This window comes from Vibrio genomosp. F10 str. ZF-129, assembly GCF_000287055.2.
Taxonomy (GTDB): Bacteria; Pseudomonadota; Gammaproteobacteria; order Enterobacterales; family Vibrionaceae; genus Vibrio.
Map to the genome: position 1 here is coordinate 115,343 of NZ_AJYQ02000127.1, position 45,906 is coordinate 161,248.

44 protein-coding genes (1 of these 44 running past the window's edge) are annotated in these 45,906 nt (G+C 43.0%); 20 read left to right on the forward strand and 24 right to left on the reverse strand.

The features are described 5' to 3' along the window. Together A1QO_RS17165 and A1QO_RS17170 are read left to right on the forward strand one after the other, a co-directional pair. Positions 1-438 carry the end of an aromatic amino acid transaminase gene (locus tag A1QO_RS17165; protein ID WP_198926675.1) on the forward strand. The gene continues 747 nt to the left of window position 1, outside the view, so 438 of the gene's 1,185 nt are visible here — the last part of the coding sequence; its start codon lies off the left edge, out of view; its stop codon occupies positions 436-438. 32 nt (positions 439-470) lie between these two features. Further along, positions 471-1,133, forward strand: a complete 663-nt coding sequence (locus tag A1QO_RS17170) for an ATP-dependent zinc protease family protein (protein WP_017033614.1) — start codon at positions 471-473, stop codon at positions 1,131-1,133. 100 nt (positions 1,134-1,233) lie between these two features. On the opposite strand, the gene A1QO_RS17175 is transcribed toward A1QO_RS17170, so the two are convergent. The 6 genes from A1QO_RS17175 to moeA all read right to left on the reverse strand — a co-directional run bounded on the left by A1QO_RS17175 (position 1,234) and on the right by moeA (position 7,263). After that, positions 1,234-2,064, reverse strand: a complete 831-nt coding sequence (locus tag A1QO_RS17175) for a sulfurtransferase (RefSeq protein ID WP_017033613.1) — start codon at positions 2,062-2,064, stop codon at positions 1,234-1,236. A 34-nt stretch (positions 2,065-2,098) separates the two neighbouring features. After that, the gene (locus A1QO_RS17180) at positions 2,099-2,401 is read right to left on the reverse strand and encodes a hypothetical protein (RefSeq protein WP_017039878.1); all 303 of its coding nucleotides are present in this window, start codon (positions 2,399-2,401) and stop codon (positions 2,099-2,101) included. Positions 2,402-2,472: 71 nt separating this feature from the next. After that, on the reverse strand, positions 2,473-2,958 hold the full coding sequence (locus A1QO_RS17185; RefSeq protein ID WP_017039877.1) for a hypothetical protein: 486 nt from the start codon (positions 2,956-2,958) through the stop codon (positions 2,473-2,475). 5 nt (positions 2,959-2,963) lie between these two features. Further along, a complete protein-coding gene (locus tag A1QO_RS17190; RefSeq protein ID WP_017033610.1) occupies positions 2,964-5,075 on the reverse strand; it encodes an LruC domain-containing protein in 2,112 nt (703 codons plus the stop codon). A 193-nt stretch (positions 5,076-5,268) separates the two neighbouring features. Further along, positions 5,269-6,018 (reverse strand): molybdopterin-synthase adenylyltransferase MoeB, encoded by a 750-nt coding sequence (gene moeB / locus A1QO_RS17195; RefSeq protein ID WP_017039876.1) that lies wholly within the window; start codon positions 6,016-6,018, stop codon positions 5,269-5,271. A 9-nt stretch (positions 6,019-6,027) separates the two neighbouring features. Then, positions 6,028-7,263, reverse strand: coding sequence for a molybdopterin molybdotransferase MoeA (gene moeA, locus A1QO_RS17200; protein WP_017039875.1), 1,236 nt, complete (start codon positions 7,261-7,263; stop codon positions 6,028-6,030). Between the two features lie 153 nt (positions 7,264-7,416). On the opposite strand from moeA, the gene folE reads away from it, so the two are divergent. Further along, positions 7,417-8,070, forward strand: a complete 654-nt coding sequence (gene folE / locus A1QO_RS17205; protein ID WP_017033607.1) for a GTP cyclohydrolase I FolE — start codon at positions 7,417-7,419, stop codon at positions 8,068-8,070. 259 nt (positions 8,071-8,329) lie between these two features. Continuing rightward, positions 8,330-9,709 (forward strand): ATP-dependent RNA helicase DbpA, encoded by a 1,380-nt coding sequence (gene dbpA, locus A1QO_RS17210; protein WP_017039874.1) that lies wholly within the window; start codon positions 8,330-8,332, stop codon positions 9,707-9,709. 202 nt (positions 9,710-9,911) lie between these two features. Here the strand turns inward: dbpA and msrB are convergent, their stop codons facing one another. From msrB to A1QO_RS17235, 5 genes are all read right to left on the reverse strand, one after another. Next, positions 9,912-11,045, reverse strand: a complete 1,134-nt coding sequence (msrB, locus tag A1QO_RS17215) for a peptide-methionine (R)-S-oxide reductase MsrB (protein ID WP_017039873.1) — start codon at positions 11,043-11,045, stop codon at positions 9,912-9,914. Between the two features lie 198 nt (positions 11,046-11,243). Then, a complete protein-coding gene (locus A1QO_RS17220; protein WP_017039872.1) occupies positions 11,244-12,992 on the reverse strand; it encodes a formate--tetrahydrofolate ligase in 1,749 nt (582 codons plus the stop codon). 330 nt (positions 12,993-13,322) lie between these two features. Continuing rightward, entirely contained in the window at positions 13,323-15,224 is a 1,902-nt protein-coding gene (locus tag A1QO_RS17225; protein WP_017039871.1) for a sensor domain-containing diguanylate cyclase, read from the reverse strand. Positions 15,225-15,457: 233 nt separating this feature from the next. Continuing rightward, a complete protein-coding gene (locus tag A1QO_RS17230) occupies positions 15,458-15,982 on the reverse strand; it encodes a hypothetical protein (protein WP_017033602.1) in 525 nt (174 codons plus the stop codon). Positions 15,983-16,089: 107 nt separating this feature from the next. Beyond that, a complete protein-coding gene (locus A1QO_RS17235) occupies positions 16,090-16,458 on the reverse strand; it encodes a YgiW/YdeI family stress tolerance OB fold protein (RefSeq protein WP_017033601.1) in 369 nt (122 codons plus the stop codon). A gap of 166 nt (positions 16,459-16,624) precedes the next feature. Here A1QO_RS17235 and A1QO_RS17240 point away from each other — a divergent pair, with 166 nt between their 5' ends. After that, the gene (locus A1QO_RS17240) at positions 16,625-18,085 is read left to right on the forward strand and encodes a cobyric acid synthase (RefSeq protein WP_026027071.1); all 1,461 of its coding nucleotides are present in this window, start codon (positions 16,625-16,627) and stop codon (positions 18,083-18,085) included. Between the two features lie 95 nt (positions 18,086-18,180). On the opposite strand, the gene A1QO_RS17245 is transcribed toward A1QO_RS17240, so the two are convergent. Beyond that, positions 18,181-18,621, reverse strand: a complete 441-nt coding sequence (locus A1QO_RS17245) for a DUF3069 domain-containing protein (protein WP_017033599.1) — start codon at positions 18,619-18,621, stop codon at positions 18,181-18,183. A 134-nt stretch (positions 18,622-18,755) separates the two neighbouring features. Between A1QO_RS17245 and A1QO_RS17250 the strand changes: the two genes are divergently transcribed. Beyond that, positions 18,756-19,721, forward strand: coding sequence for a GGDEF domain-containing response regulator (locus A1QO_RS17250; protein ID WP_017039870.1), 966 nt, complete (start codon positions 18,756-18,758; stop codon positions 19,719-19,721). Between the two features lie 113 nt (positions 19,722-19,834). After that, the gene (locus A1QO_RS17255; protein ID WP_017033597.1) at positions 19,835-20,827 is read left to right on the forward strand and encodes a Solitary outer membrane autotransporter beta-barrel domain; all 993 of its coding nucleotides are present in this window, start codon (positions 19,835-19,837) and stop codon (positions 20,825-20,827) included. Positions 20,828-20,856: 29 nt separating this feature from the next. On the opposite strand, the gene A1QO_RS17260 is transcribed toward A1QO_RS17255, so the two are convergent. Next, the gene (locus tag A1QO_RS17260) at positions 20,857-22,089 is read right to left on the reverse strand and encodes a GGDEF domain-containing protein (RefSeq protein WP_026026612.1); all 1,233 of its coding nucleotides are present in this window, start codon (positions 22,087-22,089) and stop codon (positions 20,857-20,859) included. Positions 22,090-22,323: 234 nt separating this feature from the next. Between A1QO_RS17260 and A1QO_RS17265 the strand changes: the two genes are divergently transcribed. From A1QO_RS17265 to A1QO_RS20150, 9 genes are all read left to right on the forward strand, one after another. Beyond that, complete coding sequence (locus tag A1QO_RS17265; RefSeq protein WP_017033594.1) at positions 22,324-22,689, forward strand: late competence development ComFB family protein; 366 nt, start codon at positions 22,324-22,326, stop codon at positions 22,687-22,689. Between the two features lie 13 nt (positions 22,690-22,702). Then, on the forward strand, positions 22,703-22,987 hold the full coding sequence (locus A1QO_RS17270; RefSeq protein ID WP_017039869.1) for an HlyU family transcriptional regulator: 285 nt from the start codon (positions 22,703-22,705) through the stop codon (positions 22,985-22,987). Positions 22,988-23,273: 286 nt separating this feature from the next. Next, a complete protein-coding gene (locus A1QO_RS17275; protein WP_017033592.1) occupies positions 23,274-24,827 on the forward strand; it encodes a Re/Si-specific NAD(P)(+) transhydrogenase subunit alpha in 1,554 nt (517 codons plus the stop codon). A gap of 12 nt (positions 24,828-24,839) precedes the next feature. Next, the gene (gene pntB / locus A1QO_RS17280; protein ID WP_017037973.1) at positions 24,840-26,237 is read left to right on the forward strand and encodes a Re/Si-specific NAD(P)(+) transhydrogenase subunit beta; all 1,398 of its coding nucleotides are present in this window, start codon (positions 24,840-24,842) and stop codon (positions 26,235-26,237) included. A gap of 156 nt (positions 26,238-26,393) precedes the next feature. Then, positions 26,394-27,848, forward strand: a complete 1,455-nt coding sequence (gene vxrA / locus A1QO_RS17285; protein WP_017041419.1) for a sensor histidine kinase VxrA — start codon at positions 26,394-26,396, stop codon at positions 27,846-27,848. Then, positions 27,823-28,482 (forward strand): response regulator transcription factor VxrB, encoded by a 660-nt coding sequence (vxrB, locus tag A1QO_RS17290; RefSeq protein WP_017033589.1) that lies wholly within the window; start codon positions 27,823-27,825, stop codon positions 28,480-28,482. The genes vxrA and vxrB overlap by 26 nt, the downstream gene beginning before the upstream one ends. Then, positions 28,482-29,354, forward strand: a complete 873-nt coding sequence (locus A1QO_RS17295; protein WP_017033588.1) for a DUF2861 family protein — start codon at positions 28,482-28,484, stop codon at positions 29,352-29,354. Before vxrB ends, A1QO_RS17295 begins: the two co-directional genes overlap by 1 nt. Before the next feature lie 59 nt (positions 29,355-29,413). Further along, on the forward strand, positions 29,414-30,625 hold the full coding sequence (traF, locus tag A1QO_RS17300; protein WP_017033587.1) for a conjugal transfer protein TraF: 1,212 nt from the start codon (positions 29,414-29,416) through the stop codon (positions 30,623-30,625). A gap of 63 nt (positions 30,626-30,688) precedes the next feature. Then, positions 30,689-30,835, forward strand: coding sequence for a YoaH family protein (locus tag A1QO_RS20150; RefSeq protein WP_017039868.1), 147 nt, complete (start codon positions 30,689-30,691; stop codon positions 30,833-30,835). 1,121 nt (positions 30,836-31,956) lie between these two features. Here A1QO_RS20150 and yciH read toward each other — a convergent pair. Further along, the gene (gene yciH, locus A1QO_RS17305) at positions 31,957-32,268 is read right to left on the reverse strand and encodes a stress response translation initiation inhibitor YciH (RefSeq protein WP_017039867.1); all 312 of its coding nucleotides are present in this window, start codon (positions 32,266-32,268) and stop codon (positions 31,957-31,959) included. Between the two features lie 5 nt (positions 32,269-32,273). After that, positions 32,274-32,648, reverse strand: a complete 375-nt coding sequence (locus A1QO_RS17310; protein WP_017033583.1) for a DUF3319 domain-containing protein — start codon at positions 32,646-32,648, stop codon at positions 32,274-32,276. Between the two features lie 98 nt (positions 32,649-32,746). On the opposite strand from A1QO_RS17310, the gene A1QO_RS17315 reads away from it, so the two are divergent. Then, positions 32,747-33,706: a tyrosine-type recombinase/integrase gene (locus A1QO_RS17315; RefSeq protein WP_017039866.1), complete on the forward strand. Its 960-nt coding sequence runs from the start codon at positions 32,747-32,749 to the stop codon at positions 33,704-33,706. A gap of 1 nt (position 33,707) precedes the next feature. Here A1QO_RS17315 and A1QO_RS17320 read toward each other — a convergent pair whose 3' ends face one another. Together A1QO_RS17320 and A1QO_RS17325 are read right to left on the reverse strand one after the other, a co-directional pair. After that, a complete protein-coding gene (locus tag A1QO_RS17320) occupies positions 33,708-34,706 on the reverse strand; it encodes a D-alanine--D-alanine ligase (RefSeq protein ID WP_017041420.1) in 999 nt (332 codons plus the stop codon). Between the two features lie 173 nt (positions 34,707-34,879). Beyond that, positions 34,880-35,452 carry an SPOR domain-containing protein gene (locus A1QO_RS17325; protein ID WP_017033580.1) on the reverse strand — a complete coding sequence of 191 codons (573 nt, stop codon included), beginning with the start codon at positions 35,450-35,452 and terminating at the stop codon, positions 34,880-34,882. Between the two features lie 217 nt (positions 35,453-35,669). Between A1QO_RS17325 and A1QO_RS17330 the strand changes: the two genes are divergently transcribed. After that, positions 35,670-38,351, forward strand: a complete 2,682-nt coding sequence (locus tag A1QO_RS17330; protein WP_017041421.1) for a bifunctional acetate--CoA ligase family protein/GNAT family N-acetyltransferase — start codon at positions 35,670-35,672, stop codon at positions 38,349-38,351. A 69-nt stretch (positions 38,352-38,420) separates the two neighbouring features. Here the strand turns inward: A1QO_RS17330 and A1QO_RS17335 are convergent, their stop codons facing one another. From A1QO_RS17335 to A1QO_RS17355, 5 genes are all read right to left on the reverse strand, one after another. After that, entirely contained in the window at positions 38,421-39,311 is an 891-nt protein-coding gene (locus A1QO_RS17335; RefSeq protein ID WP_017033578.1) for a LysR family transcriptional regulator, read from the reverse strand. A 390-nt stretch (positions 39,312-39,701) separates the two neighbouring features. Continuing rightward, entirely contained in the window at positions 39,702-39,953 is a 252-nt protein-coding gene (locus tag A1QO_RS17340; protein WP_017037965.1) for a hypothetical protein, read from the reverse strand. Next, on the reverse strand, positions 39,953-41,659 hold the full coding sequence (locus A1QO_RS17345; protein WP_017039534.1) for an SgrR family transcriptional regulator: 1,707 nt from the start codon (positions 41,657-41,659) through the stop codon (positions 39,953-39,955). Before A1QO_RS17345 ends, A1QO_RS17340 begins: the two co-directional genes overlap by 1 nt. Positions 41,660-41,724: 65 nt before the next feature. Continuing rightward, the gene (locus A1QO_RS17350) at positions 41,725-41,961 is read right to left on the reverse strand and encodes a DUF3389 family protein (RefSeq protein WP_017039535.1); all 237 of its coding nucleotides are present in this window, start codon (positions 41,959-41,961) and stop codon (positions 41,725-41,727) included. Between the two features lie 4 nt (positions 41,962-41,965). After that, on the reverse strand, positions 41,966-42,403 hold the full coding sequence (locus A1QO_RS17355; RefSeq protein WP_017037962.1) for a hotdog fold thioesterase: 438 nt from the start codon (positions 42,401-42,403) through the stop codon (positions 41,966-41,968). A 79-nt stretch (positions 42,404-42,482) separates the two neighbouring features. On the opposite strand from A1QO_RS17355, the gene A1QO_RS17360 reads away from it, so the two are divergent. Further along, positions 42,483-43,271, forward strand: a complete 789-nt coding sequence (locus A1QO_RS17360; protein WP_017033573.1) for a M48 family metallopeptidase — start codon at positions 42,483-42,485, stop codon at positions 43,269-43,271. 206 nt (positions 43,272-43,477) lie between these two features. On the opposite strand, the gene A1QO_RS17365 is transcribed toward A1QO_RS17360, so the two are convergent. Next, the gene (locus A1QO_RS17365; protein WP_026026849.1) at positions 43,478-44,560 is read right to left on the reverse strand and encodes a site-2 protease family protein; all 1,083 of its coding nucleotides are present in this window, start codon (positions 44,558-44,560) and stop codon (positions 43,478-43,480) included. Positions 44,561-44,818: 258 nt separating this feature from the next. Here A1QO_RS17365 and A1QO_RS17370 point away from each other — a divergent pair, with 258 nt between their 5' ends. Then, the gene (locus A1QO_RS17370) at positions 44,819-45,376 is read left to right on the forward strand and encodes a PhnA domain-containing protein (protein ID WP_017033571.1); all 558 of its coding nucleotides are present in this window, start codon (positions 44,819-44,821) and stop codon (positions 45,374-45,376) included. A gap of 177 nt (positions 45,377-45,553) precedes the next feature. On the opposite strand, the gene A1QO_RS17375 is transcribed toward A1QO_RS17370, so the two are convergent. Beyond that, a complete protein-coding gene (locus tag A1QO_RS17375) occupies positions 45,554-45,745 on the reverse strand; it encodes a hypothetical protein (protein ID WP_017033570.1) in 192 nt (63 codons plus the stop codon). Positions 45,746-45,906: the final 161 nt, after the last annotated feature.

Sequence of the window (45,906 nt, forward strand, 5' to 3'; positions counted from 1 at the left end):
GAGAGAACCGGTGCCGCCATCGTGGTTGGTCAGTCTCTAAAAGACGTGACCAATGCGAAAGGTAAGTTGCTGACTCTGGCACGCTCTACTTATACGATGCCACCTGACCATGGTGCGGCATTGGTTAAAACTATCTTAAACGACGATCAATTGACTCAAACCTGGAAAGTTGAGCTAAGCGAAATGCAGCAACGTTTACTTAGCCTGAGAAAAAGCTTGTGTGATGAACTTAGAAATGAACATGATACGGATCATTTTAACTTCATCGAAAGCCATAAAGGGATGTTTACCGTGCTAGGCTTTACCAGTGACCAGATGTCTACGTTAAGAGAGCAGTTCGGTATCTACGGTGTCGGAGACGGTCGGATCAATATCGCTGGCCTATCTGAAAATCATATTGCGTATGTGGCTAAGGCCATTGCTACTGTATCAAGATAATAATTAGATCAAGATAATAGTTAGGTATTTCTATGAAGAAGCAGAATCACTTATTGTTAATGGTTATGTTAAGTCTTGGGCTCACAGCGTGTTCGACAACCAGTAATGTTGACAAAGAGCCGTTACCTGAACCAGAAAACCCGGTTGAAGTGCCTGTTGTCGAGCCTGAGACGGACAAGCCTGTTGAGCCTGAAGTAAAACCTGAAGAGCCAGTTGTCGAGCCAGAGCCTAAACCAGCAGAGAAACCAAAACCTCAAGCGAAAAAAACAGAAGATGGAAAACTGATTCTTGGTGATCAAGAGTGGGTTTACGTTCCTGGTTTAAAACAAAGCTTCAAAGCTCGCGTGGATACTGGAGCAACAACTTCGTCAGTAAGTGCTCAAGATATCCTTCAGTTTGAGCGTGACGGAAAAGAGTGGGTGAAGTTTAAGGTAGACATGGGTGACACGCTGAGCAAAGAGATTGCGTTACCGGTTCAACGTTGGGTTAAAATTAGACAATCAAACAGTGAAGAATCAGAAAAAAGGCCCGTCGTTGTCGCTTGGGTCCAGGTCGGTGATCTCAAAGAAAAAACAGAGTTTACCTTGTCTGATCGCAACCATATGAAGTTTTCAATTCTATTGGGTCGCAGCTTTTTTAAAGACGTCGCTATTGTTGATGTGAGTAAGAAATTTGTACAGGACAAATACAAATAGCTTTACTCAGATTTAGAACTTATAACAATGTAACAAGGGCCATTCACTGAATGGCCCTTGTTTATTTACGGCTCTGGGTACTTACTGCAATGTGGACAATTTAAGGGTGTATTGGAAGATCCTCTCTTTGGCCCCATTCCGTCCATGAGCCATCATAAACCGACATATTTTTATAGCCGCATAGCTCACACGCTAGTAATACAATGCAGGCCGTCACACCTGAACCACAGCTAAAAATGTAACGATCTTTGGTGGGATCAATCGACGTTTCAAGGATCGATTTCAATTGCTCAACGGGCTTGAGTCGCTCTTCATTCATCAATTCCGCAAACGGCTGGCAGATAGAGTTCGGAATATGCCCACTGCGAATACCTGCTCTAGGCTCTTCTGTTTCAGCGTTAAATCTTGCTCTACCACGAGCATCTACCGTCAGGCTGGCGCTGTTGTTAATTTGAGAAAGAACAGTATCTGCGGATACAAAATAGTCTGAATTCAGCGTGCCAGAAAAATCACCCGGTTCTTGGGGGGTTGCATAGGATTTGTCGGTTTCATAACCAGCTTGTTTCCATGCGGTTAGTCCTCCGTCAAGCACATACACGTTTTCGTGCCCCATTGCCTTTAACATTACCCATGCTCGTGGAGAGGCGAAAGTGCCACTGTTGTCATACACAACGATGACAGACTCATTATTCATTCCGATTTTCTTTGCGGATTCATTGAACCGATCTTCAGAAGGCATCATATGAGGCAAGGAACTGCTCGGATCGCTAAAGTCCTTATCATAATCAAATCGCAACGCATTAGGGATTTTATTGATGGTGTCCTTAGCCGTTTCACTTGGGATTTTAAAGTTTATGCTTGCATCTAAGATGACCAAATTAGGATTATCTTGTTGTTCCTTGAGCCACTGGGCGGTAACAAGTGGGTGCATTATTACTCCTTATATTCGATTTCCACGTGCAAAATCAGCATGAAATAAACTGAAAATGGGTGGCAGTGCTAAGTTTACTGGTATTGGCTTTCAGTAAGACAGACGTCCCTAGCTTACATTGAACGGAGCCGCCTATACTGACTCGAAAAACACCGGCATCGGGAACATCAACGATTAAGTAATGCCTCTGGCCATCTAGAGACTGAATCATCGACTGATCGGTGATGGTGCCTTGTATCTGAATACTGTCTGAATCATCAGGTAGAAAATACGTGACTAGCAACAATATAAACGTGGCAATCAACAGAGCTGCAATGTAAGTCTTTGGTTTATCCATCCAAAATAACCATTGGGAACGAGCATTCAGAAAGAGTTTACCGTGTCTATTGCCTGAATGCTCGGAGCTAGCTACCAAATCCAACTATTTTGTGAGGGCGTGAATTGATATTGGATGGGGTCGCTTCCATCATAGAACCATATTTCAGCTAACACCGATGATTGCGAGTCAGAGATAATAAACTCGAGTGCAGCTTTCCCGTTATCTAATGATGATGACGTAATACGACTGTTAAAGTTGGGGACGAAACTACCATCTTGCAGGGGCACGTAGTTTCCGTAAATTGACACATAAGCGCGTTGTGTCGAGTAGCCGCTGATATCAACGTCAAACGTGTATTCTACAACAGGATTAAAACTGAACCCATCTGGGATCGAAAGATCTTGTGTTGTCCGTTGGACTGCTAGGGTGTTTTCTATAAAGCCAGCGGATCCTGCCGATTCACCTTGCTCTTCCGTCGTGATGGTTTTGTTAGTAGGAGGGCTGCCCCCATCACCTCCGCCACCGCAGGCAAGAAGAAAGAATGAGAGAGATAAAGTGATCCATTTAATATCCATAGTCTTTACTCCTGTGGTTGGAAGAAACGATTAGAGGATGCCTTGTTTTCTAAGTACCAATTCTGGCTTTGTTGTCCCGCTGATTCTGCATAGGCTGCAAATTCAGGGTAGGTGAGCACCAAATCTACCCGTTCTTGTGGCCATTTCCACTCATCGGTTATCAGTAGAGCCCAAGGTAGATTGCCGGCCGTTTTAAAGAAACGAGTGGCGCTGGGATCACTGCTATCAATGCCTCTTGCGTAAAGTGATTCGTCAAACTGCTCGGTCGGTGCTTGATCCGCTAGGTGGACTTCCCATTTTCGGCCCGGTTGAAAGGTGACGCCTTCGCCATGGTACGAGTTAGGAGTGGCAAAAATAAAGGGGTCGTAGGGCATCGCCATTAATCCAGAGGTGTCTGCGGAATCTGTCGTTGTAATATCCAGACTGAACGAAAATTTGAGAGACTCCTGACACGTTTGTTCTGTTCTGTAATAGCTGCAACTTTCTGATCGCACCACCGACATGTCATCAGAAACAATAAAAATTGCTTCTTCAGATATTGCTTCCAAACCATTGGTTGGTTGAACAACGCCATTGTGCGTCATGGTTGTTAGCGCTTCATCAATGTCAGTGCGATTAATCCCAGCCAGTCGGATTGCAAAACCATTGCGGTAGTCTGCGCCGTAGGCTGCAACATAGCCTTCAATTTTTGAGCGAGACACTTTTCCATCTTGCAGTGTTTCTGTTACGCGGTAACGAACAACAAGGTCATTCATGTCGTAGTCGGCGGTGTAAGGCCAATTGTCTTCAAAAGCGACGGTAGCATAGCCCGATTCGCTAGGGTAATGGCGTATCGCAATACCATCTTTGGTGATGAGAATGGGGTGATCTTCGACTTCCCCTTTTTGCGCTCCGCCCACGTGTTCAATTCCAGTCTGGTCGCTAAAGCGAAAACGGCTCCATGTTGATCCCATGGTTGCATCATTGGGTACTGACAGAATCAGAGCATTCGTTCCTTGAGACAGTATCGTGTCTGAAAAAACCTTTTCTCCCTCATCTGTAAAGTCGCCATCTTTGTTCCAGTCTATCCACGCTGAAAGGTAACCGGTGGTGGATGCTTGCACCGACACTAGGGCATTCATACCCGCTTCAATGGCCGTAACGAATCCGACGCCATCTTCATCTTGTCGACCGGCTTTGTTATCATCCAATGGTGCCAAAAGGCCATCACCTTCTCCATCAGGAGCAACCAAGCCAAGGTAATAACCAGACCCAATACCGTGTCTAGGGCCATTTGAATCGAGGAGTGTGGAATAACTGTCAGGCGCATCGCCAAAGTCGATGGTAGAGTCTTCATCAATAACCGGTGCATTGGCACAGCGTGCACCGTCATTTTGTCCTGATGCCGGGCCATTGGCAAATAGGGCTGCTGCAATCGTTTCATCGGTCATGTTGTCAGGATCAGAAAGATCGATTCGAAAGATCGCCCCGTCGGAATTACGCGCAATGTAGTAATAGCCATTGACATCAAAGTATCCGGCGCCAAAAGTACCGGTGACCCCGACATTCCCGAGCCGAGTTTCACCGCCCACCTCGGTATCAAATTCAAACAAATTTCCGGTGGAATTATCAACGCCATACAGTTTCCCGTTACTCGGGTGAAAGGCGAAGTCGGTTAAGTTTACCGTTGCTGTCTCGGTTATCAGTTCGAGGGTTAGCTGCGCGGAAGGATCAGAGTCGAGCGGAGACAAATCTATTTTGAATAGCCCTTCATTTTTTCGATAGAGGTAAAACACATGGTTATAGACATCACCGACGTAGAAAGTATGAATAGGTAAACCAGACACATTGAGCGTTTCAGATTGAAAATTTTGCCCTAAGCGAACCACTTGTTTGTAAGTCGTATCATACCCATAGATATAACGATCATCATAATCGAAACCGACGGCATTGATGTTTCCCACCGTCCCGGTATTTGCTTGCAATAAGTTGGTTTCACCTGTGACCAGGTTGACGCCATAGACTTGAACAGGCTTCGATTGGAACAGATAAGCTTCACTTGGGCAGGTATCAAATGGGGCAGAAATCGCCGCCAGCGGGGTCAAACACAAAACGATTATCGATATAAGCCGATGCATAGGTATCTCCTTGTCACTCACGCTCAGTTATTGAGGTAATACCATTACAAGGAGTATGCCAGTAATTTAATCCATATAATTCAATGTATTAAGTTGTGGACTAGCAAAATGAGTCAGATTGACTGTCAAAACAAGAACCGGCAGATAAGCCGGTTTTCATAATGAGAAATGATTGGGTCTGCTGGGGTTTATCTCAAGAGCAGGTCGGGCAGTGGGGCAATTTTGATAATTTCATTTCACGCCAGTTCATGGTGAGAGCATCTAAAATAAGGACCTTTCCTGCAAGGGGAGTGCCGTAATGAGCAATGACTTTGATCGCTTCCATGGCTTGAACAGCACCAATGATACCAACAACAGGAGCCATGACACCGGCTTCCACACATGTTAATGCGCCGCTACCGAAAAGAGCGCTTAAACATTGGTAGCAAGGGTGTTCATCATTTTGGAACGTGAATACGCTAACTTGACCTTCCATACGAATCGCTGCCCCAGATACGAGCGGGGTTTTTGTTGCGTAACAAAGCCGATTAAGCTGATCTCGAGTCGCTACATTATCTGATCCATCAAGAACAAGTGTATGCTGACGAATCAAATCGTTGAGTGTTTCATCATCTAGACGCTGTTCAATAATCCCGACCTCTAGATGTGGGTTGAGCTTCAATAAAGATGATCGAGCTGATTCTACTTTAGCGACCCCAATATCGTCGTCGCTATGCAACACTTGCCGCTGTAAATTTGACAGTTCGACCACATCATCATCGATCAGTGTCAGTTTACCAATGCCCGCTGTTGCCAAATATTGACTGGCCGCACAGCCTAAACCACCCGCACCTAGTATCAGTACAGAACTTTGCTTCAAGGCTTCTTGGCCTTCGAAATCAAATTGTTTAAGTATAATTTGTCGATTGTAACGCAACATTTCAGCGTCAGATAAAATATCCAAGACCAGTCCTTAATACAATGTTGAGTTAAATAGCTGAATCTGTACCGTTTCACCCACTTCAACACGGCCACGTTCGCGTTCCAATACGACAAAGCAATTGGACAAGCTCATCGAACGAAACGCCCCTGAGCTCTGATTACCGGTGGTTTCAACCACGAACTTTCCATTTTCCAAGTGATAAACGCCACGTTGGTAGTCGGTACGCCCTGGACTTTTTTTGAAGGCGGTTTTTGTGATGGCGGGAATCGATTCAGGAGATTGCCACTGAGTGTGTCCTGCAAGTTTAGCCAGCATGGGCTGAACCAGAACGTACATGGTGAGCATCGCTGATACCGGGTTGCCAGGTAGCCCACAGAACCAAGCATTTTCTAACGCACCAAACGCAAACGGTTTACCTGGTTTAATGGCGAGTTTCCAGAAACCGATTTCCCCCAGCTCTTCTAAAATGTCTTTTGTGTAATCCGCCTCGCCAACGCTTACGCCTCCAGAAGTCACGACAACATCAGACATAGATTGGGCTTGTTCAAAGGTCGCTTTTAACGTTGTTTGGCAATCAGGAATGATGCCCAAATCAATCGCTTCACAGCCAAAATTTTCAATAAGTGGCTTGATGCCATAGCGGTTACTGTCGTATATCTGGCCATCTTCTAATGGCTCACCTAGCGATTTAAGTTCATCGCCGGTTGAAAAAAATGCGACTTTAGGCTTTCGCACAACAAGAATGTGACTAACACCGAGAGAGGCAATCATAGGAATATCACGTGGCGTAAGACGGGCACCTTTTTCGAGAACGATATCACCCTCACGAATATCATCACCGAGTGGGCGAATATTGTTCTGAGGCGCAATAGCGGTTTGATTGATCACAATGCCTTGCTCAGAGGCTTCAGTGTTTTCTTGCATGACCACCGCATCGCAACCTTCAGGTATTTTTGCGCCTGTCATAATTCGAATACAAGTTCCAGGTGGCCAATCCCCCTCAAAAGGCAAACCTGCAAAAGATTTACCCGCTAAGGGTAGGACATTGGTCGACTCTAAATCTGATAGTCGAAGTGCGTAGCCATCCATCGCAGAATTATCAAACGGAGGAACAAAAATGGGAGACAATACATCTTCAGCAAGAACAAAGCCCAGAGCGTCTGCAAGAGGAAGTCGCAGCGTTGTTTGAATTGGTTTAATGCGAGAAAGCATAGAGTTCATGGCATCTTCAAGAGGCATTAAGCCCGGAGCGTCACAGCAGCCCATCTAATTATCCTATTTATCGTATTGTTAGTCATAAACCTTATCATAGAATAACCAGTATCTATAACGGCTAGAGACAAATTATGAGTAGTCATTATTTCTAATTACGCGTATCCTTGTCAGCCATCCAAAAGGGGTAAATTGAGAGGAAACGGAATGTCAGATCTGAGCGAATCCGCAAAGTTAGTAAAAGATGCGCTAGAAAGCCGTGGATTAGAAACGCCAATGCGTCCTAACCAGGTCAGTCGTGAAGAAAAGAAAGAGAAGATTGAGCACCACATGCGTGAGATTTTATCGCTTCTCGAACTTGATTTGACCGATGACAGCCTAGAAGAAACCCCTCATCGCATCGCAAAGATGTACGTAGATGAAGTGTTCTCTGGCCTTGATTATTCCAATTTCCCAAAAATCACGGTCATTGAAAATAAAATGAACGTGAGTGAAATGGTACGAGTCAAAGACATTACCGTGACCAGTACTTGTGAGCACCATTTGGTGACCATTGATGGTAAAGCTGCGGTTGCATATATTCCACGAGGAAAGATCATTGGCTTGTCGAAGATCAATCGTATTGTTCGCTTCTTCGCACAACGTCCACAGGTTCAAGAACGCATGACTCAACAAATATTAGTGGCACTGCAAACGCTACTAGAGTCTGATGATGTGGCTGTCACTATTGATGCCGTGCATTATTGCGTGAAATCTCGCGGTGTGATGGATGCGACAAGTTCAACCACAACAACCGCTCTAGGTGGAATATTCAAGACCATTCCAGCGACTCGCCATGAGTTTTTACATGGACTTAGATAGCGGGAACAACGAGTTAAACATCGCCTCTTTTTAGAGGCGTTTTACGTTCTATGCTTTCAGTATTAGCGTTTTATGCATTAACAATTTTCGTTCGAAATTTTAGAATTCACGCTCTAAATTTTGACCAGTAGCAACACATAATATTCGCAGCTCTCAACATTCAACTATTGAATGAACTGTTAACACCAAATTAATCGGGCAATATTCAAATAAATAGGCATAATACGCCTCATTATTGAGCGCCTTATAGGACACTACCGTGACAACAACTTCTTTTTCAACACTGCCGTTAAAACCTGAACTACTGCAGACATTGGACGCACTAGGTTATACCGAGATGACGCCTATTCAACAGCAGAGCTTACCGAGTGTTTTAGCAGGTAAAGATGTTATTGCTCAGGGGAAAACGGGTTCGGGTAAAACAGCAGCATTCTCATTGGGTTTGCTGAGTAACTTAAACGTTAAACGCTTTCGTGTTCAATCGTTGGTTTTATGTCCAACACGAGAGCTGGCGGATCAAGTGGCCAAAGAAATTCGTACCCTTGCTCGTGGCATTCACAATATAAAAGTACTGACGCTGTGTGGCGGTATGCCAATGGGGCCTCAAATTGGTTCTTTAGAACATGGCGCGCATATTTTAGTAGGCACACCAGGGCGAATTTTAGATCACCTGTCACGAGATCGCATCAATCTAGATGAACTGAATACGCTGGTTCTTGATGAAGCTGACCGCATGTTAGACATGGGCTTCGAGGATGCTCTTGATGCCATCATCGACCAAGCACCGAAACAGCGTCAAACCCTGTTATTCAGTGCTACTTTTCCGAAAGAAATTAAAACGGTTGCTGCTCGAATCATGGAAAAACCAGAAATGGTGAAAGTTGAGTCGACCCATCAAACATCAACGATCAAGCAACATTTCTACAAAGTGTCTTGCCAAGAAGATCGTGATGACGCACTTGAAACGTTACTTCTCAATTTCCAACCTGAATCTTCAGTGGTGTTCTGTAATACGAAGAAAGAAGTTCAAAACGTCACCGACGAGCTACAACACCGCGGATTTAGTGTGACAGAGTTGCATGGCGATATGGAACAACGTGAACGTGATCAGGCTCTAACTATGTTTGCTAACAAGAGTATTTCTATTCTTGTTGCAACGGATGTTGCGGCTCGTGGACTTGATGTTGATAACCTAGATGCAGTCTTTAACTTTGAGCTGTCACGTGACCCAGAAGTTCATGTCCACCGTATAGGGCGTACAGGGAGAGCAGGGGAGAAAGGGAATGCCTTTAGCTTCTTTAGTGACAGAGAAATGCAACGTGTCGCGCTTATCGACGAATACATGGATATCGAAATTAAGCCATCTGCATTACCTGAAAGAGGTAAACAGGAGCCGATGGAAGCGCCAATGACGACAATTCAGCTCCTTGGCGGTAAGAAAATGAAGCTTCGTCCTGGTGATATCCTTGGTGCTTTAACCAAGCAAGCTGGAATCGATGGCAAAAAAATCGGTAAGATTAATTCATTAGCAATGGTGACGTATATTGCTGTTGAAAAGAGTGTTGCGAAAGTGGCTCTAAAGCAGATTCAAACGGGCAAGATTAAAGGCCGTCAGTTCAAAGCGCGCATCATGAAATAATACCTGTTATGCCATTGCCGTTATGTGCGTGTAAGTCATGTGATTCCAAGGCGTCTGGTGGAAAGTGCATGTCATAGAAAAAGTGCCTCATTGACTATTACGTTCCAACAAAAAGCCGATCTGTTACCATCAGATCGGCTTTTTTGTGTCTGCTTTTTGAACAGGCTAAGCTTTAATCAGATTAAGCTTCAACCAACTCATGCTATCCGTTAAACAAATACAAATACTCCTCGTACCCTTCATTACTCATGTTTTCAACAGGAATAAAGCGAAGGGCGGCAGAGTTCATGCAGTATCGTAGCCCTGTTGGCGCTGGGCCGTCTTTGAACACGTGACCTAAATGTGAGTCAGCAAATCGGCTTCTTACTTCAGTCCTCGGATAAAACAGTTTGTAGTCAGTATGCTCTTCTATATAGGCCGCGTTAATAGGCTTGGTAAAACTCGGCCAACCTGTGCCTGATTTATACTTGTCTGTCGATGAAAATAGTGGCTCGCCAGAAACGATATCAACGTAAATACCTGCTTCTTTGTTGTCCCAATATTCATTGTCAAATGCGCGTTCGGTGCCGTCTTCTTGAGTCACGTAATATTGAATCTCTGTCAGGCGCTGTTTTATTTCGCTCTCAATTGGCTTGTTGTAAGGTTTTACATCAACTATCTTCGCTTTAGCGTCGATCATTTCTCGCAGTGTCACTGGATTTTCTATGCGATCATCCCCGAAAATTTTGTCCAAATACTGGTCGCGACCAGAATTGTAGCGGTAATACTTATAACGCACTTTGTTGCGCTTGTAATAGTCTTGGTGATAATCCTCAGCTGGCCAAAATGACTCAAACTCAATCAGTTCGACTTTGAGCGGTTTCCCAAATACACCCAGTGCATCCACTTCTGCTAAAAACGCTGTCGCAATGTTTTTCTGCTCTGTGTTATGGAAGAAGATAGCAGGGCGATAATGTGGCCCTCTATCGACAAACGATCCCTTGTCATCAGTGGGGTCGATATGGCGCAACAACTGATCTAGGATCGCTTCGTAGCTAACCCGATCAGGATCAAACGTTACCGATATCACCTCTATGTGGTCTGTTTTGCCAGAAGCAACTTGTTTGTAGGTTGGGTTATCAAGGCTTCCCCCGGCATAACCAGACACTACGTCAATGACACCTTCTAAAGCCTCTAGATCGGATTCGGTACACCAAAAACATCCACCAGCTAATGTCGCGACATCGACCTTAGCAGCGGGTTGCATCTCTGAAGATGACTGCACGGGAAAGAAGGCCGAAATGGCCAGTAGCCCAAAAGCAGCAAGTATTAGCGTATGACGAGATTGCTTAAGCATAGTATTCCCTCTAATTAGTTCCCTATAAAGAGAACAATAATTGGAGGAAAAAATTTCAAATATTAGAAAAATAGCGGATATGACAAAAAGGCAGAACGAAGACAACGCGCTTCGTTTCGATTAAAAGAGGATTAAAACACCAATCACAGTAACCAGAGATTCAAAAAGAGACGCTTATGTACTGTGATCGGTATAACGTTAGCTCAAGCCTATAATGTTACCGTCGGCGTCTAAGTCTAAGTTCATAAATGCCGGTTTGTCTGGTAATCCTGGCATCGTCATTACGTTGCCACACAAAGCATAAACAAACCCTGCACCTGCACATAATTTTAGTTCACGGATAGGGACATCGAAACCAACTGGAGCACCTTTCACCGAACCATCGGTAGAGATGGACAGTGGAGACTTAGCCAAACACACTGCTAGGTTATCGTAACCGTCTTTTTTAAACTGCGCTAGTTGCTGGGTCGCTTTATAGCTCATGGTGATGCCTTTCGCACCATAGCCACATTCAGCTACGGCCATGAGTTTTTCTTCTAGTGTTTGGTCAAGAGTATACAGGGGAGTAAACGTTACTGAAGTATCACACTGTTTAATTACTTTTTGTGCCAGTGCCACGGTACCTTTACCACCGTCAGAAAAGCCTTCGCTGATCTCTACTTCAACATTATTTGGCAGCAATTCAATCATCTCTTTCAGTTGCAGCAATTCCCGCTCACAATCTTGCGGGAAGCGATTAATAGCAACAACAGCAGGAACACCATATTTATTGACGTTGTTAATATGCCACTTGAGATTTTCAAACCCGGCAATAAGAGCTTCTGGATCGGCATTGAAAATAGAGTCTGGAATTGACTGACCTGGCTTTAAATCATAATGACCTGAATTGGCTTTTAACCCTCTCAATGTCGCGACGATAACTGCGCAGTCAGGGGCCTTGCCGGATTCTTGTGCTTTGATATTGCATGCTTTTTCAAAGCCCATATCTGAACCGAAACCGCCTTCAGTTACCGTGAATTCGGCTAGCTTGCTGGCAATGTTGTCTGCGATAATGGATGAGTTACCATGCGCGATATTCGCAAAAGGGCCTGCATGGATAAGGGTAGGAACCCCCTCCAATGTCTGCATTAGAGTCGGCTCTATTGCATCCTTCATGCTTACTGCCATAGCACCAGCGACTTGTAAATCCTCAGTTGTGACAGGGTCACCATAAATATTGTAAGCGACAACAACTCGGCCGATACGGGATCGCAAATCGCTGAGGCTCGAAGCTAACGCAAGAATCGCCATTAACTCTGAAGCTGCAGAGATATCGAACCCATCTTCACGTTCGAACCCGTTGATGGTTTTGTTGGTTTCGTTGATCCCTACGGTCACCATACGCAACGCTCGATCGTTATGGTCTAGAACGCGTTTCCAAACCACATTTTTAGAATCAACTTTTAACGCTTTTAGCCCTGTACGGCTCTCAAAGTCATTATAGCCATTACGTTGTTCATGATAGATACGCGCATCTATGGCAGCAGCAGCGAGGTTGTGCGCGGCAGTAACCGCATGAATGTCACCAGTGAGGTGAAGATTGAGTTCATCCATAGGGGCAACTTGAGAATAACCGCCACCAGCAGCGCCACCTTTAACGCCAAAGACAGGCCCCATCGAGGGCTGACGAATACAAGCGACTACCGATCGGTTCAGTTGCTTCAACCCTTGAGAGAGACCGATCGTTGTGACTGTCTTACCTTCACCGAGTGGGGTTGGAGTGATTGCGGTCACGACAACAAGCTTACCAGAGGCAGAATTGTTTAGTCGTTTTAAGCTTGAAAGGGAAACTTTTGCTTTGTATTTACCCAGGGATTGAAACTCGTCTTCTAGGAGCCCCATTGAGGCGGCTACCGTCGTGATTGGTTGGAGTTCAGAATGGCGACAAATTTCGATATCAGACAGCATAAAATCCTCATGCAGGGAGTAATTAAAGCGTGGTAAACGTTTGCGTGACGATAATAGCGTTAATATGTGCTTTGTAAAGTGCTATCTTACCTAATCATATGTTGTGATTATATCAGGGATTATTTAGGGTTATCGATGTATTTATCAAGAAAGCGTTAGTGGTGAACGGAATTGATTAGCGGCATCTATTATTAAGCGGAAATTGAAACCGAATGGAGTCTGAAGAATAAGTTATTGGTGTAAATTAACTGTTTGATCGTTGCATTACTGTAAACAAATGTTGAGACTGATTGTGCGTCATTAATGATAGGCTACTGCGCGTCTAAAACACTAAGCAATTTCGTGCGCTTCTTGGCTCGTCATCATTGAAATGCAGTTTTTACCTGAGCTTTTCGCTTCATATAATGCGATGTCTGCGCGTTGATAAGAGTTTTCGATACTCGAATCAACGTTGCTGACTCCTCCACTGACCGAGACAGAATGCTCATGGTGCAGGTAAATAGCTGTTCTTAGCCTGTTTAGTACAACCTCTGCCTCTGCAAGAGGTGTGTGTGGCATGATTAGCCCAAACTCTTCCCCACCTATTCGAGCAAGGAAATCGGTTTCTCTAATCTGATCTAAAATGATACTCGATACAGACTTGATGACTTTGTCGCCTTCAGCATGGCCGAGTTTGTCGTTGATCCGCTTGAAATTGTCGATATCAATGATCGCGATGCAAGATTGATACTTGTCTGGGTAGCGGCGAGATCGTCTTGCTTCTCTGCGGATTTGCTTATCAAACTTACGTCGATTCCAAAGGCCACTGAGGGCGTCTTTTTCACTAAGATCTCTGAGACGGTTTTCAAGTATCTTACGTTGGGTGATATCGACGAATGAACCCACGTAGAAGATTACCTTCCCTTCACTGTCCGTGACCGTTTGGATTCTGAGAATTTCAGTAATAAGAGAGCCATCTTTGCGTTTATTCGTGACTTCACCTTCCCACATTCCATCCGCTAACAACTGTTTCCACATTTGCATATAAAATTCTTGTTGGTGCTTGCCGGATGTAAAAATAGAAGGGCTCTTGCCTTTGACCTCTTCTAGGGTATAGCCACTTAAGCGTGTGAATTCCTTGTTGACGGAAAGGATACGGTTATTTTTGTCAGAGATGAGAACCGCTGACATACCATCCATCGCGACTCTGGCAATTTGGCTCTCAATCGAGTGCTTTTTATGGCGTACATTCCAAGCACAAAAACCGCAAGAGAGTAGCAGGGTAATGATGTAAACAGCAATGGCGAGAAATGAGATTTGCTTGTATTCATTCTCAATTTGTTGATTGACTTTTTGACTAGGTACATTGAGCACAAGGTATAGGTCTTCACCTAATATGTCTTTTGAAACGTTTACTTTGGCGTATGACCACCATGATCCCGCATCAAATACATTGCCTTCCTCGCCAGACTGGGCACTTTCCCAAACTTTTGGTAGCAGTTGATTGAGGTTAAATTCATTATGTTCCGCAATAACGTCCCCAAGAATCTGGCTAAATGTTTGGCTTTGTAGATAGAATCCATTGGCGTTTATTAGGTCTGGTTTGGATTGAATATCAGAACCATAATTGAGAGATTCATAGATCGCATTGAAATCTAGATTGGCGACAAAATAACCATAACGTTTAAAGTTAATATCAACGGGTATGATTATTCGCAAAGCAGGAGTAATAGGAGTGACAATCTTATGGTTATCGTATTCAACATCAATACCAAAGCGGCCAGATTGGTTGGGTTTAAGGGTTGTTGCGTACTTGAAATAGTCACGGTGCGCTTTATTTTGTAAAAACTCGTCAGAAACAACTTCGACATAGTTAGCCACGCTGTTAACACGAATTTGCTCTTGCCCCGTATTGCTCAGAAATCGCAATTTAGAAAAGTAGCCTTTAGAACGCGCAATCAAGATCCAAAGATCTTCCACGGCATCATAATTACTTTGGTTGTTTTCAAGCACGGCGGAGTACAACAAGCTATTACTTGAAAGAAGTTCGATCGTGGCTTCAATATCTAAAATAGTCGATTGCAATGAACGTTGACTAAACTCCAACTGAGCACTCGTTTCTTGCTCTACGAGAGACAGGGATCGTTGTTCGATACGTTGCCATTCACTGATAAAGAACAGGGTAGGCACCATACTCAAAATGATAAAGATAAGAAAAAATTGAAGTATTGAAAACGTGGGTTTAACGGTCATAGTCACAAGTCATCACGAACATAACGCCATGATAACTAAGCGGGGTAATAGTTTTGTGATTTGATACGCATATTACATTATATGCAAAAGGGGTATTATAGGTTTTTGTGATGTGTAACTTTGAAATGGCGAGTAATGGAATGAAACGGCATTAATTAAACAGAGCTTCGTCATAATCTAATCAATGCCTAGAGTGTCTATTTTTATTGTCCGGGTGCCGGTTTTGAGCCTGACTAGTAATTAAAACGCGCGGCAATTGAAAATTGAGGCCCGTAAACCCCGTCATTCCGTGCGCCAGCAAAAAGAACAAGCGCTTCAGTGGAATGAAAATTAACCCCGGCATGAAAAACAGAACGTTCATCGTGTAAACCAATTCGTCCTAATACTTCGATTTGATTGGCTAACCAAACACGGCCCCCTAGATTAAACTCTGGTTGGAATTCTGAACTAGAGCTTGAGCTATCAACAAAGTTCACATGATGGAGCAGTATTTGACCGTAAATGTCTGCAAACGCTCCGATTGGTCCGTTAAAACCGACGCCAACAGCAGCGTCCCAATCGTTATCAAACCGTGAATCTACTCGACCCACAAAGTGCGCATTTTCCATTAACATCATGCTGACTTCACCACCAATGGTCTGTGGTCCGAAACCACTTCTAAATTCGAAGTAGTTGTAACTGAAATTGTTCGCTTGCACAAAAGGGGACAAAACAAAAGTAAGCGCAACAAGGCTAATTTTTGAAAGTGTTTTTAACATAACTGCTCCGTAGTCATAGAATATGCAGATGATTTTTTGACGATACGGAAAAAGCCTGCAATAAACAGGCCATAAATATCTGAAAATACGTTGTTTAGTCGTTTAGATTATAGAAGGATTAAATGATCCACTTCTATCTCAGGCTTCGCCCCGCCTTCGTATTCGCCAAAGAGTCGAACTCGTGTTGTCTGATCGATTGGGCTTTGAATGTTGATATCGTCAAGATCGATGAGTATTTCACCTGTTCCATCATTAAACATAAATTGGTCGGCAGCCAGTTGCTTTGTCAGAGTGCCTTCAACGATGACATCGTTATCAGAAAATGTTTTTGTGTTGGCGTTTATTGCCTTTATGGTCGTAATTTCTACTGGCCCTGAATAGTGGATGGGTCCTTTCTCTTTACTGTGTGCGAAGCTAGGTAACGATGTTAAAGCGAGTGTACCTGCGATAGTACCGACCATGAGATGCTTGTTCATAATATTCCCTCGATTAATTCATAGTGAGACACTGTGTCATCGAGTTTATTTAACGACAGTCTGACTGAACACTGTCTGAGTGTGGCATTCATAATCGATTCATTCTATTGAGTAATCGTAGCGCTAACCGTTATTATGAAAGAAATGACTTAACTTTAAAGACAATATGAAAACAACGTTAGAATCCATAATGGTACAAGGCACCACATCGGATGCGGGTAAAAGTGTGCTGGTGGCAGGGTTATGCCGTGTATTGGCAAGACGCGGTATCTCGGTTGCGCCATTCAAGCCACAGAACATGGCACTAAATAGCGCGGTGACCGAAGAAGGTGGTGAAATAGGAAGGGCTCAAGCCGTTCAAGCTCAAGCTTGTAACATAAAACCGAGTGTACATATGAACCCTGTGCTGCTTAAGCCCTGCTCGGATACGGGCGCGCAGGTCATACTGCAAGGTAAAGCCATAGATGATATGGATGCGATTGGTTATCACGATTACAAAGCGGTTGCGATGAATACGGTAATGGATTCCTATGGCCGTTTGTCGGACCAATATCAGAGCATCGTTATCGAAGGGGCTGGCAGCCCGGCTGAGGTTAATTTACGTGAAAATGATATCGCCAATATGGGGTTTGCTGAAGAAGCGGATATTCCAGTTATCATTGTCGCTGATATTGACCGGGGTGGCGTGTTTGCTCACCTCTACGGCACACTAGCCCTACTGTCAAAAAGTGAACAAAACCGAGTGAAAGGCTTTGTGATTAACCGTTTTCGAGGAGATATTGCACTGTTGCAATCTGGCTTGGATTGGTTAGAAGAGAAAACAAAAAAACCGGTATTGGGGGTATTGCCGTATTTACATGGTTTCAACCTAGAGGCCGAAGATGCCATTAACACAGCTCAGGTTCAAGGAAGCAGCACTAAACTGAATGTGATAGTGCCGGTGTTAACGAGAATAAGTAACCATACTGATTTCGATGCATTGAGGTTGAATCCTGATGTAAATCTCCGTTATGTCGGTAAAGGCGAGCGCTTGACGGGCGCTGACCTTATTATCATTCCTGGCACAAAATCGGTAAGAAGTGATCTTGAATATTTGAAAAGTCAGGGGTGGGATAATGATATTAAGCGTCATATCCGCCTTGGTGGCAAAGTGATTGGCATTTGTGGTGGTTATCAAATACTCGGGGAAACCATCAGTGATCCATTCGGTGTTGAGGGGAAAGCGGGTGAAAGTGATGGGTTATCACTATTGCCGATTAATACCCAGTTAACCCAACAAAAGACGCTGACTAATGTAACCGGTGTGATGACCTTAAATGGTGAGGAGCAACCCGTTAGTGGGTACGAAATACATGTAGGTCAAACTGAAGTGACAGGGAGACAACCTATACAACTGAATAACGGATCGTGGGATGGGATGGTCTCTTCATGCAATCAAATCTTCGGCACATACTTGCATGGCATATTTAATGGACCAGAGGTGACGTCGTTGATATTTAATTGGGTTGGAGTGTCTGATATTGAGCCAGTTGATCATATTGCAAGGAACGAATCAGCCATTAACCGTATCGCGGATGCAATTGAGGATAATGTAGACCTCAATGTTTTATGGCCTGATCTTAACTAAGTACGGTATGCACCAGAGCTCGCTTAATCGATAAAAATAACGCACAAAAAAGCCGCGGTATTTAAAAGAACGCGGCCAAATCAAAAGATGAAAGATTATTGTTTAATAAACACTTCTCTAAAATCCTTCTTTAGAATCGCATCTCGGCGAGCTTTCTTAATTTGTTTTACCATGTCTTTAACGCAGTTATGTAGGACTTGATCAAGTAATTGGGTGCGGTACTCTTCTTTATCTTCGTCTGTCATGTCTTTCGGTAAATCTAATGTTGGAAACTCTTCCATAACATTAACGCCCGCAAATGCTTGGCTTACAGAAATTAACGCGTGGAATTGTTCAAAATTATCGAGAACGTTTTGCGCACTTGCCGGTAAAGAGTTCCATGCTTCTCTAACGGCTTCTTCAGAAACTTCATGAATCGACGTTACCATAAAGTGCATCGCTTCAGGAACTTGGTCAAATTCAATGACCTGTTTGAGTTCTGCTGAAACCGTTGCTAAATCCACTTTTGGCTGTTCTGTTTGTTTTTCGTCAGTCATGACAATATCTCTTAGGGTAAAAAGGTTATGCTAAAAACTTATGGTAAAAAGTCAATAAGCTAGACTTAAATAACTAGTGAAACATTTGATTTGAAGTGCTATAAAACTAATTAACGCTTTTTTAGGGAGAATATATGACAATTAATGGCTCCTCAATGCGAATACTCCTTGTTGATGACGTTCAGATGGATCGAATGCAACTGGCAATTCGTCTTAAACAACTGGGTCACCATGTTGAAGCAGTATCGAGTGGAAAAGAAGCGTTATCAATCTATTTAAAGTTCGATCCAGAATTGATTTTGCTCGATATTACAATGCCTGAGATGAATGGTTTTGAGTTGTCTCAGGAAATTCGACGTTTATATCCAGATTGGATACCGATCATCTTTTTAAGCAGCCATGAAGAACCCAGTATGATAGCCAAAGCCATCGATGCGGGTGGTGATGACTACTTAATTAAGCCTGTCGATAAGCTTGTTTTAAACTCAAAGCTTATAGCAATGCAGCGTATAGCTCAGATGAGACGAGAATTAAAGCGCGCATCAATTAAACTGCAAGAACTCAACCAGGCACTGCAGCATCAAGTCAATGAAGATGGATTAACCTCACTGTACAATCGCCGCTTTATCGATGGAAAATTGCAGGATATGATCAGTTGGCATGGTCGTCATAAGTTCCCGTTAACACTGATACTTATCGATGTCGATCGCTTCAAGTTATTTAATGATAATTATGGCCATATTCAAGGTGATAAATGTTTAATAGCGATTGCAACGTTGACCAAAGAACTGTTTTCTCGGAGTGCTGAGTATGTTGGCCGATATGGTGGAGAAGAGTTTGCCATACTGCTTAGTCATACAGGGCAAGACAAGGCGTTAAATGCTGCAAAGCGGATAAAAAACGCACTGTCGGAACTGGCTTACCCTCATGAGTATAACGATGACTTTGGTGTTGTGACTGTTTCACAGGGCATCTATACAACGGTACCCAATGGGCACGAGTCCATCAATGATATTTATTCGAAGGCAGATGAAGCGCTTTACGCTGCGAAACATCAGGGGCGTAATACCTATGTTTTAGCGGATCCTACTGGCGAATAGCTAGCATGATTTTCGTCGGTTGTGAGCTTCATAGAGATGAATAGATGTTGATTATAATGGCGTAAATACGTCATTATGATGCATATTCATTAGGGACATTTGAAGGCGATATATTGAGTAGTTTCCGTTTAGCTGTGCCGTTGGCTATCCCCTTGGCTATGTCATTTGCAAACCCCGTACTCGCATCGCAAAGTATTAGTGAGGCCTATAGAGGTCAATTAGAGCAGAACTTTGCCGCAGCGGTTATTTTGATGGACAGTGACGTGTTTACTTTTGGTATTCACGATTTTGACCCAAACGATTTGTTTCATTTAGGCAATGAAGATATCGGTACTGAGGAGTCGATCAGTCTTCGAAATCGGATTCAGGTAACAACCCTCCCTTATACGTTAGAGCTCTCCAACCAAGAAGATAAGCATAAGCAATCTTTGATGTTTCGTTTGTCAGGTTTAGTGTCTGAAAAGAACATTACAATTGATGGAGTGACTACCTCAGACATAAATAAAGATCGAATGATTGCTGGTTATGTAGGCTATCAATACCAGTATTATGTCACTGCTCAATGGAGTATAGAGCCGTCGTTTGCTGTTCACTTGATGCAATATAAAAATAGTTTCGAGTATAGAAGTGACAAGTTGGTTGCAGTCAAAGAAATACTTGATGGGCGATATGTTAATACGTCGGCTTGGTCACTGATTTATGAGCCAACGGTTAGCTTTAAATATGAACATGACAAGCCATGGGGAAGTTGGACAGTGTATTCTAACTGGCACTATTTTTATGGACACGGATGGGGAGAAGCAAATCAAGGCCAAATTGGCAACACAGAAGGCTGGTACGTTGCAAATGGCATCCAATCTATCTACAACTTTGACCGATGGGGTAAGGCAGTCCAGTCTGTATACAGCAGTTTTCGTCGTATCGACCTGGGTTCTGATATCAAACAACCGTTAGGGACTGATTATTACTATGAGGCTTCTATCGGATGGTTAATGACGCCGCCGTTTGATATGGCGTGGGTTGATAACGTAGGTATCGGTCTGAATTTTAATTACGGCAGTGCCTTGAAGGGCGGAAGTATCGTGTTGTTTTTTAACCAAGACTAGCGATTAACTACAGCTAAAGCGTGTTCGAATTAACAAGACACTTTATTTCTTCCGGTTTGCTTGGCTTTATAGAGCGCTTTGTCGGCTTGCTTAATCACATTCTGCGGTTTTCTCTCAGACGACGAATCAGCTACACCAATACTAATCGTGATATTGACCGTTTCTGAGCTTTGATTCTTTCCACGTTGAGTGGCGCCCATTTTCTTATTCTTTGGTCGACTCGCCACATCTCTTAAAGCCATTTCATAGTTAGCAATGTCTTCGCGTACTCGCTCTAAATATTCCAGAACGTCTTGTGCATACCGCCCTTTAAAGACCGCTGTAAATTCTTCACCACCGTATCGATAGACTTTTGCTTTTCCACCTATCAGCGATAAACGAGCCGCGACAAGCTTTAGAACATCGTCGCCAGTGTCATGGCCGTAAGTGTCATTGAACGCTTTGAAATGGTCAACGTCTAGCATGGCAATGCTGTACTTTCGGCCTAATTGCTTTAGGTCAGACTCAAGAGCGTGTCGGCCGGGAATGCCCGTTAGCCCATCGTTAAATGCGAGCTCATGACTGGCTGATATGAGGTAAATTAACAGCAGTAGCCCAGCTAAACTGAACATAGTGCTAGAAATGTAGGGGATATCAAAACAAATGAATGTCACGCTGGCCGTAATGATGGAAGAGTAAGAAACAACGTCAGCAATACGGTTGTTTTTGAGCACCAGAATCGCCGTGATACCGGTTAATGCACAAAGATACAGTACGAGAACAAAAGGAAGACTAGAGATTTGTGGAATAGCAAACAGCAGGCCTTCGCGAAAGTAGCCTATACTGTCGATACCAAAATGCGTAATTGTTAAATAAGACCAAGCGAGAAGCATGATATTGATAAAGACAAAAACGATAAAGCTTTTGCTGGTCAGGTTGGAGTCTTTAAATGCGTAGGTAAGAAGCGAGGCTACGGGCAGTAAGAAGGCTAATAAAGACAACTCAAGTAAAGTTGTCCCCGTACTTAAAGAAGATTGAAGTCGATGCTGGATAATCCAATAGCTTAACAGCATCGTAATCGCGACCATCGCGCAGCGACTTTGGTTAAAGCTGTGGCCTAAGATTAACGCAGCAAGAAACAGAACAATGGGTAAATTCACCGCGATATCAAGATTGCCCTGAGTAACGGTGATAACGTTAGTCATGCCGAGCCACAATGCAGCAATAATAAAAAGAGGGAAAGAGACCCTAAACCAATTTGACGCGACGATGGATGGAGACATTATAAAGCAGGATACCGATAGTTAATGTTGAATTTCTTCAAAAGACCGTACTAGGATACTGTGATTTATTGATTTGCCAAGCTTTTTGCTAGACTTATGGGCATTAGGTTAATTTACATCGTATTATTGTATCATCTTCATGGCCTAAAACTTGTTGTTGTTCGGTGGTTAAGCTAAGTTATTTCTATAAGAATCAAATTGTAAGATCATATGTGTTTGACTGAGGAGTTAAGAATGCAGATCAGTGTTGATGTTCATAATTACATGGAAACTTTAGTTGGACATGTGCTTAGCAATGACGAATATACCGATAATTTTGACCATGAACAATTGGCCGATATAGCTTGCTTGGCACTGAGTCAGTTAAGGCCAGTTTATATACGGCATGATATCGATTTTCTTTCCGCACTTCCGGAAGCAAGGCTTATTGTGTTGAAAGAGTACACAGAGACAGCAATCGTCAATGCTGTTTCTATGATCTTACAAGATCGTCGCCAAGCAAGAGTTGATGATGTGCCCGTGATGTTTAGCTCACCACGGTTTGACGATGATGTTGAATTGGAGTGGTTCGAAAAGCCACTCATCCAAAGTAAAAAATAAGAGGTTTTAATAAGTGGGACTATTTTCTCGTCTGTTTGGTTTTGGAAAATCTAATGAAGGTGTTGCGAAAGAGGTGACACCAATCGAGTATAAGGGTTTTTTGATCTATCAAGAACCCCTTGCTGAATCGGGACAGTATCGAATTGCAGGGCGAATTACTAAACAAATTAATGATGAAGTTCAGTCACATCGATTTATTCGCTCTGATGTATTGTCTAACAAAGAAGATGCAAACGAATTGATGCTTAAGAAGTCGCAAATGTTCATTGACCAAATGGGCGATAACATTTTTTCTTAGCTGTTATCAATTTGACAAAAATCATAAATATCCGAGTCGTAAGCCGTTATGCTTACGACTCTTTTTTTAATTCACATAAATCCCTGTTTACTATGGTCTTTTATTTATCTGGTAGGACCTCTGCTTACTGATGGGGTTGTTGTTTTTTTTCACCATTAGTCGCAGTATTAATGAAATATTTTGGTCTGATGTAGTGTTTTTAGTATTTTTATTACAAAACGCTTGCAACTGCATCAGTCGTTAGATAAAAGATCTTAATCATTGTGCCAATAGTCAAGGACAAACTATGCAAATTGGTGTACCTAAAGAAATTCTCGCGGGAGAAACGCGAGTCGCTGCATCACCGAAATCGGTAGAGCAGTTGATTAAACTTGGTTTTGAGGTCTCGATCGAAACCGGAGCAGGCAGTTTAGCCAGTTTTGATGATTCTGCTTATGAACAAGCTGGCGCAAAAGTGACGTCTAAAGATGATGTTTGGCAAGCCGACCTTATCCTGAAAGTCAATGCGCCGATTGTCGACGCAGAGACCAGCATCGACGAAATTTCACAGTTTAAAGATGGCGCAAGCTTAATAAGCTTTATCTGGCCGGCACAAAACCCTCAATTAATGGAACAGCTTTCAAGCAGAAACATTAATGTGATGGCGATGGATGCTGTACCACGTATATCCAGAGCACAAGCTCTCGATGCATTGTCATCAATGGCCAATATCGCGGGGTATCGCGCTGTCGTTGAAGCGGCACACCAGTTTGGTCGATTCTTTACCGGGCAAATCACTGCAGCGGGTAAAGTTCCGCCTGCTAAAGTGCTTGTTGCTGGTGCAGGGGTCGCAGGTTTGGCGGCTATTGGCGCCGCGGGTAGCCTAGGAGCGATTGTTCGAGCATTTGATGTGCGCCCTGAAGTAAAAGAACAAGTGCAATCAATGGGTGCTGATTTCTTAGAAGTTGACTTCGAAGAAGACACCAGTGCTGGCGACGGCTATGCAAAAGAAATGTCTGATGAATTCAACAAGAAAGCAGAAGAGCTGTATGCGGCCCAGGCTAAAGATGTTGATATCATCATCACCACGGCGCTTATTCCTGGTAGGCCTGCACCAAAGCTGATCACCAAAGAAATGGTTGATAGCATGAAAGCAGGATCGGTGATTGTCGATCTCGCTGCGGCTAATGGCGGGAACTGTGAGTACACCGTTGCAGACCAAGTCGTAACGACAGCTAACGGCGTTAAGGTTGTAGGCTATACCGATATGGTGGGCCGCCTGCCGACGCAATCTTCTCAACTGTACGCGACGAATATCGTCAACTTACTGAAACTGTTGTGTAAAGAAAAAGACGGCACCATCAACATCGATTTTGAAGATGTTGTACTCCGTGGCGTTACTGTCATTAAAGAAGGCGAAGTGACTTGGCCTGCACCACCGATTCAAGTTTCAGCTCAGCCTCAAGTACAACAAAAACAGGCAGCTAAAGCGGAAGTGAAAGTTGAAGAACCGACGTCACCCATTAAGAAGGTGATTGGATTGGGCATTGGTCTTGCGGCTTTTGGTTGGGTCGCTTCTGTTGCCCCTGCAGCTTTCCTTGCGCATTTCACCGTATTCATTCTTGCTTGTATAGTCGGATACTACGTGGTTTGGAATGTCTCTCATTCGCTACATACGCCGTTAATGTCAGTCACAAATGCGATTTCAGGCATCATCGTTGTTGGTGCGTTATTACAAATTGGTCAAGGAAGTGGCGTTGTAACTTTCTTATCGTTTATCGCCGTACTCATTGCAAGTATCAATATTTTTGGTGGCTTTACCGTTACTAAACGTATGCTTGAAATGTTTCGTAAAGACTAAAGGGAGTACCAAATGTCTGCAGGATTAGTACAAGCGGCTTATATTGTTGCTGCAATCTTTTTCATCATGAGCCTTGCTGGTCTTTCTAAGCAAGAATCGGCTCGTGCAGGTAATTACTACGGTATTACCGGTATGGCAATTGCTTTGGTTGCCACCATTTTTGGTCCAAATACAGAAGGGCTTGCTTGGATACTTCTCGCTATGGTTATCGGTGGGGCCATCGGTATTCATTACGCTAAGAAAGTAGAAATGACGGAGATGCCAGAGCTCGTCGCGATACTGCACAGCTTTGTAGGTATGGCAGCAGTATTGGTTGGCTTTAACAGCTACATCGATCCGCCTGCGGTTATCTCAATCGACCCAGCGGATATTCATGCTGAGCATGTCATTCACTTAGTTGAAGTCTTCCTCGGTGTGTTTATCGGAGCGGTCACTTTTACAGGCTCTTTGGTTGCGTTCGGAAAGTTACGTGGAGTCATTGACTCGTCGGCGCTGAACCTTCCACACAAGCATAAACTAAACCTACTCGCTATCGTCGCGTCTTTACTGCTAATGATCTACTTCGTGAAAGCTGATGGTAGTATGTTTGCATTACTGCTGATGACATTGATTGCGTTCGCTTTTGGTTGTCATTTAGTCGCTTCCATTGGTGGAGCAGACATGCCGGTTGTTGTTTCAATGCTGAATTCATATTCAGGTTGGGCAGCCGCGGCAGCAGGTTTCATGCTAGCCAACGATCTTCTTATTGTGACTGGTGCATTGGTAGGCTCGTCAGGTGCGATTCTGTCTTACATTATGTGTAAAGCAATGAATCGATCGTTTATTAGCGTTATTGCGGGTGGTTTTGGGCAAGAAGTCAGTTCAAGCAACAGCGATGAAGATTACGGCGAACACCGTGAAATTAACGCTGAAGATGTGGCTGACATGCTGAAAAACTCTTCTTCTGTGGTTATCACTCCAGGTTACGGAATGGCGGTTGCCCAGGCTCAGTACCCTGTGTATGAAATAACAGAAAAGCTGCGTGCTTTAGGTGTGAATGTACGTTTTGCTATTCACCCTGTTGCGGGGCGTCTACCGGGTCACATGAACGTACTACTGGCTGAAGCGAAAGTTCCTTATGATATCGTGCTTGAAATGGACGAAATCAACGATGACTTGAGCTCAACGGATACGGTTCTTGTTATAGGTGCAAACGACACGGTAAACCCAGCCGCGCTTGATGATCCATCAAGCCCAATCGCGGGGATGCCAGTATTAGAAGTTTGGAACGCTCAGAATGTTATAGTATTTAAACGTTCTATGAATCCTGGCTATGCTGGTGTACAAAACCCACTGTTCTTTAAAGAAAATACTCAAATGTTATTTGGAGATGCAAAAGAAAGCGTGGATGCGATTTCTAAAGCACTATAGTATTTTGATGTTCTAATCATAAAGCCAGCTTTAATGGGGTGAACTCATTAAGCTGGTTTTTTGTTTTCATTCTTGACGTTGATATTACAATCGATATGTATATTTATGTAAGAATGTTTTATAGTTCTTAAACGTAAATACTTTCGATTATCTAATTTGATTAAACGCGCATTCCAATTCTTGGTTCTCATTTCAGCATTTACGTCGATTAATGTACTTGCCAATTCACTGCCTGAGAGAATAGATAACTTCATCAGTTACTTTAACTTCGAAGATGCCATAACTTCTTATGATATCCGAGTTATTCAGGCTGAGTATCCGACAAAGCTAATCACGCCAGATTCCTTACTTCCCAGAACGGCACAATATCCACTACAAGATATTCAGCGACTGTATCGATTATCTCAATCTTGTACGGGTAAACTTCCCCTTAGCCCACTCATCACCGAACCGTTAGTGTTCACAAGAGCAATATGTAAAGAAACCAATCTTTCAGTTCGTTGGTTTGCTCGTAGTGGTCTTATCCATCCTGGTGGCGGTTCTTACGCGTATCGCTGGGTTGCAAAATACCCGGACACTAAGCAATTGTTAGAAATGTTCATGCACATTCAAGAAAGGCCATTATCACCTCCTGGTACCTTACTAGGCCGGTTGCAGCGTATGGACCAAGACAGTATCACCGCGCTTATCAGTGGTGCAAAAATGTTTATCGAGAAAGAGGAACTGTGGCTAAAACAGGGAGACATATACTACATTTTTGGTGCCAATTACTGGCAATCGAATGTCAGTAAAGCTGAACTGAGTTTTTCGCTGTCTAGTGACAGTTCGACATGTTTTGTGCAGCGGGGGAATATGTGTTGGGATATAGAAGATCATTCCGATGTCCTCCGTATTTCAATGATAGCACTGGTTTTCGTGAATATCTTACTTGTTGCCGGGTGGTCGGCTTATCGCTGGAATTCCAAGCGACAAGAAATGAAAAGCCGAATGTTAGTCCTTCAGATACTGACGCATGAGCTGAGAACGCCTATCGCGAGCTTGTCACTAACAGTGGAAGGATTTAGGCGAGAATTTGAGCATTTGCCTGAAAGTGTATACGATGAGTTTAGACGACTGTGTGAAGATTCACGAAGATTACGGCAATTAGCCGAAGCAAGTAAAGATTATTTACAATCCGATAACAAACCCCTAAACACAGAATGGGTACCATCAGTATCAGAATGGTTAGAGTATAAAGTATCGGATGAATTTAAAGGCGAGATTCAATTCGCAATTAATCAAGACATCGCCGCTAAACTGAATGTTTACTGGCTAAGTAACTGCATTGATAATTTAATACGTAACGCACTTAAATATGGCGTCACCCCAATACTGATTGATGTGACGACTGCTGCGGATCGCCTAACGATCAAAGTGATTGATCAAGGTGAACTTTCATACCGAGATTGGCGCAGCTTAAGAAAACCGTTTGTAAGCAAGTCAGGCCTGGGATTGGGCCTCACAATTGTTGAATCTATGGTCAGTCGAATGGGTGGAAAGATGACACTCGTTGGGCCACCTACTACTTTTATTTTGGAGATCCCCTGTGAAACAGACACTGCTACTCGTTGAAGATGATAAGAACTTAGCTGACGGTTTATTAGTAAGCCTTGAGCAAGCAGGATATGAATGTTTACATGCAGAGACAATTGCTAGCGTGGCGCAGCATTGGGAAAAGGTCGATCTCGTCATTTTAGATCGCCAATTACCAGATGGTGATTCCGTAGAGCACCTTCAGAGCTGGAAGAAGCTTAAAGATGTACCTGTCATATTATTAACCGCGCTTGTGACGATCAAAGATAAAGTTGCAGGCTTGGATTCGGGGGCTAATGATTACCTCACTAAGCCATTTGCAGAAGCAGAGCTGTTTGCTCGTATTCGTGCCCAACTTAGGCTGCCTGAATCAGAAGAGGTTGATGATTCAAAAGTCACTACGCCGAATTTAACGATCGATAAAGCAACGAGAGAAGTTTTTTATCATGGCGACTCCATTACCTTAACTCGTACCGAATTCGATCTGTTACTTTTCTTAGCAAGTAACCTAGGTCGAGTATTTACAAGAGATGAGTTGCTCGATCATGTTTGGGGTTACAACCACTTTCCTACAACAAGAACCGTTGATACGCACGTGCTGCAACTTCGTCAAAAGCTATCAGGGCTAGAAATTGAAACCCTACGTGGTGTTGGCTACAAGATGAAAGCGTGATGAAGCCTTTACCGCTTGTTTCTTTATTGGCAGTTTGCTTTCCTCTGGCGGCGAGTGATGTGGGTTGGTTTGAGGAGAACACCTCGTTAACGCAAGCCCATCAGTATTTGCTAGAAGATGATCTCGATGCCATGTTTGGTTCAATCGTTAAGGTACATCAACAGAATTCAAGTACCTCTATTGAAGAACATTTGAATCAGCTGCTTATCCACTCACTTGACGTTGATTGTGGTAAAGGGCTCGATAACAAACGACTACCCGAGTGGTTAGCATCTGCATCGGTACGTAGAACTAATATTCAGAGCCCAGGTCGAGACATGTACAATGTCACGGTCTCTATTGAATCAAAGAAAGAAATAGAGAATATCGCATTTAACCGTTGGGTTGATAAACCTATCTCAACAGACAGTGAATTTGCGTCGACAGAATCTAACTCTGATAAAAAAAAGGTCTACCAAAAACGTTACAACCTTAATAGCCAAATTCCACCAGGATTATATCGACTGGATGTGACCGCAGTCGATCAAGAAACCTGGAGCTCATGGATCGTCTTTGTTCACACTAAAGCGAAACAGGTCGTTAGATGGCAATCTAAAGATCAATGGACCATAGAGAAAAATGCGCTACTTAATGAAAACTGCCCGCTTCCCGAATTGACGGTGGCTCTCTACGATTATGTTGATGGTAGCTATAATGAAGTTTGGAGTCGAAGCTATGAATCTGACTTTCCTACGTCATTCGAACCTAGAAGCATCGAACCAGAAAGATATGTACTGGCGGTATCGATGACGAATCAAAGGTGGCAAGGCCCTGTATTAATCGAACAATCTCAAATAATCAGTAAAACATATGATGTTTCTGTAGAGGAATAGTTAAAGTTCATAGACAATAAGTCGTTATAAACCCTAAGGGAATAACAGTTTATAATATTATGAAAAATAATCTTAGATTTTTGACTTTGTCTATCGCTCTTGCCAGTGCCTCTGCGAGTGCCGCCAATTATGCAATCGAAGCTCGTGGTGATGCGATGGGTGGTGTAGGGGTTGTTTCGGCAAACTTTCTCACCGCTCCATTTTATAACCCTGCATTAACAGCAATCTATCGCAGAAACGATGACGTCGGAATGCTCATCCCAAGCATAGGCTTGTCTTATAGTGACGAAGACAACATGGTTGATGATCTTGATCGGGTCGCTGGGCTTATCAACGAAGCGAGCTCTGGTGATTATTCCAATATAGCCGAGCTTCAATCAAGTCTTGAAAGTTTGAACGGTGACCAAGCTAAGTTAGAGCTAGGTGGCGTCGTTGCTTTTGCTATTCCTAATCAGTACATCGCTGCTAATGTCTTTGCTAAAGCTTATACCGAGTCTTTTGCCTCGCCTGATATATATACTCAAGCTAATTCGGCACTACCGCAAGCTGATATCAACACGGCAATTAATGCAGAGCTAAGTGCTGTCAATGCAGTAGGAATAGGAGTTGGAGAAGTTGGTATCTCTCTTGCCAAGTATCAAACGTTCTTAGGTCAGCATATAGCATTCGGTATTAGCCCTAAACTACAAAGAATCTATACTTATGTATATTCAGCCGATCTGGATAATTATGACATTGCGGATATCGCAGATAATGGTACCAGCGAAACAATGTTTAACATGGACGCTGGTTTTCTTTGGTTCCATGGGCCACTTAGAGTAGGTTTTACAGCAACTAATCTAGTATCAAGAGACATTCAGACTAAAGAGCTAACAAAGAGAGCGGTTACCTCTCAGATAGATCCGACACAAGTTAGGCCTGCGGAAACGTTGAGCTATGCGTATCAAATGCGACCTCAGTACACCGTTGGTGCAGGTCTTGTTGGCGATTACGCTACCATTAGTGTTGATTATGATTTGAACGAAGACGAACGTTTCACCGGATTCGACGATAATACTCAGTGGTTAAGGGTAGGGGGCGAAATTGATATTATGCGTCAATTAAAACTCAGGGCAGGGTACAAGCGTAATCTTGCGTATGAGGATAGTGACGACACGGTGACGGCTGGTATCGGTATATCCCCACTCAACTTATTTCAAATGGATATCGGTGCAAGCTATACCAATGAAAATTCGATGGGTGTTTACTTAAACTTCCTTGGTAGCTACTAATATCGCTATCTCTAGTCATCATTAACGTATATAGTCAGCTCCTCATTATAGAGGAGCTTTTTTATGTTTGACGATCTTTCATTAACCCACGAAGAGCAGCAAAAAGCTGTAGAGAAAATCCAAGAACTGATGTTGACCGGTATGAGTACCGGACAAGCGATAAAGTTGGTCGCTGAGAAAATTAGAAAAGAGCACAGCGAAAAGCAATAGGAATTTCCTAATGCTTTATAACTTGGCGCACTATAACTAAGTATTTAGGCCGTAATGTGATACGGCGAACCGTATGACTTCGAACTGAATATATAGATATTGCATATTTGGTATATCATAATTCGATGTGTTTGTTGTGATAAATTTACCATTATTTTTATATTAATCAGTAGCTTGTGGTGGTTACTTATTCTGCCGGTGTGGTGGGAAATAAAGTAAGACTTTAATTATCCAATGGCAGTGCCTGAAGATTGAATACGCTAGCTTTATATTCTGTTACTGGACGCCGTAACAGAATGCAGTTAAAAATAACCCAGGATAACGGGTTTGGTCATAAATTTCGTTACGATGTCACTTAATGGTGAGGGGAAATTAAGCTAGCCAAGAGTCGTCGGAACCATTTGCTTAAAAATAGTCAATGCTCCAAATGAAAGAAGAAGAAAAGAAGAAGTGTGTGGGTAGGCATTCGCTAAAATCATTGCTTTTAAATAATTGCTTTTAAATCATTGACGCCTAGTAGACTGATGCAAAAGTCTGGCAAAAAAATCGCTTGATTAGATACTGTCGGTAATCGTGCAAATGTGAGCGAGAAATCAGAATAGTGTTTATGGATAGTCGAAAGAATCTCTTTGCGATATTCGTCAGAATAACGTCGATTACTGGGTTTACCTCTAGAAGCATGGGTTAAACTAGCCGCACCATGTTCACGTAGTACTTAAGGAAAGTATGTCCGCCGCGCAGCACGACGCAAACGATATTCACAGATGTCTTGAATAACTTTGAATCGACTCATTTCTTTTTCACTCATGGCAATCAACATCTCAGTAGTCCTTAGTAACCGAAGCTGGTACATGAAATGTAGTCAGCAACCAGTGCTAAGGTGGCATTTTAATCTAGCTCAAAAGTGACATTACTATCTGGGGCCTACAGCCTCAGTGCGTATTATCTATCTTATGTTAAATAAGTTGTGTGAAGCGATATAGCTTGTTTACATGTTCTACCCGACTCTCACGTTACTCTACGGAGTCACATTAAACATAATACTTATTTACCATAAAATAGATAATAGCTAGCATACAATCTATCGATGTAAGCCAGCTATTATCTTTTAAGCGTGTTTTCTAGCCGCCGGCCAATTTGACCGTGTGGCCTTTTTTTTCAAGATGAGCTTTAATCTTGTCTCGTGCGTCGCCTTGAATCTCAATGGTTCCGTCTTTAACGGAGCCACCGCAGCCGCATACTTTTTTAAGCTCGGCTGCAACTAACTTTAGTTGGGAATCGGCTAGATCTAACCCTGAAACAATACAAACCCCTTTGCCTTTACGACCTTTGGTTTGTCGCTGAATGCGCACAATACCATCACCTTTAGGTCTTTCTATAACTTGTTCTTCTGGTTTGATGCGTCCGACGTCGGTTGAATACACTAGACTCATAATGACTATTTTCTCTGTTGCTCGGCTTTTTGTTTCGCAATTATATACGCTTCAATGTGCTTTTGTATCGCAATTTTTGAGCCCTTAATGAGTCTGCCGTTGAAAAAACAATACCAGGTGTTAGCCTCACCCGTATCGTTTTTTAAGGCGTAGCCATTAAAGTTTTCTGCTTGTGGGGATCCTGATGACTCACGCTTTCGACCAACGGAAGTGAACTCTTTTGGATCGATTATCGTCGCGGTATCGCAGAACCAATCGATACTCTTCTTCACCGCAGCTAAGCTACCGGACAAAACGTGGTTCTTAATTTTAGCTTGCCAAATATCGCTAGTGTTATCGGCAGACTTTAAGTTAAAACCTTTATAAATTGTGACAGCCATAAACGAATATTCTTATTATGATAGTTACTTAAATAATAATTGTATCTGCTCGCTTATCAAGTATATTTATCGATTATCTCTCATTTACTGTGTCTGATATGCAAAAAAAGATCCCGCAGGTTACTGATAAACAGCTACTAAATGATTGGCGATCAACTTTTGGGTCTCAAGTTACCTTAGAAGAATTCGATATGTTGACCCATGGGGTATACTCTCGAAACTCTTTACTTGCGATGGTCAAAGATTGGAATCTTTTCTCTGAATTTTGTCAAACGAAGCAAGTCAGTTCACTCCCCGCTTCTGTCACTGTTGTTCGCTTATTTATTGAGCGGGAGGCGAAAAAGCGTAAGTTCTCCACCTTAAAGCGTTACGCTGTCACCCTATCATTGGTTCATCGGCTACTCTATGATACAGACCCTGTTTCTAATAGCTTGATTCGGCAACTACTGGCGAGTTATCGAATGGACAAATTCGGGGACGCAAAGCAAGCAGAAGGCTTAACCCTAAATCACATAAAAGAACTTGATAGAATATTGATGGAAACACCGAGCCCCAAAAGTGTTCGTGATCTAGCCATCTATTACGTGATGTTTGAATGTGCATTGAAGCGTTCAGATCTTAAATCGTTGTCTTTTTCTGATCTCACCGAATGTGAAAATCACTATCTTGTATCAATCAAAGACCACACTTATGAGCTTAGTAACCGGTGTTCTTCCGTTTTGAAATTGTGGCTGTCGGTAGCAGGAGATAATCCGGATCTCTGTTTGTTTCGCGCGATAGATCGACATGGTAACGTAAGCAGTACGCAAATGGACGACTCTTCCATTTACAGAGTATTAGCCTCAGCGAGTGACCTGTTAAATCTTTCAATCAAATTTTCCGGGCAATCAACTCGTGTCGGAGCCGCTCAGCATTTAGCTAGTCGTGGTAAAAAAGCCAAAGAAATTCAAGAGTTTGGTCGCTGGTTGTCCCCTGCTATGCCCTATCAATACATAGGTCTAAAACAAACAGCAGAGGATGAAAAGCGAGTGTATAAGATCATTAAACCTTGGGAGTAGCTTACCGGCGAAGAGATGTACTCACGCAGTTTTCGAGGAATTTGTGGAATTGGTGGCCATTGTTCGCCAGCATCTTGGGAAACATAGAAATAGGTGTCATGCCTGGGAAGGTATTAACCTCATTTAAATATATGTGACCCTCTTCAGTTAAGAAAAAATCAATTCGAGACAAATGGCGTAATCGCATTTGAGTAAAAACTTTTCTCGCGCTGACTTCTATTGTGCTCAATTGAGTTTGTGAGAGGTTACCAGCCACTATTTCGGTAATTGAATGGCTGTCTGCACTGTATTTTTCTTCATAGGTATAAAACGCATCGGAAGGTGCGATAACTTCACCAGGCTGAGATAAGAATAGCTGGCCATCATACTCATAAGCGGCGACCTCAAGTTCTCTTGGCTTTACTGCTTTTTCTACTAACACTTGATCAGAATACCCGAAAGCAGCATCGATAGCCTCTTTAAGTTGTGATGATTTCGTTACCTTGTAACATCCTACAGAAGAGCCTTGTCTAGCCGCTTTAATAAAAATACTGCCCCATTCTCTTAGTGCTTGTTCTGCTTTTTCTAAAGAGTGTGAATTGTTCTCTGACAAGAATAAATAAGGTGTATTGTTAATGCCGAGTGCGTCATACCATAGCTTTGAGGTAATCTTGTTAAAGCTATTGGTGCTCGCTTCTGGTCCACATCCGAGGTATGGGATTTCAGCTAGTTCAAGCATCGATTGAATATCTCCTGTTTCCCCTGGAAAACCATGGATACAAGGAATAACAAAATCAATATGAAGATTTTGGTCTTCACCGTTCAACGTAGCGGTATTGGTATCAAGAGAAACGAGTTTATCTGATTCATTAAACCAACCTTCTTGACGTATTTCGACGCGCACCACATCGAAGTTTGGAGTCAAAGATAGCTGCTGCTGCAGATAGTTGGCTGAGACTAAAGACACTTCATGTTCAGGAGAGCCTCCGCCACACAGTAGAAGGATGGTTGTTTGAGTCATTAACGTAGTTTCCATAACGCTATAAAATTCTTGTCTTCATCATAATGAAAATGAACCAAAACGATAGCGTAACCCAGATTAAATTACGCGGTTTTGGTTCATTTGATGTTTTATTCACCATAACAGGGGCATAGAGCTGCGAAGCCTAGCCTCTATGATTTCTAGAATAGTTTCTAGTTCAATTTATTCAGTGTTGGGAATTCTGAATTCTTAATTGAATCGATGCTTTTGACAAATGGTTTTAGGTTTTTGAATTCCATTGGCAGTGTGGCAATAGCTTCTTTTGCTTCACCGCGTGTGGCGTAATCACCATAAAGCACCGTATACCATTTTGTACCATTTACTACCTTATAGTTTTCCCAGACAGGTTGTTGGTTGTCCATAGGAAGTTTACGCGCAAATTCATCGACTTTTGTTTGAGAGCCTACCGCAACGACTTGAATAGTAAACCCATAACGTGGGTTCATAGCGACTTGCTTAGCCGTCGGTGGAATGATGGCGACAGCCGCTTCAGGTGTTTTATTCACCACTTTCTTCTCTGCAGTAGGAACAACTTTGTCTGCGTTTGTTTCAACGTTACTCTCAACAATACCTTCCGCTGTGCCTTCACTCGAAACCACTGGCTTTTCTACTTCAGCAACCTTGTAGTCTTCTCTATAACTTTCAGATGTGACATCTGTAATGTATGTGTCAGAAGCACAAGCCGATAGAAGTACCGATAGGCCCACAATTGAAATCTTTTTCATGAATGTACTTACGTCCTAAAAATAGAAATTACTTTAAATCATGCCGATTGAAGAGCTTAGAATCAAGCCAACCTTTTAATTATATATCAATACTCTGTGATGCATGGCACAAAGTCACTTTTATACCGTGTTCTACTGTTCAGAACGAGTGAGAAATGGTCACTAAAGCAACTTAAATTGATTAACCTATAGAGATGATTATTGCAGTGGACGAGCCATGAATACATTAGATCAGCTTCTAAAACCTAAATCCGTTGCCGTTATCGGTGCTTCAATCAAAGATCGACGGGCCGGTAATATTGTGATGAAAAATCTATTACTGGGTGGATTTGAAGGTGCGATCATGCCTGTTACCCCTAAGTACCCTTCTGTCTGTGGTGTACTTGCGTATAAGAGCATTGATGCGTTACCAATAACCCCTGACATCGCCGTATTATGTACACGAGCAAGCCGAAATGTCGCGCTAATTGAAGAGCTGGCGCAAAAAGGGATATCTACGGTTATTATTCTGGCTTCGGACATGGCTCGCTCAGACAATGAAATATCGATTCAAGATCGCTGCTTAAAGATAGCCAAAGACTCGAATATGCGTTTGCTTGGTCCAAATAGTCTGGGGATTATTCTGCCTTGGCTGAATTTCAATGCATCTTTTTCCCCTATCACGGCCCTTAAAGGAAAGATCGCATTTATATCTCAATCAGCTGCGGTGTGTACCACCATTCTCGATTGGGCCAACGATAAGAACATCGGTTTTTCTGCTTTTGTTTCTCTGGGTAACGGCCTGGATATCGACTTTGCAGAGCTTTTGGATCGTTTAAGCATGGATTCGCATACAGAAGCGATTCTACTGTATGTCGATACCATAAAAGATGCGAGGCGATTTATGTCCGCAGCCAGGGCCGCTTCAAGGAATCGAAGAATCTTGGTTCTAAAAGGTGGACGCACCGCCAGTGGCAGAAAAGCGGCAAGGTTACATACTGGAGGTGATGACACGCTTGATATCATTTATGATTCTGCGATTCGTCGTACGGGTATGTTAAGAGTGAATAATACGCATGAGTTATTCGCTGCAGTAGAGACTCTGACGCATTCTGTACCATTACGCGGCGAGCGATTGGCGATCATAACGAATGGGGGTGGGCCTGCCATTATGGCCGTAGATACTCTGTTAGAACGCGGTGGCAAACTTGCTCAGCTAGATGAGGAAACGCTAAATAGGCTCAGTACGGTATTGCCAGAGAGTTGGTCGCACAGTAACCCCATTGATATGGTTGGTGACGCGGGAAATCGGCGCTATGTCGATACACTCAACGTCTTACTCGACAGTAATATCGCAGACGCTATTTTGATCATGCATAGCCCGTCGGCAGTATCACCTTCCGAGCAGACAGCTCAAGAAATCGTTGACGCCATTAGAGCGCACCCTAAACATAAGCAATTCAATATTCTAACCAATTGGTCTGGCGAGCTTACCGCTAAGCCTGCAAGACAGATCTTTACTCAAGCAGGAATTCCAACGTATCGCACCCCAGAAAGTGCGGTTGTTGCTTTCATGCATTTGGTCGAATATCGACGAAATCAAAAACAATTAATGGAAACCCCGACCTCCGCTGAACCGGTTCACATTGGCGAGCTTAATCATGCTAAACAATGGATTGAGGAGAAGTTGGAACAAAATCATACCTTGATGTTGGATACTCATCAGATTGGTTCATTCTTAAAGTATTTCAATTTTAATGTATTACCGACATGGATTGCTTCTGACGCGAGTGAAGCGGTGCATGTCGCTGAAAAAATCGGTTACCCTGTTGCGGTGAAATTACGTTCTCCTGATATTGCGCACAAGTCTGATGTTCATGGCGTTATGCTCAATCTGAGAAACAGTGTTGAAGTTGCTAATGCAGCACAAGCGATCCTTGATAGAACCAAGTTGTCGTACCCTGCCGCTCATATTCATGGATTATTGGTTCAGGGTATGGGCAAATTGGCGGGTGGCGAGGAAATACGGATCAAAGTCATTACGGACAACACATTTGGGCCTGTTATATTGATCGGGCAAGGTGGTTCAGAGTGGGATGAATCTATTGATGCTGCTGCTGCGCTGCCCCCGCTCAATATGACACTGGCTCGCTACCTTATTGTGAGAGCGATAAAAAGCGGGAAAATTCGACCACAAAAACTTCCAGATCCTATGAATATTGATGGGCTATCTGAATTCTTAGTGCGATTATCACAAATGGTGGTCGATTGCCCTCAAGTACAACAACTTGATATCCATCCACTACTAGCCAATGGGAACGAGTTCACTATCCTTGATGCGGATTTAGTCTTATCTCGCTATAAAAAGGACGCCCACGAACGATTAGCTATTCGTCCTTATCCAGTTGAAATGGAACAAAAACTGACGTTAAAAGACGGTACAGAAATATTGCTGCGGCCAATTCTTCCTGAAGATGAGCCCCTCCATGCTGAGTTTATCCACAAGGTATCAAAAGACGATTTATATAAGCGATTTTTTACTGATGTTGGTGAGTTTAATCATGAAGCGCTGGCCAATTTTACCCAGATTGATTACGACAGGGAAATGGCCTTCGTTGCGGTTACCTATACCGCAGGCAATCCGACCATCATTGGGGTGTCTCGTGCTTTAATCAATCATCAAAATAGTGATGCCGAATTCGCCATACTGATCCGTTCCGATCTTAAAGGCATAGGGTTAGGCAAGATCCTCATGGGTAAGATCATTCAATATTGTAAAGATAAAGGCACAGCTCAAATATCTGGAATGACGATGCCGACCAACCGAGGCATGCTGACGCTGGCACAGAAACTCGGGTTTGAACTTGATGTTCAATTTTCAGATGGAACCGCAGACATGGTGCTTCGGCTCAATGATTGACGGACCTAGAGCTATATATGGATGACATTAAACAAGGGTCTGAAAGCGCTTAGAACAAAGCACGTAGAACTAAGCAAGTAAAGACCAGTGGTTTTTTAGATAACGGATGCACCAGGTTTTTGCATTACCCATGTTATTACGGCGCCAGGCTAACACGATTTCAATATCTTGATTCTGGGTGCCTTGTATGGCTTTAAGCTTATGACTCCTTATAAGTGGCTCTGCGACTTGCTGAGGTAAGGTGCCAATACCAAGACCCGCTAGCAGAGCTTCCACTTTCGCGTTGAATGTTGTAACAGTGAGTTGAGGTTGCTTCTCGAGGATGTTAATAGACTGAATTGGGTGCTCCAAGGCCGTATCCGCGATGGCGATGATCTTATATTTTTGTCGCTCTTGATCATTAAATTCCCCCACTCGTTTATGGATATAATGATCGTAAGATGCAACCCAAACCATTGACATGGATCCGATCACTTCTGTTTTTAGATCCTGAGGGATCATTGATGTTTTCGGGCAGATTAAAAGATCCGCTCGATTTAAAGCCAAAGACTCCCAACAACCCGCTAAGATTTCCTCTTGTAATTTAACTTTAGTGCTGCTGACTTCTTCAAGCTTACTGACCAGAGGGAACAAATTACCAACAGGGATGATGCCGTCGAACGCGATGGTAATATCAAGCTCCCACCCATTTGCTAATGCTTTGGCTTTGCTCACGAGATCATTCGATGCCACAAGGATATGCCTTCCTTGCTCTAGCAATAACTGCCCTGCTTGGGTAAAGATAGCTTTGTGGCCAGATCGATCGAATATCATCAGATCCAAATCTTGCTCAAGTTTTTGAATCTGATAAGTGAGTGATGAAGGTGCTCGACCTAACTCTTTTGCAGCACTGGCAAAACTTCCTCTTCGTTCTATTGCATCTAATATATGTAACGCTTCAAGAGTAAGAGGACTTAGCACAATACCGCTCCTTGCAAACTGATTTAATGGGCCGTCAAATAAGAAAAAACCAGCAATAGATGCTGGTTTGGGTAATCTTTCATTCAAAAAGTTAACAGAAATTGGGCGAATGATAAATTATTTATTTGGCATCTCTTTTTTTATCATGATGACAGACGTCACGATAAAAGCGATGACAAGTGCTGTGTCCATTTGTAACTCCTAGATTCAAAACGTAACAAAGTGTAACTGGTTTGAATTCTAACATTTATACAAAGACATAAAACCCCATAACGATTTTTTTACGTAAATTATAGATACAGATCAATAAGCGACCGAAATTTGATGGTTTAGACGTGGATAGTGAGAGTTGAATCAAGGTAATTGTTAAAAAAGGGTTAATTTAAGTAACTATTTAAAGGTAACTTTTCCGCCAATAATCTTATTTGCGGGCATTCCTCTGATCATTGTTTCTCTAGCGAATGAAATACCGCACTTAGGGCAGATTCCAAGTTCTACGGTAAAGTCGGTAACGATGCGTTCCTGGAAACATTTAACTAGGGCGCCTTTTCCCCCTTTCCTGTATTTATACAAAGGTGTTTTACATTTAGCGCAATAAACATCAACGGTCCTTGCAGGTTGCTTTTTGTTGGGTTTAGACATTAACTCGGCATATCTCCATTAATGCTGGGTTTGACCCAGGCTCTGCTAAAGTCAAACCAGCCAAGAGCGTTGCACTTTACATTTTGTAGGGAACCACATTGATCCTGGCTTACACCAAGCCAGCAGTGAAACAGTGGAATAAGCTGCAAATGCTCAGCAAGAGATTGACCTAACGCCCGCCCAGGAAATGGTAAGCTGTCATCAGCTCGCCATGCATCAACCAAGTGAGTCCAGTTTTTAAAATGCTCATCGGTGCTCATTTTTTGAATATCACTGTAATCGAGAAGCCAGCCTACGAGCGCATCATCACGGTTGTTCGCTATTCCCATTGGTTTCACCCAGATATCGATCTCTTCAGCATTCGGTACGTCAACGTCGTATTTAATCATGTGTACTTTTAACCCATCTTCTCGAAGAATCTTTTCGATGGTTTTTGCTAACGTTGGAAACATAGGGTGCTGGGCATGATAAGCAATAGTCACCGTTGTTTCTGCAGGAGCGGTAACGGCGCAATTTGAACGACTTTGGTGGTACCAGCCTGGCTTCAACCCATGAGCCGGTAATACACCCAGTTCCAGCAGCGTTTTATCCGGTAGCATTCTGAATAAGTTCATAGTATGGAGCTTGTGGGTGAAATACTCAGCCCACTGATTCGATGAGGCTAGACCATCCCGTCGATTGAGCAGCAAGTATGTGCATCCAGGATCCAATTTAACTTCTTCATTATGGTTATTTATGTCTGGTTTGATCGGATTCGATAAACTCGGAAAGATCATCGAAGAGTGCACTTCATCGATCACCCAAACCTCGACTCGATCAATGAGGGGGCGAAAACCAAAATACCCATCAAAGGCCTGTAAGACCAAACGCTTATCGTTATTTTCTGCCACTCGGTAAGGGCCAGTACCAATCGGCATAATATCGAAATTATCGTTTCTAAGGTGATCAGGTAATAAAACCTTGGCGCAGGATTCCGCCAACAAGAGTGGTAAGCGTTTGTCATCTGCAGATAAAGTGACATCAATAATCGATTCGCTGGGTGACGTGACCTGTTCGATGTGCGAAAAAAGAGGCGTCGATTTAAGTAATAAGAGGCTTTCAATGATGTGATTCGTCTCTAGAGCAACTCCAGTGTGAAAGCGAACTCTTGGCCGAATATAAAATCGCCATACTCGGTTTGATAACGCTTCCCAGCTATGGGCTAAATCAGGCTGTAAATTGTCGGCATCGTCAAGTCGGGTCAACCCACTGAATATTTGCTGAGCGATGTGTTGCTCAGAGCGTCGCATATTTTTGTTCGTGTTGAGCATTGAAAGTGGTCGATAATACGGTAAACGTATGACTTGTTGACCTTCTTGGTGTTGTACGCCCAAGTAACCATCAATCACCCTTGCCAATTTGGCACTGTCATTACCGAGTACCGACAAAGCATGGGAAATCCGACCTTCGTCAAGATATTGTTTAGCGAGAGTTTCATTGACATCACTGCGACTTCGTTTGAAGTTAAGTTGAGAAAGCTTTCCACGACCAGGCGCTGGTTTCCATTCGATCCAACCTTCTTCTTCCATCTTGTTAAGAACGATCCGCGCGTTTCGGCGAGTGCAGAAGAGGATCTCGGTGATCTCATCAAGTTGAATGCCTGAGTCTTGCCCTTTGAAGTGTGTAAATAGTGTTTCAAACTGAACGCGTAAACGTGGACTACTCATAAAGGGGAAAGCTCAAATGATGTATGGACTTGTGTAGTTTCCCCTTTTTTTGATCTTGGATCAAGTTAATCAGAGACCGCACACCCAATTAGCATACTTAATTCATTAACTTGTTGTTCATTATCGAGTTTTAGTGACCATTTGCAGCCGCTACCGTTGGCGACCAATACATTAGTCCCCTTTCCAATTAAGGTGAGGCAATCCGCTTGCGCCTGTAACACAACCTGTTGTTGGCCATCGAATTTGACTATCAACTCATGGGCAGTGGCAATGATCTTCCCTAAGGAGAACGTAATGACCATGGATCTATGTCCTTTCTTTTGTATGACGCTTTTTTACTGCAATCGTTAGCCGACTCGAGCAAATTAAACGCGCTTGTTCATCGGTGATATTGATTTGCCAAACTTGAGTTGAAACACCAAGGTGTAATGGCGTTGCTTTGCCCGTTACCGTACCTGATCGCATCGCACGAATATGGTTGGCATTGATATCCAGCCCGACACAAAAGTGGTTTTCATCGACACATAAATTTGCGGCGATTGATCCTAACGTTTCCGCAAGAACGACCGATGCACCTCCGTGTAGCATGCCAAGCGGTTGGTGGGTTATTTTACTGACCGGCATGGTCGCAGATATACTGTCTGAATCAACATCCGTGTATTTGATCTCTAAATGTTCGATCAGGGTATCTTTAGACGTTGAATTCAATTGTTCTAAATCAATGTGTTTCTTCCAAATAGCCATTTAGCACTCTTTTGGTTTGCGTTATAGTTTATTCTCTGTCAGAGAATGACTAATTTGCCTTTCAATATGGAGATTGTAAATGCAAACCTTATTTAAATTGTCGGTTCTGTGTTCGACTATTGTTCTAACAGCTTGTAGCGCCTCTCCTACAGGCAGGAATCAGATCATCTTATTTTCCGATCAAGAGATGAGTTCGTTAGGCGCTCAGTCTTTTGAGCAAATGAAAGCAGAACAGCCTATCAGTACAAACACTAAGACGAATAATTACGTTCAATGTGTCGCCAAAGCGGTGCTGACAACGGTGCCCGCACAACCCAGTTTTAAAGAATGGGAAGTGGTGGTGTTCGATAGTGAGCAAGTGAACGCCTTTGCTCTACCTGGTGGAAAGATTGGGGTTTATACTGGGTTATTGAACGTCGCTACCAATCAGGATCAATTGGCTACGGTTATTGGTCATGAAATCGCTCATGTTCTCGCCGATCATAGTAATGAAAGGCTGTCTCAGTCACAGTTAGCCAATGCTGGAATGCAAGTGACAAGCATTGCTTTAGGCGCTTCGGAATATGCTGAATATCAATCAATGACGATGGCTGCGTTGGGTGTGGGTGTGCAATATGGTGTTATTTTACCTTATGGCCGAACACAAGAATCGGAAGCCGATATTTTAGGGTTAGAGTTTATGGCCCAGGCGGGTTTTGATCCAAACCAAAGCGTTGATCTTTGGAAGAATATGGCGAAAGCATCCGGTGGTGCACAACCGCCAGAGTTACTCTCCACCCACCCTTCTCATGACACGAGAATCAATGACTTAAAGGCTAAAATCCAATCACTTCCTAGCTATAATGTGGCTAAACCTAGTTGCAGCTAGCCAGAGCCAGCTAGCCAGAATCAGTTACCCTATCAATGAAGTGCTCGTGAACGTAAGGTCGACGATTTTGCCAACGACGATGTTGTCAACCTTACGAACTCTATTAACTGGCACTCATTAATGGCAAACAGTTGTTACTAGCAAGCTTTTTTTTACGAGAGTAGCCGGTACTCTTTGCTGGCACAGCGCCGGGCTATACTCGTTATTTACGTGCCCAATATTTGCAGTGGTAGCTGTAACAAGGCATCTCCAGTGGAAGCAAAGTACCCAATGATACTAATCAGCCCGAACACCAAGCCCACATACCAAATGCTTGAAATAATTTGGCCGTATCGATCTAAGGGCAACAGGTGGCTGTGATGCCTTTGTTTCCACTCTAAGACTATTTCGATAGTGCCCATAATCAGTAAGAATCCAAATAACGTGAGACCGAGAGAGTAGCTAAGAACGATTCCGCCTATCGCACCTGCAGCGCACAGCACGATTCCGGTGACACTGTTCATCGAAAAACTGATGCTCTTTAATATGTGCCCGCCATCAAGGGGCAAAATCGGAAGCAGATTAAATAAGTTTAGGAATGCGTTGAAAACCGCTAATCCTGCAAAAAACAAGTTACCCGTCACCCAATACGCGATAACCAAAACAATCGATAGCAGGAATCCAAAAAAAGGACCCATGATCGAAATGACGACGTCTTGCCATCGAGTGTTGATTTTTTCGTCACTGAGCGCGAGCCCGCCTAAAAAAGGGACCAGATATATGCCTTTGGTTTTCATTCCAAAATACTTCATCGCTTTGACGTGGCCATATTCGTGAAACACTAAACAGGCGATCAGCGCCAACGCAAATTGAAAAGAGAAAAGCCACGAATAGGCCGCTAAACTGGCCGATGCGAGCACTACTTTTATAAGCTTGGCACTTTTAAGCCCTTTCATTAGCAAAGACACTAAGCCTATCACGCTAAACTTTCTGTCTGCCTTTGGTGGGTTAAAAGGAACCTGCTGCTCGATGTCTTTGTGACGCCTAGAATCTTGCTCTATGACTTGTTCATTGATGGATAACGCGTAGTCCAACATAAATGGTTGCCAGACCAACTCTAATGTCAGCTTGCAGTTTAAGTTTACGTCTCCGTGTAACAACGTGAATTGATGAACAGACTGATCAGATGAATCGGTAGAGGCATCTTTTTGAGAGACGAGTGTGTTGTCCCAATATAGTTGTTGCCAACCAGCCATTGAACCTTCTAGGCGTAACGGTTTTCCAAGACAATCAATAGATAAAAGTTCCAACATGCTTCCTGTATAGTGCAATTTAAAGGCCGTAGAAGTATGACGCGCTTATTTTTGTGGGTAAAGAGAAAACATCACCGATGGCTATGTACGTATCATGAAGGCAAATAAACTCGTATAGGGTTCAAAATGCCCTTGTGGGAGCTCTTGTTTGCAAAGAATAGGTCAGGTTTTTTCTAAGCAATAAATCTCCCTTTCATTTATATGGATAAAGTGGATAATATGCGCGTTATTTAATTTATTGAATGTGAGCCTAATATGTCTTCTGAAGCAACAATGCTAGAACGCTGCCAATCTAAATGTGAACTGTGTGGAAGCGACTCTCCGCTTACCTCGTACGCGGTACCACCACATAGCCATGTTACTGTCGATCATGGCATTATGGCTTGCGACAAGTGTTTGGGTGAAATTGAAGACCCGAAAGACATTAACCACTGGCGTTGTTTAAATGACAGCATGTGGAGCCAAGAGCCACCGGTTCAAGTGGTAGCGTGGCGTCAATTGACTCGCCTCTCTTCAGAGTCTTGGGCACAGGATCTTTTAGAGATGATGTATTTAGAAGAGGAAACATCAGTTTGGGCACAAATTGGTATGTCGGCTGATGACAAACCTCTTGATGTAAATGGCGTCGAACTTAAAAAAGGTGACGACGTAACAGTAATCAAAGATTTGCCTGTCAAGGGAACGAACCAAGTGATTAAGCAAGGTACGGTTATTCGCGGTATTAGTGTTGGCGATGATCCAAAGCTTGTGTCTGGTAAAACCAATGGCGGTCAATCAATGTACGTGATTGCTGAATTCTGCCGTAAAAAGTAACGGGCTTTTTATTTAGACTCATATTCTATTATTTGTCTCCCTATTCTAAAGGCACCGATGGTGCCTTTTTTGTGTGTGTATAAATGAGAATGCCTCTATAGAGGTGATTATTCATAAAATTCATGCATAAAAAAACGCAGCCACTGGCTGCGTTCAAATAACTGCGTTGTCGAGATATTAGCGAGTTAAACCTAAATCTCTTTGCATATGGTCTGATAGATCAGATGCATAGTAGGCACGAGGTTCACTGTTATCAACAAACAGAATATCGAGTAAATGTTTAATCAATCCTTTGAAACTAACCGCGTAGGTCTTCTTATCCATAGAGGTAGGTGCTGCGATGGTGTCTAAATGCATAACTTGTGACATAGTAGCCTCTCTAAAAATCGAATAATTTTGTTTCGTTGGAAGAAATATAGAGGTTTTATTGGTAAATAAATAGTGACAAAAACTGCAATGTGGAATTAGTTTTTCTAATGAAACAATGATTTAACAATCGACAGTGTACTGGTCTAATGAAGTTGGACACC

Excerpts from the sequence above, each read along its gene's own strand:
- A1QO_RS17170 (WP_017033614.1), top strand. The coding sequence starts at position 471 with ATGAAGAAGCAGAATCACTTATTGTTAATGGTTATGTTAAGTCTTGGG.
- A1QO_RS17175 (WP_017033613.1), bottom strand. The coding sequence starts at position 2,064 with ATGCACCCACTTGTTACCGCCCAGTGGCTCAAGGAACAACAAGATAAT.
- A1QO_RS17180 (WP_017039878.1), bottom strand. The coding sequence starts at position 2,401 with ATGGATAAACCAAAGACTTACATTGCAGCTCTGTTGATTGCCACGTTT.
- A1QO_RS17185 (WP_017039877.1), bottom strand. The coding sequence starts at position 2,958 with ATGGATATTAAATGGATCACTTTATCTCTCTCATTCTTTCTTCTTGCC.
- A1QO_RS17190 (WP_017033610.1), bottom strand. The coding sequence starts at position 5,075 with ATGCATCGGCTTATATCGATAATCGTTTTGTGTTTGACCCCGCTGGCG.
- moeA (WP_017039875.1), bottom strand. The coding sequence starts at position 7,263 with ATGGGCTGCTGTGACGCTCCGGGCTTAATGCCTCTTGAAGATGCCATG.
- folE (WP_017033607.1), top strand. The coding sequence starts at position 7,417 with ATGTCAGATCTGAGCGAATCCGCAAAGTTAGTAAAAGATGCGCTAGAA.
- msrB (WP_017039873.1), bottom strand. The coding sequence starts at position 11,045 with ATGCTTAAGCAATCTCGTCATACGCTAATACTTGCTGCTTTTGGGCTA.
- A1QO_RS17220 (WP_017039872.1), bottom strand. The coding sequence starts at position 12,992 with ATGCTGTCTGATATCGAAATTTGTCGCCATTCTGAACTCCAACCAATC.
- A1QO_RS17225 (WP_017039871.1), bottom strand. The coding sequence starts at position 15,224 with ATGACCGTTAAACCCACGTTTTCAATACTTCAATTTTTTCTTATCTTT.
- A1QO_RS17230 (WP_017033602.1), bottom strand. The coding sequence starts at position 15,982 with ATGTTAAAAACACTTTCAAAAATTAGCCTTGTTGCGCTTACTTTTGTT.
- A1QO_RS17235 (WP_017033601.1), bottom strand. The coding sequence starts at position 16,458 with ATGAACAAGCATCTCATGGTCGGTACTATCGCAGGTACACTCGCTTTA.
- A1QO_RS17240 (WP_026027071.1), top strand. The coding sequence starts at position 16,625 with ATGAAAACAACGTTAGAATCCATAATGGTACAAGGCACCACATCGGAT.
- A1QO_RS17245 (WP_017033599.1), bottom strand. The coding sequence starts at position 18,621 with ATGACTGACGAAAAACAAACAGAACAGCCAAAAGTGGATTTAGCAACG.
- A1QO_RS17250 (WP_017039870.1), top strand. The coding sequence starts at position 18,756 with ATGACAATTAATGGCTCCTCAATGCGAATACTCCTTGTTGATGACGTT.
- A1QO_RS17260 (WP_026026612.1), bottom strand. The coding sequence starts at position 22,089 with ATGTCTCCATCCATCGTCGCGTCAAATTGGTTTAGGGTCTCTTTCCCT.
- A1QO_RS17265 (WP_017033594.1), top strand. The coding sequence starts at position 22,324 with ATGCAGATCAGTGTTGATGTTCATAATTACATGGAAACTTTAGTTGGA.
- A1QO_RS17275 (WP_017033592.1), top strand. The coding sequence starts at position 23,274 with ATGCAAATTGGTGTACCTAAAGAAATTCTCGCGGGAGAAACGCGAGTC.
- pntB (WP_017037973.1), top strand. The coding sequence starts at position 24,840 with ATGTCTGCAGGATTAGTACAAGCGGCTTATATTGTTGCTGCAATCTTT.
- A1QO_RS17295 (WP_017033588.1), top strand. The coding sequence starts at position 28,482 with ATGAAGCCTTTACCGCTTGTTTCTTTATTGGCAGTTTGCTTTCCTCTG.
- traF (WP_017033587.1), top strand. The coding sequence starts at position 29,414 with ATGAAAAATAATCTTAGATTTTTGACTTTGTCTATCGCTCTTGCCAGT.
- A1QO_RS20150 (WP_017039868.1), top strand. The coding sequence starts at position 30,689 with ATGTTTGACGATCTTTCATTAACCCACGAAGAGCAGCAAAAAGCTGTA.
- yciH (WP_017039867.1), bottom strand. The coding sequence starts at position 32,268 with ATGAGTCTAGTGTATTCAACCGACGTCGGACGCATCAAACCAGAAGAA.
- A1QO_RS17310 (WP_017033583.1), bottom strand. The coding sequence starts at position 32,648 with ATGGCTGTCACAATTTATAAAGGTTTTAACTTAAAGTCTGCCGATAAC.
- A1QO_RS17315 (WP_017039866.1), top strand. The coding sequence starts at position 32,747 with ATGCAAAAAAAGATCCCGCAGGTTACTGATAAACAGCTACTAAATGAT.
- A1QO_RS17320 (WP_017041420.1), bottom strand. The coding sequence starts at position 34,706 with ATGACTCAAACAACCATCCTTCTACTGTGTGGCGGAGGCTCTCCTGAA.
- A1QO_RS17325 (WP_017033580.1), bottom strand. The coding sequence starts at position 35,452 with ATGAAAAAGATTTCAATTGTGGGCCTATCGGTACTTCTATCGGCTTGT.
- A1QO_RS17330 (WP_017041421.1), top strand. The coding sequence starts at position 35,670 with ATGAATACATTAGATCAGCTTCTAAAACCTAAATCCGTTGCCGTTATC.
- A1QO_RS17340 (WP_017037965.1), bottom strand. The coding sequence starts at position 39,953 with ATGTCTAAACCCAACAAAAAGCAACCTGCAAGGACCGTTGATGTTTAT.
- A1QO_RS17345 (WP_017039534.1), bottom strand. The coding sequence starts at position 41,659 with ATGAGTAGTCCACGTTTACGCGTTCAGTTTGAAACACTATTTACACAC.
- A1QO_RS17350 (WP_017039535.1), bottom strand. The coding sequence starts at position 41,961 with ATGGTCATTACGTTCTCCTTAGGGAAGATCATTGCCACTGCCCATGAG.
- A1QO_RS17355 (WP_017037962.1), bottom strand. The coding sequence starts at position 42,403 with ATGGCTATTTGGAAGAAACACATTGATTTAGAACAATTGAATTCAACG.
- A1QO_RS17360 (WP_017033573.1), top strand. The coding sequence starts at position 42,483 with ATGCAAACCTTATTTAAATTGTCGGTTCTGTGTTCGACTATTGTTCTA.
- A1QO_RS17370 (WP_017033571.1), top strand. The coding sequence starts at position 44,819 with ATGTCTTCTGAAGCAACAATGCTAGAACGCTGCCAATCTAAATGTGAA.
- A1QO_RS17375 (WP_017033570.1), bottom strand. The coding sequence starts at position 45,745 with ATGTCACAAGTTATGCATTTAGACACCATCGCAGCACCTACCTCTATG.